The organism is Rhizobium sullae (genome assembly GCF_900169785.1).
Lineage (GTDB): Bacteria > Pseudomonadota > Alphaproteobacteria > Rhizobiales > Rhizobiaceae > Rhizobium > Rhizobium sullae.
Genome location: NZ_FWER01000036.1, coordinates 1 through 56,919, shown reverse-complemented (window position 1 = coordinate 56,919; position 56,919 = coordinate 1). Strand labels below are relative to the sequence as shown.

Sequence of the window (56,919 nt, the reverse complement as noted above, 5' to 3'; positions counted from 1 at the left end):
TCGACGGCCTGCTCGCCGCTTTCGGCGTCGATCACATCGTAGCCGAGATCCTGAAGTATCTCGGCCATGTCCATGCGAATGAATGCATCGTCCTCCACCAGCAACAACCTGGTTCTGTCGTGCGTGCCTTCGCGCGACGTCGTGCCTGGCGCAGGGCCCGGTCCGGTTGTTGCCTGGCGGCGCGAGGCGCTGCCGGCAAGCACATGGCGGATCTTCCGGGCAAGCGCGTCGCGCGTATAGGGCTTCGAGACAAGTTCGAGGCCGGGATCAAGGCGGCCGCCGTGGACGATCGAGTTCTCCGTATAGCCGGACGTATAGAGAACCGCGATGTTCGGCAGGCGTTCACGGGCCATGCGCGCGAGTTCGGGGCTCTTCAGCGGGCCGGGCATGACGACGTCGGTGAACAGCAAGTCGATATGCGCACCGCTTTCGAGGACGGTGAGCGCACTCTGCCCATCGCGGGCCTTCAGCACGTGATAGCCGAGGTCACTCAGCATCTCGACGACAGTGGCACGCACGCCCTCGTCGTCCTCTGCAACGAGGATGGTTTCCGTACCGCCGGCCGGTGGCGCCGCCTCGTTATTGGCGACGCGGTCCTCGGTCTGGAACGAACGGGGCAGATAAAGCTTGACCGTTGTACCTTCGCCGACCTCGCTGTAAATCTTCACATGCCCGCCCGATTGCTTGACAAAGCCGTAGACCATCGAAAGCCCAAGGCCGGTGCCCCGGCCCTCGGGTTTGGTGGAGAAGTAGGGTTCGAAGGCTTGCGCCATGACCTCCGGCGTCATTCCGGATCCGGTGTCGGTGACCGCGAGCACGACATACTGGCCCGCAGTCACCTCCGGATGGGTCCGGCTATAGGAATCGTCGAGAAACGCATTGCCGACTTCGACCGTCAGCTTACCGGACCCTTCTATTGCGTCCCGCGAATTGATGGCGAGATTGAGAAGAGCATTTTCGATCTGGATCGGATCGGCGAAGGTGTTCCAAAGGCCGCCGGAGACCATGGTCTCGACTTCGATCTCCTCGCCCAGCGCGCGGCGAAGCATGTCATCCATGCCCGCAACGAGGCGGCCTATGTTGACGACCTTCGGCTCCAGCGGCTGACGGCGGCCGAAGGCGAGCAAATGGCTTGCAAGCCGTGAGCCGCGTTCTACAGCGGCAAGCGCATTGGAAATCCGCTCCTTGGCGCGGCCGTCGTTCGAGATGTCCTTCCCGAGGAGCTGGAGATTGCCGGAGATCACCTGCAGCAGATTGTTGAAGTCATGGGCCACCCCGCCCGTGAGCTTGCCGATCGATTCCATCTTCTGTGACTGCTGAAGAGCAGCCTCCGTCTGCTGGCGCTCCGCGATCTCGCTTGCAACACGCATTTCCAGCGTTTCGTTGAGCTTGCGGAGCTTATCTTCGATGCTGCTGCGCCGGGCGATCTCCAATTCGCCTGCGCGCAGCAGCCGGGCGTTGTCGATCGCGACAGCCGCCTGGCCGGCGAGGCTGACAAGACTTGCCTGGGCCGCATCCGTAAAGCGGCCGGGCTGCGCATGGCCGAAGAAGAGGCCGCCGATCACTGCACCGCTTCGGGATTTCACCGGTACAGCGAGATAGCTTCGAACCGGAAGATGACCCATCGGCATGCCGGAATACGGAGCGTTCTGTCCGTAGCGTGGATCGAGCAGAATGTCGTCGGAACGCACGACACACTCGCCGCTAAAGGTCGGCGCGAAGACCTTGGTATTGCGCGGCATCGGGAATTTGTCGAAGTTCTTGCGGTCGACACCCGAAAGTGCATAGAGCATGTAGCTCCCGCCTTCGCCGTCATCGACATTGTAAAAGAACGCGCCGAATTCCGCGCCCGTCAGCGCGACGCCGGCATCGACAGCAATCTTTGTTAAACGGTCGACATTGAGTTCGGCCGTGATTGCAGCACCTGCTGCATTGACGATCGAAAGCGCCTCGGATTTCAACCGCAACTCCTCGAGCGCGTGACGCTCGCGGCGTTTGGCGATGACTTGCGCTGAAACTTCCATGGTTGCACAAAGCAGGCCTGCAATAGCTCCTGCTTCGTCGCGAAGCGGCGTGTAGGAGAAGGTGAACCACGTGTCCTCGATGCGACCGTCCCGGCGCATCGGAATCAGCAATTCCTCGAAGAGCTGGGATTCTCCCTGGAGTGCGGCGCGGACGATCGGCTCGAATTGCGGCCAGATATCGCTCCAGACTTCGGCGAAGGGTTTGCCAAGCGCGCCCGGATGACGTTCAGGGAAAATCGGCACATAGGCGTCATTGTAGATGAAGGCAAGCTCCGGCCCCCAGACGACAAAATTCGCCTGCCGCGAATTCAGAACGAGCTCGACGATATGCCTGAGAGAAGCGGGCCAGCTCTTGACCGGGCCCAGGCTGCAGCCGCTAAAGCCGGAATTCCGCAATACATCGCCGATGCTGCCGCCACCCCTCGGCCAAACGCCGTCTTCGAGCCGGGTCATTCCAACCGCTTTCATGATCAGACCGCAAACGATGTGAATCGCACGGGAATTCAGCCCACCTGCGAAAGGCAAAATAGAGGCTTGGGAGATTTCGGGAAGGGCAGGTCGGAAATAAGCTTAACGGCACCGGAGGCCGTCGTCACTTATCCAAACTTTCGCTTTTGCTATTTGCGATGGAGCCATTGAGAGCCGGTGAATGCCTTGCTGAAATTAAAGAAGCGGCTGGAACGGGAACGGGTTTCGGGGAATACAAAACCAACCATATTGTCGATCGCGACGACGAGGCCGAGGGCCAGAACCAGATAGAGAAAGGCGGCGAGGGATAAGATCAGCATCTCCGCTCTCACATCGGCGTCAAGAACATGTAGCAGCCTGCTACGACAAGGGAAACGAGAATGGCGTCGAAATAACCTCTGTTCATGACAAGCCTCCCACTTTCGCCGTTAACAGCCGAAGCGAAAATTGGTTCCGCCACTCGTGGCCATTTTGCCGCCTTTTTTCGAAGGTGCCCCGCTATGGTGGTCATTCGGCCCGATCTATTCCTCATGTCAGTGCCATCTGCACTTTATAAACACCATAAAGCGCAACTAATTCAAACATATGACAACACTTTCCGGAGGCGCTGCCCTTGCAGCGTCCACACGAGGTAGGAGTTTCGGTATGAATGCGCTCAGACTGACTTGCGGCTGACGGCGCGCTTGGGAGCCGGTTTCACGGTGCCGTTGCTTTTGGTCCCAGCGGCTGCCGTGCGTTTGGTCCTAGTCTTGACTTCATTGCCGTCCTTGGACGCAGCAGAGCGTTCGAGCTTTTCGCGCTCTTTTCTCGCCTGCTCCCAATGTATGGAATCGCGTCCGGTAGGATGCCCCTCTTCTTCCCAAAGGGCGTATGCACGTTTTTTAATCCACTCTTCCCGAGTTTCTGTCATCGCTGATCTCCAGTCACATCATCCCGCAGCCAAACGCTAGACTGGGGGGATGGTTCCAGAGGAACAGGCGATATTCAAGAAGAATTTTGACACAGTGCAAAATATTATTTGCGCCGCAGCATAAACGCCCCGTCAGTTGGTCTGAAATGCCGTGGCATTCGTCAAATCCTTGACGAAATTCGCGCGGTTTATGTTGGCGTCTTCCTTGTCGCGAATGCGCAGAAGGTACGACGGGTGGATGGTCACCAGAACGGGCGGATGGTTTGCCGGCTGAAGAACATGGCCGCGCTCGGCGGTGACCTTCACTTTGGGACCAAGCAGCGAATAAAGTGCCGTAGCGCCCAGCGCGACAACCAGTTTCGGCTGCAGGATCTCAAGCTCGGCGCCGAGCCACCATGCGCAACGCTGGATTTCTCCGGCATTCGGCTTGGAATGCATGCGCCGCTTGCCGCGCGGCTCGAATTTGAAGTGCTTGACGGCATTGGTGACGTAGCAGCGGGACCGGTCGACGCCCGCCTCTTCGAGACACTGATCAAGCAGACGTCCGGCGGGACCGACGAAAGGTTTGCCCGCCAGGTCTTCCCTGTCGCCCGGCTGTTCGCCGACCAGCACAATGTCGGCCGTACGCGGGCCTTCGCCGAAAACGAGCTGCGTGGCGTTCTTGTAGAGGTCGCAGCGCGTGCAGGTTTCGGCCTGAAGTTTCAGGTCATCGAGGCCTTTGGCGTCTGCCGTTTCCAGTTCGAAAGCCGGGCCAAATTTGGGCGCGATGTTCATAAGCGCTTCCTTCTCCAGTCTTCTGCCTCAACCGATCGGCAAGGCGTTTGTTCCGGCGCGGGGAACAAGCGCAGCATTCATGGATTTGAAGGAGTGTTCGAGACATCCAAGCCAGTCAGGGGATATGCATGAATCAGGTTTCGAAAGTCGACTCTATTGCAGGAATTCGAAAGAGCTGGGGTGCCGAGATTGGCGCGGATGGTGTCCGTTTTCGGATCTGGGCGCCGCGGCAAAAGGAGATGAGGCTTCGCTGCTCCGGCAAGGATCGGCCGATGAACCGCTCTGACGGCGGCTGGTTCGAGCTGACCGTTGCGGAAGCAAGGGGTGGCGACGCCTACGCCTTCGTCCTTTCGGATGGCAAGGCGGTGCCCGATCCTGCCTCTCGGGCGCAGGCCGGCGATGTGCACGGCCCGTCGCTGATCGTTGATCCTTCCTACCGCTGGATGAATACCGGCTGGAAGGGCAGGCCCTGGGAAGAGGCGGTGATCAGCGAAATCCATATCGGCACTTTCACCAGAGAGGGCACCTTCAAGGCGGCCGCCGAAAAGCTCGGTCACCTGGCTGGGATGGGTTTCACGGTAATCGAGGTGATGCCCGTCGCGCAATTTTCCGGAAAGCGCGGATGGGGTTATGACGGCGTGCTGCATTATGCGACGCATTCGGCTTACGGTACGCCGGCCGATTTCAAGGCATTCATCGACGCCGCGCATGGCCACGGTCTGGTGGTGCTGCTCGACGTCGTCTACAATCATTTCGGTCCGGATGGAAACTACCTGCACGGCTATGCGCCGGAATTTTTCCACGCCGGTCGCAATACGCCGTGGGGTGCCGCGATCGATTTCGGGCAGGAGCCGGTGCGGCGTTACTTCATCGAAAATGCGCTTTATTGGATCGGCGAGTTCCAGCTCGACGGCCTGCGGCTCGACGCCGTGGAGCAGATTTACGATACCTCGAAACGCCACATCCTCGCGCAGCTGTCGACGGAAGTACGCGACGCCTTTGTCGATCGCGAAGTGCATCTCGTCGTCGAGGATCAACGCAATCTCGTAAGCCTGCTGGAGCGCGACGACCGCGGGAGAGTGAAGACCTTTACCGCGGAGTGGAACGACGACTTCCACCATGTCGCTCATATCATCGCAACCGGCGAAACAGCCGGCCACTATAAGCCCTTCGCATCCGACCTCTGGGAAAAGACGAAGCTTTCGATGCAGCACGGCTTCGTCTATCCGGACCGCGGCGATCCGCCTGAGCTGCCGAAGGATGACCGCGTCTATTTGCCACCCGTGGCCTTTATCAATTTTCTCCAGAATCACGATCAGGTGGGTAATCGCGCTTTCGGCGAGCGCTTGATCAGCCTTGCGCATCCCGGCATGACAGAGATGCTGACGGCGGTTCTGCTTCTATCGCCGCAGATCCCCTTCCTCTTTATGGGCGAGGATTATGGCGAGACGCAGCCGTTCCACTTCTTCTGCGACTACACCGGCGAACTCGGCGAGATCGTCCGCAGAGGGCGGATGGCAGAGGCGGAAGGCTTTGGCGGTTTGAAGGACGGCAAGACAGCCGGCGATCTGCCGGATCCAAATGCGATCTCTACGTTCGAGCATTCGAAGCTTCGATGGGAGCGTTCCGACAGCGATGAAGGTAGACGACGGAAGGCCTATGTACGAGAGCTTATCGGTCTGCGGCACAAGTATGTCGTGCCATTGCTGAAGAGACCCGGCCGGATCACAAGCGCGGCGTTGGAAAGCGTCGATGGCGTGCTGGCTGTCAACTGGACCTTCGGCGGCAGCAAGCTGGAACTTCGAGCCAATCTGAGCGACCGTCGTCTTCCGCTACCCCCTTTCGAAGGTGCAGTCATCTTCGATCTGCTGCCTCGCGGCGAGCCGGGCGAAGGCAAACTCGCTGCCCATTCGGTGGTGGTTGCGCTCGATCCCAAGCTGGCAAAATAGGAGCACGAAAATTTCGCGCTTCAGGCGAGCGGCGGCGAATTGAACGCCGCCGTTTTGCAGCTATATCTTCTTCTAATGTTTTATCTCATATCGACCTACTGGGCGCATATCCTTTTCGTCATTTCGCTCGCGATGGGAGCCGCCGCGGCGATCCATGCCGCCATGACGAAGGAGGAGGTACGCGCTGCAATCGGCTGGGTCGGCGTCATCATCCTCTCGCCGATTGTCGGCGCGGTACTTTATGCGATCGCCGGCATCAATCGCATCCGCCGGAAATCCCTGAGTCTCCGTCGCGATGCCCTGCTGCCGGCAGCCGACCTTGACGAACTCGAGAGTTTCGATGCGGAGCCGGAGAGGATCATCAGCGCTTATGGACGGCGCTTTGCAGCATTGCAGACGCTTGGCGATCGCGTTGCCCGCTATCCGCTCACCACCGGCAATACGATCGACATGCTGGAAACGGGCGACGATGCCTATGCGGCGATGAAGGCTGCGATCGACGGGGCCGGGCGGAGTGTTCTGCTTGAAACCTATATTTTCGATCGCGACAAGATCGGCCTCCAGATTGCCGATGCGCTGATTGCGGCGGCAAAACGTGGCATCGAGGTCCGCGTGCTGATCGACGCTGTCGGCGCGCGCTATTCCGTGCCCAGCATTCTCGGCTATCTCGCTGATGGCGGGGTGACGGTTTCGGTCTTCAACGGCAATGTCATCATGGGCCTGCGGCTGCCTTATGCAAATCTCCGCACTCACCGAAAAATTCTGATTGCCGACGGGCGTCTCGCGCTGACGGGCGGTATGAATATCCGACAGGGCTTCAGCTACGCGATGACGGGCGATGATTTTGCACGCGATACGCATTTCTCCGTAACCGGCTCCGTGGTTGCCGATCTCTTCGATGTCGCGGCCGAGGATTGGCGCTTTACGACAGGTGAGATTCTAAGCGCGGACGCGTGGCGGGTCGATGCGCCCGAACGCCAACCGGGCGATCCGGTCTTCATGCGCGTCGTTGCCTCCGGACCGGACCGCAGCGTCGAGACGAACCATAAGATGCTGATAGGCGCCTTTTCTGTCGCGCGGAAATCAATCCGCATCATGTCACCTTATTTCCTGCCCGATCGTGAACTGATCAGCGCGCTGACAACTGCCGCTCGGCGCGGCGTCGAGGTCGATATCGTCGTGCCGGCCGTCAACAATCTCGTTCTCGTTGACCGGGCGATGACGGCGCAGTTCGACCAGATCCTCAAGAACTACTGCCGCATATGGCGCTCGACCGGCAGCTTCAGCCATTCCAAGCTGATGACGATTGACGGGGTCTGGGCCTATGTCGGTTCGTCCAATCTTGATCCGCGCTCGCTCAGGCTGAACTTCGAGGTGGATCTCGAAGTTCTGAACGAGGGGTTTGCGGCGGAGATCGACGAACATATCGACGGGATGCTGAAATCTGCAGCACCGGTGACCTTGGAGAGCCTCCAGGGGCGGCCCTTCCTGGTGCGGCTTGTCGAAAAATTTCTGTGGCTGGGTTCGCCCTATCTTTGATTTTCTCGGATCGGACATGGCAAGTTTTACCTGTGGGCCTATACTGCCAAATCAGAGCCGATTTCGACCAACGGAGCGCGCGTAAACTCCGATGCTTGCCAGGAAAGACAGCCTGCCCGCCAACATTCTCGCGTCGATCCGTAACCGCAAAAAGCGGTTGGATGCCGTGCTTGCGGCTGCAAAGCCCCGGGCGGAAGGTACACTGATCGCCTCCTACAATGTCCATAAATGCGTCGGTGCCGACAGGCGTTGCGATCCCGAGCGAACAAGCCGGGTGATCCACGAGATCGGCGCTGACGTGATTGCCTTGCAGGAGGCCGACACGCGCTTCGGGGAGCGGACCGGCATCCTCGATCTGGCGCGGCTGGAGCGCGAGACGGCACTTATTCCGGTTCCGGTCTCGGGCATGTCGAAGGCGCATGGCTGGCACGGCAATGTCGTGCTCTTCAAGAAAGGCCTGGTACGCGACGTGCACCAGATCAAACTGCCGGGCCTTGAACCGCGCGGCGCGCTGGTTGCGGAACTCGAACTGGAAAATGGCGGAGAGCTTCGGATCATTGCCGCCCATTTCGGGCTTCTGCGGCACTCACGTGCGCGGCAGGCGCAGATGCTGGTCGATCTGATGGCGGATCGGAGCGAGGTGACGACGGTCCTGCTCGGCGACCTCAACGAATGGCGGCTCGGCGATCGTTCGTCGCTTAACACGCTTCAATCCGCCTTCGAGGCGCAGCCTCTTGCGGTCGCAAGCTTCCCAGCTCGTCTGCCGATCTTGGCGCTCGACCGCATCATGTCGAACCGGAAAGGTGTGCTGACGAACGTCGAGGCGCATGATACGCCACTTGCGCGCGTCGCCTCCGATCACTTGCCGATCAAGGCGGTTCTCAACCTGAAGAGGGTGGAAGAGCTGACGGCGTCCGCCTGATCCCCCATCCACCTGCTCATTTTTGATATCAGCTCCGGGGTTTCAAATTTTCCGGATCGTAGAGCGGCCTGTAGCCGACAGCTGCGACGTCGACCGGATAAGTCTCACCGAAGTATTCGATGACGAGCTTGCGGCCTTCCTGGGCATGGGACCAGGGCAGGTAGGCGAGCGCGATGTTCTTGCCGATTGTCGGGCCATAGGCGATCGACGTCGTGTAGGAGCGGCGGCCGAGCTCGTCGACAAGGGTCTCGCCGGTTTCCGGATCCATGACCGGCAGCGTGCCGACCGGATAGCGCGCGACGCCTTTGCTGTCGATGTTATCGGTCATCACCAGCGTGCAGAGCATCGCCGGCTGGTGCTCGCGGGCCTTATATTCGAGATGCCTGGCCTTGCCGCGGAAATCGGCCTCCTTGACCTTCGGACGGGCGAGGCCGGCTTCGATGAGATTGTACTGCGTGATGAGGTCGGCATTCTGCAGGCGCAGGCTCTTTTCCATGCGACGGCTGTTGGCATAGGTCTCGACGCCGAAGGCCATGACGCCAGTCGCGCGCAACGCATCCCAGACGGCAAGGCCATCCTCGTACTTCATGTGCAGCTCCCAGCCCTGCTCGCCGACATAGGAAATGCGGAAGGCGGTGACGTGCCTGCCGGCGATCTCGATCGGCTTGATCGCGGCGAAGGCGAAGTTTTCCGGATCGAGGGCCGCCGGATCGGCGACGACCTTCTTCAGCGTGGCGCGGGCGTTCGGCCCCCAGATGCCGATGGTGACGTATTTTTCGGAGACGTCGGTGACGGTAACGTTGAAGCCCTTATCCTCGGCAATCCGCTTGAGGTAGTGGAAATCGCGCGGGCCTGCGTCCGCCCCGTCGATCACACGGCAGCGGTCGGCCATACGGATGACCGTCAGATCGGCGCGCACCATGCCCTCGTCGTCGAGGAAGTGCGTGTAGATGCCCTTGCCGATGTTGGCGTCGCCGCCGATCTTTGCGGCGCAGACCCACTCCATCAGCTCGACATGATCAGGCCCTTCGACGTCGAACATGTAGAAGTGGCTTAGGTTGACGATGCCGCAATCCTCGCTCATCGCCAGGTGCTCGGCATTGGAGACGCGCCAGAAGTGGCGGCCGTCCCATTCGTTTTCGCGCACCGGCACGCGATCGCCGTACTTCTCAAGCAGGTGCTCGTTGGCTCTGTAGCCATGGGCGCGCTCCCAGCCGCCAAGCTCCATGAAATAGCCGCCGAGCTCGACTTCGCGCTCGTAAAAGGGCGAGTGCTTGACGTCGCGGCTGGTGGCATAGGGCTCGCGCGTATGAACGGCCGGGAAATAGATCTTCTGGGCGGCCTCAAAACAACGGTCCTCGATGAACTGTTCCGTCAGCTGGTGCGCGTAGAAGCGTGAATAGTCGATGCTGGCGTGGTCGATCCCGGTGCGGCCGTCGGTCATCCAGTCGGCGATCAGCTTGCCATAGCCGGGACCATCCTTGACCCAGATGGCGACGCAGTACCAGAGGCCGCGCACCTTCTGGCTCTCGCCGCAGGACGGGCCGCCGGCGGCGGAAACCTGCAGCAGGCCGTTGAAGGAATGGCTTTCGTTATAGCCGAGTTCGCCGAGGATCGGGGTGAGCTCCATGGCGCGCTCGAGCGGCGCGATAATCTCATCCATTTCGAGGTCGCGCTGCGAGGGCGACAGGCGCGCCTCATGCTTTTCGAGCAGCTCGCGGGGATGGCACATGCGCGGACTGGTCTGCTCGTAGTAACCCCATTCGATTTGGCCGCCCTCGGTGGTCTTCGGGTCGCCGGTGTCGCGCATATAGGCGGAGTTGCCCTGGTCGCGCAAAAGCGGGAAGCCGATTTCTTTGCCTGTGCCTTCGAACGCGTTGTAGGGGCCGAAGAAGGTGAGCGGATGGTCGACCGGCATGACCGGCAGGTCCTCGCCGACCATCTCTGCGACCAGACGGCCCCACAGGCCGGCGCAGACGATGACGTGATCGGCCATGATCGTGCCGCGATGAGTGACGACGCCCTTGATGCGGCCGTTCTCGACGATCAGCGACTTGGCCGGCGTATTGGCGAAGGCCTTGAGCTTGCCGACCTTCTCGCCGGCATCGACCAGCTTGCCGGCAACCGTCTGCGAGCGCGGGATGACAAGGCCAGCATCGGGATCGAACAGGCCGCCCTGGACCATCTCTTCCTCGATCAGCGGGAACTTTTCCTTGATCTCGGCGGGGCTGACGTAATGGGCGCGTGTGCCGAAGGCCTTGGCCGAGCTCAGCTTGCGCTTGATCTCCTCCATCCAGGTGTCGTCGCCGGTGCGGGCGACTTCGAGGCCGCCGATGCGGGCGTAGTGTCCCATCTTCTCGTAGAAATCGATGGAGTACTGCGTCGTCCAGACCGACAGATAGTCGTGGCTGGTCGTATAACAGAAGTCGGAAGCATGTGCCGTCGAGCCGATATCGGTCGGGATGCCCGACTTGTCGATGCCGACAATATCGTCCCAGCCGCGCTCGATCAGGTGATGGGCAATCGACGCGCCGACAATGCCGCCCAACCCGATAATTACGACTTTCGCCTTGTCTGGAAATTCTGCCATCACATGCACCCTCGAATTTTGTTGCGCCGAATCTAGTACACGCGATCTTGCAGCTACAGTCGATCCACGACATTAAGATGTAGCGATCCGCCAAAAGCATCCTTCGTTCAGGTTCAGCGTCGCTGGCATCCCCCCGTTGAGGACCGATGTTATCTAGGCCTTCGCGATCGCCGCGTTAACTGTTTGTTAACCATGTCGGCGATAGACATGGTCAACGATTTCTTAACTCAGATGACCAAAGTGCTAACAGACGCTCGCTCGATCCGAATCAAGGGCCGCTCCTTCCTCGCGGTCATGCTTTCTCCGGACCTCCCTTTCGATGATTGGCTGGCGAGGCTGGATGATCTCGCAGCCCGTTCAGCCGGATTCTTTCTGGGGCGGCCCGTCGTTCTTGATGTCACGGACCTGCAGATCGACAGGTCGCAGCTGAAGGAACTTATCGCGGAACTGACGCGACGCAATGTGAGCATCATGGGTATCGAGGGCGGGCGCCCTTCAATCCTTGGGCCGGGCATGCCGCCTGCGCTTAAGGGCGGTCGTCCCGGTTCAGACTTCGAGCTGCCGAAAGCGGAACCAGTTATCGATCTGCAAAACAAGCCGGCGGCCGCCGAGATTCGTTCGGCACTACAATCCATCGTGATCCGGGAGCCTGTGCGTTCCGGTCAGTCGGTGATCTTCCCGGAAGGCGACGTCACAGTCATCGGATCGGTTGCCTCGGGTTCGGAGATCGTCGCTGGAGGGTCGGTCCATATCTATGGGGCGCTGCGGGGTCGAGTCATGGCAGGGTCGGTTGGAAATGCGTCCGCGCGTATCTTCTGCCGAAAGCTTGAGGCCGAGCTGATTGCGATCGATGGCATTTACAAGACCGCCGAAGACATGGCCTCGCACCTTCGTGGGCAAGCCGTCCAGCTCTGGCTCGAAGGCGATACGATCATGGCAGAGAAACTTATCTGAGCCGAAAGCCGGCTAGGACAAAGGAGAGCAAGATGGGGAAAGTCATCGTCGTCACTTCAGGCAAAGGCGGAGTTGGCAAGACAACCTCGACCGCCGCGCTGGGAGGGGCCTTGGCACAGAGAAACGAGAAAGTGGTCGTCGTCGATTTTGATGTCGGGCTGCGGAATCTCGACCTAGTGATGGGCGCGGAGCGAAGGGTTGTCTACGACCTGATCAACGTCATACAGGGTGACGCCAAGCTCTCGCAGGCGCTGATACGCGACAAGAGGCTCGACACGCTGTTTCTGCTGCCGGCGTCGCAAACGCGGGACAAGGACAACTTGACCCCGGAAGGTGTTGAACGGGTCATGGCTGATCTGAAGCGCCACTTCGACTGGATCATCTGCGATAGTCCGGCGGGCATTGAACGTGGCGCGACCCTTGCAATGCGCCACGCCGATGTCGCGGTCGTCGTCACCAACCCGGAAGTCTCGTCGGTACGCGATTCAGATCGCATCATCGGCCTGCTGGATGCAAAGACCGCCAAGGCCGAACGCGGCGAGCGGATGGAAAAGCACCTGCTCCTGACCCGATACGACGCCAACCGGGCGGAACGGGGCGATATGCTCAAGGTCGACGACGTCTTGGAGATCCTGTCCATCCCGCTCCTCGGCATTGTTCCCGAAAGCATGGATGTTCTGCGCGCCTCCAATATCGGCGCTCCTGTGACACTCGCCGATAGCCGCAGCGCACCTGCGATGGCTTATTTCGATGCCGCCCGCCGGCTTGCTGGTGAGGATGTGCCGATCACAATTCCGGGCGAAAAGCGAGGCATCTTCGGCAAGATCTTCGGACGGAGGGCCGCATGAACATCTTCAGTTTTTTCGGCAGAAAGCAAACCGCACCCGCGGCGCGTGAACGCCTGCAGGTGCTTCTGGCCCACGAACGCTCGTCGGTGGGTACAGACCTCGTGTCGCTGCTGCGCGAGGAGATTCTGGAAGTCATCGCCAAGCACGTGCAGCTCGACGCCGATAAGGTGCAGGTGAAGATGGATCGCAACGAGCACGTCTCGATCCTGGAAATCGACGTCGAAATCCCGCTGAAAGCAGCTGCAGAGGCGGCTTGAAGCAATCCGCTAAACCGTCTCACTGGCACTCGTAAAGACCTGAAGCCGCCCGGTGATATCAAGAGCCGGGCGGTTTTCGTAAGCGAGGATTGTGCCCCAAGGCAATCGTTTCCTACTCGAACATCCCTCTCGGCGTCTCGCCCTTCAAGAAAGGTTCGATGAAGGCATGCAGCAGGTCGGACTGGTTGATGACGGCGGTGTGTGACGTCGCCGGCATGACGGCAAGACGAGAGGCGGGAAGGGGCTTGCCCATATCGCCCATGACGCCGCCGCCGAGCAACCGGAACATGGCAACCGAATGTTCTAGGGTTGCAACATCGGCGTCGCCGGAGATGAGCAGCACCGGTATCTTCAGCGACTTCACGTCCTTCTCCCATGCCATCGGCTCGTGCTCGAGGGCGATCAGTTTCTTGACCAGGGCAGGGAAGCCGTCGGGATTGGCGGCAAGCTTGCGGTAGTCGTCGGCGAACGGCATGCCGACAAACATTTCCACCGTCATTTGCGGGATGAAGGCCCTGAACGCCGGCTGCCAGCCCTCGGCATCGTAGGCAACGGAGGCTGCTGCAAGTTTGTTCACTTTTTCCGGATGGCGGACGGCGACTTGCAGCGCAGCGGCCGCACCCATGGAATATCCGAACACATCCGCCTTCTTGAGGCGGACCGCGTCCATGAAGGCCGCGACGTCGTCTGCCAGGTTCTGATAGGTAATGGGGCGGTCGATGTCGGTGGTGCGGCCGTGGCCCTGGAATTCGAGCGCGTAGACCTTGTGGGTTTCGGCGAGCTTGGGGATGATCGCGCCCATGGACGGGATGTTCATATAAGCGCCGTGCAGCACGATCAGCGGGTCACCGTCTCCGGACACTTCATAATACATCTGCATGCCGTTGACCTCGACCCGGTCGCCTGTCGGCTTGGGTTCGGCCAAGGCTGATCCTGCGATAAACAAGCCGACTGCGGCGATGAGGGCGGTGCGGAACATGGGGTGTTTCTCCTTTCGTCTCATGCGTTTTCATCAACGCCGACAATAAGACGAAAGGCCGTTGCTCAATCCGACATGGCCGGCTCAAGATTCTTCGGCGCCTACGGTGGTGCGCTGCATGCCTGCCATGCGACCTGATCCGCGGATTTTGCAATTGCGAATAAGTCGCACTTGCAAAAATAAACTCCTTTCCTTAAGACTGTAATGCAAGTCATTCGCAGCAAGGAGCGTGAGGATGTTGAAACGGGCAGGGCGCCTATTGGCCGGATTGATAGCGGCAGCAATCGTGTCGGTCGCGGCGATGGGACCGGCAGCGGCTGAGGAGAAGTTCAAGGCGGTGACAACCTTTACCGTTATTGCAGACATGGCCAAGAACGTGGCGGGTGATGCGGCCATCGTGGAATCGATCACCAAGCCGGGTGCGGAGATTCACAATTACTCCCCGACACCCGGTGACATACAAAGGGCGCAGGGCGCTCGCCTCATCCTCTGGAACGGGCTTAACCTTGAGCGCTGGTTCGAAAAGTTTTTCGTCAATCTCTATGACGTTCCGGGCGTCGTCGTCTCCGAAGGCATCGAACCGATGAGCATTGCCGAAGGGCCTTATTCCGGCAAGCCCAACCCGCATGCCTGGATGTCGCCGAAGAATGCTCTGATCTATGTCGACAACATCCGCGATGCCTTCGTGAAGCACGATCCGGCGAATGCCGCTGCCTACGAGGCCAACGCTGCCGCTTATAAAAAGAAGATTGAGGCGACCATCACGCCGATCCGCGAAAAGCTTGAGCAGATTCCGGACGACAAGCGCTGGCTGGTGTCGAGCGAGGGCGCCTTTTCCTACCTCGCCCGTGACTTTGGCCTGAAGGAACTCTATCTCTGGCCTATCAATGCCGACCAGCAGGGAACACCACAACAGGTCCGCAAGGTGATCGATGCCGTTGAGGCCAACGAGATCGCTGCCGTCTTCAGCGAGAGCACGGTGTCCGACAAGCCGGCCAGGCAGGTCGCACGCGAAACCGGCGTACATTACGGTGGCGTGCTCTATGTCGATTCCCTTAGCGAGGAGGACGGGCCCGTGCCGACCTATATCGATCTGCTCCGCGTAACCTCCGACACGGTCGAAAAGGGCCTAGTCGAAGGCCTGTCGCAATGAATGAGCCGCTTAAAAAGCTTGCCCGTCCCGCGGATGCGGGATCGGGCATTGCGGTGAGCAGTGCGACCGTCACCTATCGCAACGGCCATACTGCCCTTCGCGATGCCAGCTTCCAGATCCCGACGGGCACGATTACGGCGTTGGTCGGGGTCAACGGCTCCGGCAAATCGACACTGTTCAAGGCGATCATGGGCTTCGTGCGCCTTGCCAGGGGCGACATAAGGATACTCGGCATGCCGGTCGGTGAGGCACTGCGCAAGAACCTCGTCGCCTATGTGCCGCAAAGCGAAGAGGTGGATTGGAACTTTCCAGTCCTCGTCGAGGACGTTGTCATGATGGGCCGCTACGGCCACATGGGCATGATGCGCATCCCGAAGGCGGCCGATCACGCTGCCGTGTCATCGGCACTCGCACGCGTCAACATGAGCGAATTGCGCACGCGCCAGATCGGCGAGTTGTCGGGCGGGCAGAAGAAGCGGGTCTTCCTGGCTCGCGCGCTGGCGCAGGACGGCCGCGTCATCCTGCTCGATGAGCCCTTCACCGGCGTCGACGTCAAGACCGAAGACCAGATTACCGTTCTGCTCCGCGAGTTGCGCGACGAAGGCCGGGTCATGCTGGTCTCCACCCACAATCTCGGCTCGGTACCGGAGTTCTGCGACCGCACCGTACTCATCAAAGGCACCGTCCTCGCCTACGGCACGACTGCCGAGACTTTCACTCCGGCAAACCTCGAGAAGACTTTTGGCGGCGTGCTGCGCCATTTCATGCTGACCGAGGCTGACGACCGCGGGTCACATCCGATTGATGTGATGACCGACGACGAACGCCCGCTTGTGATGCAAGATGGCCGGGCCGTCGGGCACGAGCCAAGGGGTAATGGGGGCCGGCGCTAATGGTCTTCCTTACCGAGCCGTTTACCTATGAATATATGCTCAATGCCATGTGGGTTTCGGCTCTGGTGGGCGGTGTCTGCGCGTTTTTATCCTGCTACCTGATGCTCAAGGGCTGGTCACTCATTGGCGACGCGCTTTCCCATTCCATCGTGCCTGGTGTTGCCGGCGCCTACATGCTGGGCTTGCCTTTCTCGATCGGCGCCTTCTTCTCCGGCGGCCTTGCCGCCGCCGCGATGCTCTTCCTCAACCAACGCACCAAGCTGAAGGAGGATGCCATTATCGGCCTGATCTTCTCCTCCTTTTTCGGGCTCGGCCTCTTCATGGTGTCCCTGTCGCCGACCTCGGTGAACATCCAGACCATCGTGCTCGGCAACATTCTCGCCATCACGCCGGAGGACACGCTCCAGCTCGCCGTTATCGGTTTCGTCTCGCTCGCTATCCTTCTCGTCAAATGGAAGGACCTGATGGTCACCTTCTTCGACGAGAGCCATGCACGTTCGATCGGCCTCAACCCCACTGCGCTCAAGATCATGTTCTTCATGCTGCTTTCGGCATCGACGGTCGCCGCCCTCCAGACGGTGGGTGCCTTTCTCGTCATCTGTATGGTGGTGACGCCGGGTGCCACTGCCTATCTCCTGACAGATCGCTTTCCCCGGCTGCTCGCAATCGCAGTGGTCATTGGCGCAGTGACCAGCTTCGTCGGTGCCTATGCGAGTTATTTCCTGGATGGCGCGACCGGCGGCATCATCGTCGTGTTGCAGACCCTCCTCTTCCTCGCCGCATTCCTCCTTGCGCCCAAACATGGAATGCTGGCGGCGCGTCGCAGGGCGGCCGAAGCACAGGAGGCCAGTCAATGAATATCCTCGAGACGCTGTTCATGCCTTTCCAGTTCAGCTTCATGATCAATGCGCTGGTCATCTCGATGCTTGTGGCGGTGCCGACGGCGCTTCTTTCCTGTTTTCTTGTGATCAAAGGCTGGTCGCTGCTTGGCGATGCCATCTCCCATGCGGTTTTTCCTGGCGTAGTCATCGCCTACATCGTTGGCTTCCCTTTTGCGCTCGGCGCCTTCATCGCCGGCATGTTTTGCGCCGTTGCTACTGGTTTTCTGAAAGACAACAGCCGCATCAAGCAGGACACGGTGATGGGTATCGTGTTTTCCGGCATGTTCGGCCTTGGCCTCGTGCTTTACGTGAAGATCCAGTCCGAGGTGCATCTCGATCACATATTGTTCGGGGACATGCTCGGCGTTGGCTGGCGGGACATCGGCGAAACGGCGATGATCGCGACTTTGACCGCCGGTATCATCTGCATCAAGTGGAAGGATTTCCTGTTGCATGCCTTCGATCCGGCGCAGGCAAAGGCGGTCGGCCTTCGCGTTAACCTGCTGCACTACGGATTGCTTTGCCTGATCTCGCTTACCGTTGTCGGCGCGCTAAAGGCGGTCGGAATCATCCTCGCCATCGCGATGCTCATTGCACCCGGCGCCATCGCCTTCCTGCTGACGCGCAGCTTCGGCATGATGCTGGTCCTGTCGGTGGTTATCGCCATGATCGCCTCGGCTGCCGGAATCTATCTGTCGTTCTTCATCGACAGCGCACCGGCGCCAACCATCGTGTTGTTGCTTTCCATCTTGTTTGCTGCTGCCTTTGCCGCCACCGTCCGAAGGGCGGAGCGATCCGAGACGGCACAGCAATAGATCCTCGCACATTGGAACCTGTGCCGACTGTCAGGGCCTCTTCCGGCACGTCGAAGACACGACGCTCGATGACGGATCGATGACAAAACTGAAAAACAGCTGAAAACCACCGCTGCCTGTTTGACATGGGAGCCTTCTACAGAGGTCGCGAAGAAGCGACGGTCGTTCTGAAGGGCGTTCGGCGCTCCGGCGACTTGGAGAAGCACCCCATGAAAATTATTCAGATCACCGATACCCATTTCAGCCCGAACAAGCCGCATTTCAACGGCAATTGGGCGCCGCTGCTGACATGGATCGAAGAAACGGCTGCCGATCTGATCATCCATACCGGGGACCTTACCGTCGACGGCGCGGACAAGGATGAGGACATCTCCTTTTCGATGGACCTCATGCGTCAGGTTTCCGTCCCGATGCTCATCGTTCCAGGCAATCATGATGTCGGCGATCTTCCAGGCTCGCGCCAGCCGGTGAATGCCGAACGGCTTCAGCGCTGGCGGCGGCTGGCCGGCGAGGACCGATGGCTTGAAGACGCGGGCTCCTGGCGCTTCGCCGGTCTCAATTCGCTGCTGCTCGGCCACGAGGATGACGAGGAGGAAGCGCAATTCGAATGGCTCCAGAAGGCGTTGGAAGACCGCGGTGGCCGCCGCGTCGCGCTTTTCGCGCACAAACCGCTTTTCGTCGATGAGCCGCATGAGGGCGATACCGGCTACTGGAGCGTCAAGCCGTCCCAGCGCCGCCGGCTTTATGACCTGATCGCGGCACATGACGTCGCGCTTTTTGCCAGCGGCCATCTGCATTGGGCCTGGCAGGGCCGCTACGAACAGACAGCGCTGACATGGGGGCCTTCGGCGGCGTTCATCATCGACAAGATGGAGCGCGAGATGCCAGGCGAGCGCCTGATCGGCGCTGTTATCCACGAACTCGGCGATGATGCCGCAAGCCGCATCGTCGCTATTCCCGGCATGACCGCGCATGTGCTCGACGAGGTGGTGCACGAGGTCTATCCGCATGCGGCAAAGACGCAGGAGCCGGTCGAATGAGCGCGCTTTCGCTTCGCGGCATCACGAAGTCCTTCGGCGGCAATCTTATCCTCAAGGGCGTGAGCCTCGATGCCGGACCTGGCGAGTTCATTGCGCTTGTCGGTCCCTCCGGCTGCGGCAAGAGCACGCTGCTGCGCATCCTTGCCGGCCTCGACCATGCCGATCAGGGCGAGATCTTGATCGGCGGGCGCGAGATGTCGGCGGTGGCGGCGGCCAACCGCAATATCGCGATGGTTTTTCAATCCTATGCGCTCTATCCGCATCTGACGGCATCGGAAAATATCGCCGTGCCGCTTGCGATGCGCAGGCTTTCGCGGGTGCAGCGTCTACCGTTCGTGGGATCGTTGATACCTGGCCAGCGCGCGATCCGCGCAGGCATTGCCCACGATGCCAAGGAAATGGCGAAATCGTTGAAGATCGACCATCTGCTTGATCGCAAGCCGGGTCAGATGTCCGGCGGCCAGCGTCAACGCGTGGCGCTCGCCCGCGCCATGGTACGCCACCCAAGCGTCTTCCTGATGGACGAGCCGCTTTCCAACCTCGACGCCAACCTGCGCGTCCATGCCCGCGGCGAGATCGTCGAGCTGCATCGCCGCGCCGGCGTGCCGACCGTCTACGTCACGCACGACCAAGCGGAAGCTCTTTCGATGGCGGACCGTGTCGCCGTGATGATCGGCGGCAATCTCCTGCAACTCGCGAGCCCGCAGGCAATCTACGACGATCCAGCCCATATCGAGGTTGCCCGCTTCATCGGACAGCCGCGTATCAATCTGCTGCCGGCGATCGCCGAAGCCGGCATCGTCACGTTTGGCGGCATTCGCGTGACGCTTAAAAACATGACCCAGCCGAAAGCTCGTGTCACCGTCGCCATCCGCCCGGAGTTTGTGCACCTTTCAAAGAGCCGGCATGACGGGCTTCCCGCACATATCGAGCGGATCGAATTCCTGGGATCGGAGGTCATCCTCTATTGCCGGCTCGACGCGATCGGCGAGACGGTGATCGTCAAGCTTTCGCCTGCGGAGGCCGCCGGTCTTGCAACTGGCGCCCCCGTCGGACTTCAGCTCTTGCCCGAACGAGCCATGGTTTTTGCCGAAGACGGCTCCCGCCTTGGCAGTGTCGTTGCTGCCGCAGATGCCAAGCGGGAGAAGACGCATGGCTAGCGTCGCCTCCATTGCCATGCCACGCGATCCGGCTGTGGCGCATCGGCGCAGCGAAGCCCGCATCGCCTGGATGCTGGCGCTGCCGGCGATCATGCTGCTTTTCTTCTTCGTGCTGCTGCCGGTCGTTGCCGTGATCATACTCGGCTTCACCGACTTCGAGCTCGGCTATGGACAGTTCCGTTTCGTCGGCTTCGAAAATTACGCGCACCTGATCACCGATCGCACCTTTCGCAAGTCGCTTTGGAACACCTCGATTTACGCGGCGATCGTCGCGCCGGTCTCGATCTTTCTCGGGCTCGCCATTGCCATGCTGATCGAAAGCGAGACGACGGCGCGCAGCTTTTTCCGTACTGCCTATTTCCTGCCGGTCGCCTCGCTGATCGTCGCGATGGCGACCGTCTGGCAATATATGTTCCATCCAACGATCGGGCCGCTCAACGCGCTGCTTTCACTTGCCGGGCTTCCCGGTCCGAACTGGCTCGGCAGTTCCGGCACGGTGCTTTACAGCCTGTCGATCATCGGCGTCTGGCAATCGGCGGGCTTCAATATGGTGCTTTTCCTGGCTGGGCTGACCGCGATCCCGCGTGAACTTTATGCCGCAGCCGAGGTGGACGGTGCCAGATCTGCAGTCGACCGTTTCTTCCTGGTCACTTGGCCGATGCTCGGCCCGACGACGCTCTTTGTTGTCACGATTAGCATCACCAATGCAGTGAAGGTCTTCGAGACGGTCAAGACACTGACCGAGGGCGGTCCGAACAAGGCCTCGGAGGTGCTGCTCTTCACCATCTACCAGGAAGGCTTCGTCTATTTGCGCGTCGGCTATGCCTCGGCGATGACGGTCGTTTTTCTCCTGATCCTCGTCGTGCTGATGTTCCTGCAGTATCGCCTTCTTGATCGCCGGGTGCATTACACATGACAACGAGTGCTCTTTCCCGCGGCAGAATTATCCGGCTGACGCTGCTTTCGCTTGGCGCCATTGTCTTCCTGGCGCCCTACCTCTTCATGATCTCGACCGCCGGCAAGGCGCAGAGCGATATTTTCACCTCATCTCTGTCGCTGATCCCCGAGCACTTCAACTATGTCCAGAATTTCACCCAGGCGCTGAGCCGTGTGCCGATGGGAATGCTGCTCTGGAACGGGGTCGTCGTCTGCGGGTTGATCTTCTTCTTCCAAGTGCTCGTCGCGATCCCTTGCGCCTATGCCATGGCGAAACTCCGCTTCCGCGCCGCACGGATGATGATGGTGCTCGTCATGCTCGGCCTTCTGGTGCCGATCCATGCGACCGCGTTGCCGATCTATGTCGCCTTCGACCGGGTCTCGCTGCTCAACAGCTATGCCGCGCTTGTTGCGCCCTTTACGATTTCGGTTTTCGCGATCTTCATGTTTCTGCAGTTCTTCCGCGCCATGCCGGATGATCTCATCCATGCTGCCCGGCTCGACGGCATGTCGGAACTCGGCATCGTCGCGCGCGTCATCGTCCCGAACGCCTGGCCGGCGGTGACGGCTTTCGCGATCTTCTCGGTCGTCGCACATTGGAACGATCTCTTTTGGCCACTGGTCGTCATCAGCAAGCAGGACTACGCGACGCCGCCGCTTGGCCTCATGTATTTCCGCGCGGCCGAGGCAGGCGACGATTACGGCGCGCTGATGGCGGCGACGCTCACCATTACCCTTCCCCTCGTTGCCGTCTTCTTGCTTGCGCAGAAGCGTTTCGTCGAGGGCATCACCATGACCGGTCTCAAAGGCTGACCGGTTGCAACCCAGGAGAACGAGCGATGAAACCTATCACCCAGCTTCTCGCCGCAGCGGCTATATCCATGGCAATCTCGTTTCCGGCCAATGCCGAAACGACGCTGACGGTTCACTACCCGATGCCCGGCTTCTTCAAGGACGTGATGGACACGATCTCGAAGAAGTTCATGGAAGAAAATCCGGGTATCAAGATCCAGTTCGCAAGCCCGTCTGCAACCTATGAAGAAGGCATCCAGACGATCCTACGCCAGGCCGGCACCAGCGAAATGCCTGATGTCACATTCGTCGGCCTCAATCGCCTGCGCATGCTGAATGAGCGCAAGGTCGGCGTCGATCTGAGCCAGCTCGTCCAGAAGGATGGGAACATGACTGAGCAGGGTTTCTCCGACACGATCCTGAAGCTCGCGCAAGTCAACGGCAAGCAAGTCGGTCTCGCTTTCGCGACCTCCAACCCGATCATGTACTACAACGCCGATCTCGTGAAGGCAGCCGGCGGCGATCCTGATAATCCGCCGAAGACCTGGGACGAAGTCATTGCGCTCGGTGGCAAGATCAAGGCGCTTGGCAACGGCGTTGACGGCATCGATTTCCGCTGGCAGGGCGACGACTGGATGTTCTCGGCTCTGCTTTTCGGCGCCGGCGGCAAGATGCTGAACGAAGACGAGAGCAAGGTGGCCTTCAACGGTCCAGAAGGCCAGAGAGCCGTCGAGACGCTGCATCGTATGGTCACGGAAGGCGGCATGCCGGTCTTCACCAAGGCTGCCGGCGAACAGGCCTTTGCCGCCGGCAAGGTCGGTTTTGAATTCCAGACGACCGGCGCGTTGCGCAACACGATCAAGAATGTCGGCAGCAAGTTCGATCTGCGCACGGCCAAGATCCCGCTGATCGATCCGGTCAACGGGCGCCTACCGACGGGCGGCAACGCCGTCGTTATCCTCACGCAGGATGAAGCAAAGCAGGACGCCGCCTGGACGTTCGCCAAGTTCGCCGCCGGCCCCTATGGGGCTTCCGTCGTCGTTCCTGGCACGGGTTATGTTCCCAACAACGAACTTGCGGCCAAGTCGGCCGAATATCTCGGCGACTTCTACAAGCAGAACCCGCTCTTCCGGGCGGGCTTGAGCCAGATGCCGGTGATGGTGCCCTGGTATGCCTTCCCGGGCACCAACGGCGTGAAGGTCACACAGACGATCGTAGACAACCTTTCGCGCATCGTCGACGGCTCTGCCGAGCCGAAGGACGCGCTCGACGACGCAGCCGACGAGGTTCATGGCATGCTGCCGCGCAGCTAAGCCGCCGCCTTCAACGCTTCGAAGCCGCCGCATCGCGAAATGCGGCGGCTTTTTCTATGACGGATCTTTTGTTAGATCGCGCACGGTTCCGCCCTTACGCAACGTGTAGGCAACATCGAGATGGCGGGCAGGGGCGGCGTTCTCGGCCATGTCGAGGAGCAGCGAGGCGGCCGTCGCCCCCATGCTTGCATCCGGCATTTCGATCGTCGTCAGCGGCGGGTCCATTAGCCGGCCGATGGCGATGCCGTCGAAACCGGCGACGGAAATGTCGTGGGGTACCGAGAAGCCCTCGCGCCGAAGCGCGCTGATGACGCCGAAGGCGAGAAGATCATTGGAGGCGATGATCGCTGTCGGCGAAAACGTGGCCATCGCCTGGCTGAGGTCAAGCTGCTCATAGCCGCTGACGAACGGAATCTGCACTGCATGTAGCGGCGCCAGCCCGCTTTCGTTCATGGCGTCAACGTGACCGTCATAGCGAGATCTTGCCCTGTCGGAAGCGGTGAAATCTCCGGAAACAAAGAGAATGCGCCGGTGCCCCATGGCGATTAGGAAGGCGGTGAGCTCACAGCCGGCGCTGCGGTTGTCGGCCGTGACGGCGGCGGGAAATCGTTGCGTCGGCATGTTATTGAGGAGAACCGTCGGCGGCAGGGACGGCAGAAGTGCTGCACTCGTCAATGGATCGCAGACGGTGAGGATCAGGCCAGTTGGACGGTCATTCAGAAGAGATGCAACGGCATCGGCCTCGCGCGCTGGATCATAATTCGATTGGGCAATCAGAACACCGTGTCCGGCGACCAACATGCGATTTTGAATGCCGGAAAGCGATGATGCAAAAACCGGGTTGGTAATGCTCGGTATAAGTACGCCGACAACCGGTCGGCGCCCGAGCTTCCCCGCGGCAAGTCCCGCCGGCCGATAGCCGAGCTCTGCTGCTGCGCGGCGCACCTTGCGCACCATTCCATCGCTGACCGGCCCGTTGCGGTTCAGGACCCGGCTGGCAGTTGCAAGCGAACACCCTGCCCGGAAAGCAACCTGTTGCAGCGTGGCCATAACCTACCTCATCAAAATGATTTCATCGGAAATTCCATAGGCAAGTTTAATGACACTGATCTGAAAGCGCGCCGAAGAGGAGCTTGAGCTTCATCGAGACAGACGACGGTGTGCCGTACCTGCGCCGTCTCGGTCAGTCGTCCGTCAGATCGCTATCAGCTAGTAAAAGGTCGACCGGAAGGGCGCAATCGCGGCTCCCATCGCTGATGCGTCGCTGCTGATCTTGGAGATGATGAGTTTCGGACGTGGACGATCCACACCATAGCGCGGGCGGCCAAACATCTCGGTCCGATCGATCATCATCTGGGCCAGGCCGGAGGGGACTTGTCCGCCAAAGACGATCGCCTGTGGGTCGAAGATCGCCCATATTGCGTTGACAAGACGGTTGTAGGCTGGAGTAATCTCATCCACCCATTCGACGACGCCCGGCCATCGCGGGTTGAAATTCTTGCGCATGTAAGTGATGGAAGGAACATCGATGCCGTTGCGGTTGAGTCTCTCGATCAGCAACTGCAGAGCCGGCCGGCGCTGGCTTTCTTCGGTATCGTATATACCAGAAAACTCCCCGGCGTTGCCGTTTCCACCCAACAGCAGTTCTCCGTCGCTGATCAATCCGCCTCCGAAGCCGTAGTTGAAGCTCAGATAGGCGAAGTGCTTGATGTAGCGACCGACACCGAACATGGATTCGGCGACGGCACCGGTATTGGCGCCATTGTGTACCCAAACCGGCTTACCGAAGAATTCGGCAAGCAACGGCCCGAGTTCGATCAGCGACCATTCGTGCAGCGGCAGGGGGGCATTGTAGCGGGTTCCGCCTACGTCGTAGCCGGCAATGGCAAAACCGATGCCGAAGAAACCATCCGGCAACAGCTCCTTGAGTTTCTGCTGCTCGGCAAGCCGCTCACGGACCAGGTCGAGCGACTGCGCCATCGTGTGTTCGCGCAACGTCACGCTGCTCTCGGCCAGGATGTTGCCTGCCAAATCCATCAGGCAAAGGCCGATGACGTCGGTATTGACGGATATCCCGCATGAATAGGCATAGCGGCCTTCGAGCCTCAGCGTGGGGCTCGGCTGACCACGGCCGACTCCCGGTTTCGGAGATCCGAAGCCGACGATGCCGCGTTCCGCCAACTGGTCGATGATGCGGTATACCGATTGCTGGGTGAGGTCGGTATGAGCAGTTACTTCCGAGCGCGACAGCCCGGGATGGCGCCAGATAAGCCGCAAAAGATTGCGCTCGTTGGGTGAGACGACACCTTCCGTCGTAGCCCTTAGAAATTTGGGGGCAATCAGCGCTTCGGGGGAATAGGGCATCTCATACACCGGTTCGGTAATTACTGTGGAAGTGTAATAATTATCCTCACTTGCAACGTTGCATTGAGCTTTCCGTCCTGAATACCGGGAAATTTTGGCGACGGCAAGCTGCCCAGGCCGTCATTCAATTGTTACACTTTAAGTGTAGAAATAGGCGTGTTCACGGTTCCAGGTCGAATTCGGCCGAATTTTCCAAGGCAGGTGAGGGCGACTATGAAGATTTCCACTCTGGCGGCTGCGACCGCCTTGATGGCGGTTCCGCATGCAGTGCAGGCGGCCGACATAGAATTCTGGTACGGTAACACGGGCAATGTCGAAACTGCCATCAAGGCCGAGTGCGACGCGTTCAATGCCGCTCAAAGCAAGCATCATGTCATCTGTGTCGGCCAGGGTAGCTACGAAGTCTCGATGCAGAAAGCGATCGCCGCCTACCGGTCCCATAACCATCCGGTGCTGATCCAGTTCTTCGATGCCGGAACGCTCGACCTGATGCTGTCGGATGCCGTCGTTCCGGTCCAGGACATTCTTCCGGACGTCAAGTGGGACAGCTATATCGCTGGCGCCCGCGCCTATTACGAAACCTCCGGAGGCAAGCTCTTCTCGCAGCCCTACAATGCCTCGACGCTACTCTTCTACACCAACAAGACGGAGCTCGAGAAAGCCGGCATCGCCAAGATCCCGACCACCTGGGAAGAGGTCATCGACGCCGCGCGCAAGCTGAAGGCCGCAGGACATGCCTGCCCTTTCGTCACCGACGGCGACACCTGGCGCGTACTGGAGCAGTTCTCCGCACGCCATGGTCTGCCGATCGCTTCGAAGCATAACGGCTACGATGGCCTCGACGCAGAATATGTCCTCAACACAACCTTTGCCGCCAAGCACCTCACCAATCTGGTTGAATGGCGCAAGGAAGGCCTGGTCAAGCTCAACGCTGATACCAAGGCCGGTAACTATACGGCAGCCTTCAACGCCGGCGAGTGCGCCATGATGGAAGGCTCCTCCGGCTCCTATGCCGCCTCCGCCAAGGCCTTCGAAGGCAAATACGAAATCACTGTCGGCATGGCGCCGATGTATCAGGGCTACGAGCGCCACAACACGCTGGTCGGCGGCGCTTCGATCTATGTCATGAAGGGTCGTGACCAATCGGAGGTCGATGGCGCCAAGGCCTTCCTCGACTTCCTTCGCCAGCCCGAACAGCAGATGGCCCTCACCGCGGCAACCGGATATGTGCCTGTCACCAACGACGTGCTTGATGCCATCGCCAAGAGCGGCGAGGGCAACTCCCCCAAATATGCGACCGCCGCGATCGGCATTAAATCGATGAACCAACCGCGCACTGAGGACAGTCGCGGCATCCGCCTTGGCTTTTATGTGCAGTTCCGCGAGGTCTTCATGGAAGAAACACAAAAGGCCTTTGCCGGCGAGCAGACCATGCAGGCCGCACTTGATCGTGCCAAGGCTCGCGGCGATGAACTGCTGCGCCGCTTTGAGAAGACTTACAAGGGCGTAAAACTGCCCTGATCCGGCCATCGCAGGCACGGCAGTCGGCCGTGCCTGTCCTCATCATTGCAGGCTTTCCCCATGTCTTCGGATTCCAATCTTTTCAGCAATCGCTGGCTGCCAGCGCTCCTGGTGGCGCCTTTCATGCTCCTGGTCGCCGTATTCTTCTACGCGCCGGTCTTCCAGGCCTTCTACTGGTCCTTCTTCCTGGAACAGCCCTTCGGCGGCGGCTCGATATTTGTTGGCTGGGAGAATTTTGCCCGGGTGCTTTCCGATTCGGAATTCTGGGAGGCAGCTTGGCGCACCATCATTTTCATGGTGACCGCCTCGTCATTGGCCGTGCTGGTTCCATTGATCCTGGCGGTTGCCGCCGACCGGAAAATCCACATGTCACTTCCGGCCCGCAACGTGCTGGTTTGGCCGAAGGGCGTTGCCGGAGCTTCGATCGGCGTGGTTTTCGCCTTCATATTCAATCCGTTCGTCGGCGTGCTCGCGCCGCTCAACAATGCCTTTCCCGGCATCTGGGCGCCGGGCATCGATGGTGCGGATGCCTTCATTACGCTTGTCGCCGCGCATGTCTGGGGCGGCATCCCGTTCAATTTCGTCATCATCCTGGCGGGATTGCAATCGATCCCGCGCACTATGCACCAGGCCGCAGCGATGGACGGGGCAGGGCCCTGGCGGCGCATCTTCGATGTCCAACTGCCTCTCATCATGCCGCAGCTTTTCCTGACGCTGGTTCTGGAATTCACCGAAAGCGTGACTTCGGCCTTCGCACTCATCGATACAATCACCGATGGCGGTCCGGGCGGAGCGACGACTCTGCTCGTCTACAAGATCTATGTCGACGGCTTCAGCGGATACGATCTTTCCGGCGCCTCGACACAGACTGCGATCCTGATGGTCTTCGTCATTATCCTCACTGCCGCCCAGTTCCTATTCCTCGGCCGGCGCATCAACTATGAGCGGTGAACCATGGTCGAAAACGCGCGTTCCCTTAATTTCGCTACGGGCCTTATCCTGTTGATCGGCATGGCCTATATCTTGGGGCCGCTCTATCTGACGCTTGCCACAGCCTCGCATTCCTACGAATTCATGCTGCGTAACGGACTTGCCTGGTATCCGGGCGATCAGCTTGTGGCCAATATGGCGCGCGTCTTCACTGAGACCCGAATCCCTGTCCAGATGCTCAACAGCTTTCTGGTGGCGCTCGGCAATGCTGCGGCGACCTGCATCCTGTCGGTTCTCTCTGCCTACGCGATCGTTTATTTCCGCGTCCGATGGGCGGGTGTTGCCTTCGCGCTGATCCTTGCCACGATCATGCTGCCGCTGGAGATCCGTGTCATTACCACATATCAGGTGGCATCGAACGTCTTTTCTCCGCTCAACGCACTGCTTGATGTCACCGGTCTCAACGATCTGATCGCACAAATCGCCGGAGCTCCCCTTCATCTCGAAGGGAGCGTGCTCAACACACATTTTGGTTTGATTGCGCCACTCGTTGCGCATGGCACAGGAACCTTCCTCTTCCGGCAGTTCTTCCGCACGCTGCCTGCGGATCTGTTCAAGGCTGCACGCATGGACGGTGCAGGCCCGATCCGTTTTCTTTTCGATATTATCCTGCCTCTCTCACGCACCAGCTTTGCCGCACTTTTCGTGCTGACCTTCCTCAGCGGCTGGACGCAATATCTGTGGCCGCTCGTCGGTGCGTCGACACCTGATATGCAGACCGCAGTGGTGGGGCTCGCCCGGCTGGTCCCGGACGCCGAAGGCACTGTGCCCGACATTCCGATGGTCATGGCCGGTGCCGTGATCGTTTCCATTATTCCCCTGGTGATGATCGCGCTGTTGCAACGCTATCTCGTTCAGGGCCTCGTCCTTTCGGAGAAATAGCGATGAACGCCATCGATACGGCCATCCGCGCCGCAGCTGCCGATATCAAGCTCGCAGGCGTCAACAAAGCTTATGACGCGCAGACCATCGTTATTCCGCCGATGGATGTGGAACTCAAGGCAGGTGAATTCACCGTCGTGCTCGGCCCTTCCGGCTGCGGCAAATCCACGCTTCTGCAGATGATCGCCGGGCTTGAACGGGTCAGCGGCGGGAAGATCGTCATCGGCGGCCGGGAAGTGCAGGACCTCGAGCCGAAGCAGCGCGGCTGCGCCATGGTTTTTCAGAACTACGCGCTCTATCCGCATATGACGGTGTTCGAGAACATGGCCTATAGCCTGAAAGTCGCAGGCCTGGCGAAGGTGGAGCGTGCCGAGCGGGTGGCGGGGGTCGCGAAGATGCTCGGCCTTTCCGACTGTCTCAGTCGGAAGCCGGGGCAACTATCCGGTGGCCAGCGCCAGCGCGTCGCAATCGGCCGTGCCATCGTACGCGAGCCCGGCGTACTGCTCTTCGATGAACCGCTTTCAAACCTCGATGCGCAACTCAGACACGATATGCGCGTCGAACTTGCCGAGCTGCATCGGCGTATTGGGGCTACCACCGTTTTCGTCACGCACGACCAGATGGAAGCGATGACGCTCGCCGACCGCATCCTGATCCTCAACAGGGGCCGCATCGAACAATTCGATACGCCGAAGGCTATCTACCATCATCCGGCCTCGGTCTTTGTCGCGAGATTCATCGGCGCTCCGCCAATGAACATCCTGCCGGTCACCGCCGACGGTTCCGCATTGTGCCTAGCCGACGGGCAAGTCGTGGCCGAAACCCCTTTGACCGGCAGTTTTCAGCTTGGCATTCGTCCTGAAGACATCGTCACCAACGGCAACGGCGCCGGACGGATACTCAAGGCAATGCTGCGTTTTCGCGAAGACCTCGGCTCCCATTCTGTACTGGCGGCCGATCTGGCCGGATCGATGATCCGCGTTGCGACGCCCTTCGGCGTCGACACTGCCGATCAGCCTGAGCTCTCCCTGAATTTCCCTCCTTCCCGGCTGCATCTCTTTGATGCGGAGACAGGCCGGGTCATGGCCGATGCCCTCGGCGCTTAATGAAAGAATACCGCATGACTTACAAAGATTTTATCGCCGATCCAGCGCGTTCCTGCGCCGTCGTTGCCCATCGCGGTGCCTGGCATGGTGCGCCGGAAAACAGCCTGGCCGCCATTGAAAAGGCCATCGCGCTAGGCTGCGACATAGTGGAACTCGATGTCCGCAAAAGCGCCGACGGGGAGCTTTTCCTGATGCATGACGATACCCTCCAGCGAATGGCCGGCATCGACCGGGTGGCCGAGAGTCTCACGATGGCTGAACTTCAGTCGATTGCTTTGCGTGATGGAGACGGCGGCGAAACCCGTGCGCCCACCGATCAGCGCATTCCCACGCTGAGGCAGGCTCTGGAGGTCATCCGCGGCCGCATCTTCGCCGACCTCGACCTCAAGGATAGGGGCCTCTTCGCTGAGGTTGCGGCCTGCGCGCGCACAGTGGCCGCCAGTAACGATATCGATCTGAAGACCAAGGTCCATACCAGCGCCGATGTCGCATGGGTGCGTGCCCAGAATATTGACGGTGTGCCGTTCATGGGCATGGCGCAGTTTACCGCGGAAGGAACGAAAGATACACTTGCTGTGCTTGCCGAACTTTCGCCCTTCATGTGCGAGATCCGCTTCGACAGTCTGGAGACGATCGCACGCAATCGCGAAGCCTTTGCCAAAGCAGGCATGGCGCTTTGGGTCAACACGCTCGACCAGCCAGGCAGCGGCGAGTGGACCGATCGCGCTGCGCTTGCCGATCCGGATTCTATCTGGGGCCGGTTGATCGATGCCGGCATCAGCGTTATCCAGACCGACCAGCCCGCCGCCCTGAAATCTTACCTGAAAGTTCGCAGCGCATGACCATGATCTCCGATGCTCTGATCTGCGTCCTGATGGAGGATATGCGCCGGGCAGGCGAGGCGGAGATCCTGCCCCGGTTTCTCGGCGTGACTGCAGATGGCATCCGCGCGAAAACTACGCCGGACGATCTGGTAACCGATGCCGATATCGGTGCGGAACGCCGATTGTCCGAGGCGTTTTCGGCGCACTTTCCGGATGCACTGCTGGTCGGCGAAGAGGCGGTTTCGGCCAATCCGGCGTTGCTTGCGCGCCTGGCGGATACCGATCTCGCCGTGATCATCGACCCTGTCGACGGGACCTGGAATTTCGCCCATGGCGTCCCGCTATTCGGCATGATTGTCGCCATCGTATCCGGCGGTGAAACGGTGGCCGGGCTGATCCACTACCCGCTGACCGGCGATTTTCTTGTCGCCCGGCCTGGAAAGGGGGCTTGGCATATCGCTCGCGACGGCGCGCCGACCCGTCTGGCTGTCGCCGCATCAGGACCTATCAGCGAGATGCATGGGTTCGTGCCGCTGCACATGTTTATGCCTGAGGAGCAGGCGGCTTTCGCTTCGCGCCAGCTGCGCTTTTGCCGCACGACCACATGGCGCTGCTCGGCTTATGAATACCGGATGATCTCCACCGGCGCGATGAGCTTTTCCTTGAATGCGGACCTGAAGCCCTGGGACCATGCGGCCGGCGTGCTGATCCACCGCGAAGCGGGCGGTTATGCAGCTTTGCTAGGCAGTGCCCCTTATCGGCCGGCAATGACGCAGGGGAGGCTGTTGCTGGCGCCGGACCTGCGTAGCTGGGAGGCAATTCGAGAGGCGCTGACGAAGGAATGAACCTTCCGCCATGGCGAGGAGGAGGTATCCTCGGCTCCTGCATGAAAATGGCAAGGTGGTGCTCTAGCGAGGAACGGCGCCCACGACGTCGGCGATGCTGAACGCGTCGCGGCAAGCCTTTTATAAACGCAAAGCAATTGATTTTATTGCCTTCGCGCCGGCGCCTCCAAAGCTGATCCGGCTTGCACGCACGCTTCAACGGAAGAAGAGGTATTTGACGAGCACCGCGATCACGAGCGCGACCACAACGAGCCCGAGTATGCCCGCGAGCCCCATGCCCCACATCATTCCGCTGTCCATCATGTGGTTCATCATGGTCGCCACCTCCATTCATTCTGCAGCCTCGAGGCTACACCCACCTCGGTGGGGATCAGACCAAGGTCCGACGTCAAGTTGCGAAAGACCTGCTACGGTGCGGACTGGAAGTAAGGTCGGCTGCGGCCAAGCGCAGATGGGGAGGGCTCATGTCCCACGGTGTCATCACCGAAATTCGCGAGGCGCGGAAAGTACTATTGACCCTTTCAATCAAGGATCGCGAGCTTCTTGTTCGCCGGATTGTGGACGAAATCCACGCGGTTCGAAATAACGACCTTTCCAACGGCCTGTTTGCCAATAGCGCTGGTTTCGACCACCTTATTGCGCACACTTACGACACGATCCCCAGTATCGCGCGGATGGACGACGAGAACTTCGGAATCGTCCTCGACCAGTTCGCTGAGCTACTCAACACGGTTGCGAGCATCCTTCGCGGGCAGCCGACTGTGCTGCATTAAGGTGAAGTGAAGTATCAGCGCTGACCCCGGTACTTAAACCGTCACTTCGGGCATCATTCTAAGATGGGAGTACGCCTTGCGAACGGCAGGCAAATGATCGCGCAGCCCGTGAGGGCAGCGACAGTCATCCATGCCTCGTTGATTGCCTGGACGGCCGCGGCCATTTGGACCAGCGGGTCGAGCATCATCATCGTGGCCGCATCGGCGCTGCCGGTGTCACCGGTGACGGCCGCCAACGGCACGCCGACAAAGGATGCCGCATCGGCATCGCCCGCCTGCAACCGATCCCAAAGCTTCTGTCCGAGCGGTCCGGAGCGCATATAGATGATCGTATCGATCAGCGCGATGCCGATTGCCCCGCCAAGGTTGCGCATTAGGTTAAAGAGGCCACTTGCGTCGGGAATGCGCTCTGGCGCCAGACTGCCGAGGGCCAGCCGCGTGGGCGGCAGCAGGCAAAACATGATGGCAACGCCCCGGATGACTTGGGGCCAGAACATGGCATCGTAGTCGGAGCGCGGGTCCTGGAACGCGCTCATTGCAAGCCCGACCGCGAAGACTGCAAATCCGAGCGCCGAAAGGAGACGGGGGTCGGTCCGCTTTTCCAGCGCAACGGCGATTGGTGCGGTGATGAGCTGGGCGATCCCTGTCACCAACATGGTGGTACCAATCTCCAGCGCGTCATGTCCGCGGATGAAGGCAAGGAACACCGGCATCAGATAGACCGACCCGAACAGGCCCATGCCAAGAACGAAGCTGAGCAACGATCCCGTTAGAAAGTTTCGATCACCGAAATTGCGAAGATCGACGACCGGCCCATTCCGATGCAGCGACCGCCATATGAACACGCTTGCCGATCCCAGGCACAAAGCAAGCAGGAGCAAAACATAGGGCGATGTCCAACCGCCAGTCGGTGCTTCCTTCAAGCTCAGTTCCAGGCCGATGAGGGCAGTGGCCATCATCAGTAGCGAAAGCGCGTCAAGTCGCCTAAGTTCGGACACGTCGCCCGCTTCCTTCTGCAAGGATCGCCATGCGAGGAGTGCAGAAACAATGCCGGGAATGATGTTGATCAGAAACAACCAGTGCCAAGAATATGTCGCCGTCAGAAAACCTCCGACAATTGGTCCGACTGTAGGTGCAAAGACGGCAAGTGCGCCGGCGATCGTCGTCGCAAGGGCTTGCCGTTCAATCGCAAACAGCAAGAAGACGGCCGAAAACACCGACGGAATCAGCGTTCCACCGGAAAAGCCCTGAATGATCCGCCAGGTAACCAGCTCTCCAAAGCTGCCGCTGATGGCGCAGCCTGCAGACGCAATGACGAACAGACCGATGGAAGCGACAAATAACCATCGCATCGTCAAAAGTCGCGTCAGGAAGCCGGTCAATGGAATGGCCACAACCTCGGCAATGAGGTATGCGGTCTGTATCCAGCTCATCTGATCCGGATCGATACCAAGCGCGGCCTGAATGGTCGGAAGCGACGTGGCGACGACCTGGACGTCGAGGATCGCCATAAACATTCCGATGCACATGGCCATAAAGCCCAGCCAGACCACCGCCGGGTGCGCTTGGGGATGAGAAGGCTCTAACCGTTGCGGCATAGGGCAATTCTTTCAGGAAAGCATCTGCTTTGATGCGCACAGTCAAGAGGCGCGCATGGGCAATCGCGACGATCGATGCGTAGACCGGCATTCGGGATAAGATAGCGGAAGGACTGTGATCTCACCAATCAAAAGAGCGCAGTTCTGGTAGCGCGGGGATGCCGATCGAGGGCGTAGCAAAGACACCCAGCAACAAGCTTGCCCACTATTATGGCGTCGAGCATCCTCCATTGCAGGGGCATGACGCCCTCGACGATGGCCTCTCCGTTGCGTACGCCCTGCAGTATCATCTCTTGAAGACTGGGACGTTGCAGTCAGAGGCTTTCGACCGTACTTACCGCAAAGAGAAAACTGCCCGAGCTGGTTGCTGGTGCTAACTATTTCTACAGCAGCGATTGCGCGTGGGCCGAGACGGAGCAGGACCAATTGATGGCCGAAGACGACCCCGAATTGACTGCCCTTTTCAAGGCGGTGGCCGAAAGCCCGAAGCGAGACAACAGCACCTATCATAAGGCACTTGCCGAGGCTCGCCAGGCTTTCGAAGCCGCCGAGCGGGCATTAGGTGGGGCGTTTCGGGTGCAGACGAAGACCAAAATGAAGCGCAACGGCGATTACGTCGTAAAATGGACTTTCAAGCGGAATGCCGGCGAAAAGGCTAAATCGCGATGATCCCGCTCTAGGGTGATGGAAATGGTCTTCCGCGATTCCTCCGACGCTCGCTGGGTTAGCTCAAGGATCGGCAGGTTTGATGCAGCATCCGGCTTCGATGTTGCGGCGGTTGCGCGCGTGGCGGTCGGAATGGCTGCCATGGATACCAAATTGACGAAGGCAACGTTCTTCGGCGTCGCCTCTTTCGAACAACTGAACTGGCGGCTCCGCTCATTTCGTAACCGCGTATTTACCAGCTTCCTATCTGAGCGCGGCGTCATCTTGGAAGCGTCGGTTGTTTTGCGTATAACGATTTTGCTAACAGGGGTTGTGTTCGTGCTCTACATCGCGGTTGGACTTCTTATTGCTCATGTTGTTCTGATCGCCATCGGGTTTGGTCTTCGCAATAGCGAGGAACAATGGGTGCTCAGCCTGATGTTCGGCGCGTATTGCTTCGCCATGCTTGGCTCCGTCGCCGCGATATGGGTTCACTGTAAAAAATCCACCCGGCGCGTGGAGCCGTCTCGCTAGATGCAGAGCTATCCAGCTTCTGAGCCAAGCGGCGTCGTGCTCTTCGAGACGGAACATCTCAAAGCCAATATTCGCGCTGCGCTGGCGGAAGCGACGCTCAGTCCGTGGCAGCGGAGCTTTCTCTCGGATGTGCTTCACAGGCTGGAGAGATACGGTGGTAGGACGCGCCTGAGCGACAAACAACTGCTGAAACTCAATCAAATTCTCGGGCGCGACGGAACGCAGCACCGAGAAGCGATAGCGACATTCCGTTCGGACCCATACCCGCGTCGCTCGCGACACCGCAAATCTTCCTTCCTGCCGCGACAGGTCAGGTGGTGGGGTAGAAGGTTTGCCCGAGATGCAGTGATTGTGGCACTCATCGCGATGGTCGGCGTTCTTTACTCACTGTTCGAAACTGGACCGAAGCATTTCTTTCTTGGCACGGCTGGCAAGTCCGCGCAGGTGGCGGAGCAGGTATGGTCATCGTTTACGGCCACCGACGGCGATACCGTCCACGTCGCGGGCGAGCGGACAGGGACACGCCTCGTTGGCTTCAACACGCCCGAGACCTTCAGTCCTCAATGCACACATGAACGGCAACTCGGCAATCGCGCAAAAGCGCGCCTGAAGGAGCTGGTCAGTTCGCAGGACGTTCAGCTCACGAAGGTGGCATGTGCTTGTCCAACCGGCACCGAGGGAACAGACGCATGCAATTACGGACGCAGTTGCGGTGTCTTGAAGGTCGACGGGCGAGACGTGGGTCAAATCCTGATTGCCGAAGGCCTCGCCGTTCCGTTCATTTGTCGAGGAGACCGCTGTCCAAGAACCCCACGGCCGTGGTGCGGGCAGCAATCATGATCGATTTCCTGATGCGGCCGCTGAGCGGTCTTCGCCCTCTCTTTCACGCATCCTCGAAACGCAGCAATCTCCGTGGACATCAATGATGGCAATCTTAATTCGGCCGTTAAGGGTCGCGTTCGTCACTATCCTATGCATCGTTATTTTCGCGGCCTTATTCGAATTCCTGAACGCCATCCCAACATACCTTTTTCTCCCTGACCACCTCGAGGGCGGTGTCGCGTACCGTGGCGGAATGATGTTACTTGGTGCGCTCTGGTGGGGAGTGGTATTCCGTGCGCCGGGCTATCTTTTCTATGGTACAGTTCCGTTGCTGATCGTTCTGGCGGTGACAGAATGGAGATCGATGAAGGGTTGGCGATGGTATCTTGCCATCTGGTTCGTCGCAGGGCTGGCAACGACTGGCTTGTCTCTTTTGAACCCTCTAAGGGTCGCGGCTGTGCTGCTCGCAGCCGCTGCAGCTAGCTATCTCTACTGGCTTCTTGCCGGAAAATCCGCAGGCGATCGGCTACAAGGCTGGCGGAGGCGGGAGCGCAACGGCGGCTTCAAATTTGTAAACTATGCCGCCTACGCCGTCCTGGCGTATCTCGCCTTTCAACTGGCGGGATACGCCGATCATGGCGGCAAGCTGCTCTGGGTTACCTTTGTTTCCCAACCTGGACCGGGAACCCCTCCCTTTCAGGTGCGGTTCAAACGACCACTGACTGCTTCACAGAAGGTCGCCATGATGGATTTTCCTGATCCAGCTTCCTGTCTGAAGACGTCGGAAACGGATGGTCTGCCACTTGATCGCCTCAAGGAAATGGATTGGGATCGGATAGACAATACGGACGAAGCGGACGTCTGTATGTTCAGACTGCTGGGTTCCTATCCGAATTTGTCCTACGCAACCGATTGGTTCGAAGCGCAGGGGTTCAGGGTCCCGGACAAGTTCAGCAGCGCTCGGCCCAACCTGGAGCAGGACGGTACGCAGCGCGTTTCCGCCTCTTACTCGATCCGAAAGAATGGCCCGAAATTCCCAACAACAGGCATCGTTCGGCGGGCGTTTGGATCAATTCCATACGGTATGTCTGTGGATGCTACATGGTCGAAGGACGGTAAGCAGCTGCTATGGGTGGGGACGGGGTTCAGCACTTTGTAGTCAGTGGCCGGCTGGATGCAGCGAAATGGCCATTGAGCTTCCACGTTCAGGATTGGTCGCCGATTGCCGCTTTGGAGGATTTCCTCTTTCGGGCGAAGAAGGTCGGTTTTCCTGACCACCGGTGATCTTAGTGAGTTACTCCATCAAGCTGCGGCGGTGGAACGTCCTTTAGACGCTCACCCATCCACTCCTCAGGAAGCTCATAGACCAAGAGGCTGGTCGCTTCGTATGCGGTTTCCTGGGTACCGCTGGCCACAATACAGGCTTGATCTTCCTTGCTTGGACGTCCGCGTCGAAAAAAGTCGTAAATGAGGACCCAGCTGTTGTCGCGATAGAGCAAGAAGTGACGGATCGTTTCGCCTTGCCTGCCCCGATTGCTGTGGTTCACGATAGCGTTTTTTCACCCATTATGCTTACGATGTAGTTCCAAACGACATCTGATCGACCGCATAACATTCTCAGCTTAACGGTTAGCACAGAAGAGCTAGGCCGCGATTCTGCGTTGACAGAAAAACTAGCAGCTAGAACTGCGATCAATATACAAAGTGCAGCGCGTTTACCTGAAGCCAAAGGCATGGCTCCAGGCATTTGTTGACGAATTAACATGGCTCCCTCAGACGCCCATGACGGGCTAGTTTCGAAGGCCACTTTAATCGATTTGATCATATATTCCATTTGCCTAATATAGGTAGAAACCACATCGTCCTGCTTCATCTCGGCCGCGTAGCCACCTTTGGCGCCGTAATATTCGTTGCACCCGTTAGGCGGCGCAACAGCTCCGCATTCTCAAACGTCAACTGTCGAACGTCGCGGAAAGGTGGGTGCAGACGTGGCCCGTGGCGCTTGCTATAGCTGTCCTATGCGCACCCAAGATTCATCCAATGTCTCGTCTCCAGGTCTCCTCCACGCGAAAGCATGGGCCGAGGCGTATGAGCTAATTGATCTTCAGCTATCGCCCTTGGGATTAAAGGCCGTCGAGGCCCTGGCTTTGGAGTTGGAAGACGTTGTTCTCGATGTAGGTTGCGGAACTGGGCAGACGCTTCTCCAACTCGCCGAGCGGGTCGGAGCTGAAGGGCAGGTGATCGGGGTGGATGTGGCCCCGTTGCTCGTTGAAATAGCCAAGCAGAGGACCGGGCTGCTCAGCCAGGTGAGGTTGATCCGGGCAGATGCTCAGTTTCTGGATTTGCCGTCTGAGAGTGTGGATGCGGTGTTTTCGCGCTTTGGTGTGATGTCCTTCAGCGATCCGGTCGCGGCCTTCGCCAATTTCCGTCGAATTCTGAAGCCGTCAGGTGCGCTGGCCTTCAGTTGCTGGCGCTCCCTTGAAGATAACGAGTTGGATCACCTTCCGCTCTCCGCAGCGGGAATTCAGGTCACCGTCGACGAAAGTCCCTTCAGTTTTGCTGACCCTGAGTACATACACGGCACGCTTGAGGCGGCTGGGTTTCGCGAGATCGTTATCCAATCGCACGATGAAAGGGTATCTAGCGGCGATCTCGACGCGATGACTTGGGTACTTCTGAAAGTCGGACCGCTCGGAAAGCTCATTCGCGAGAACCCCGTCCTGCGGGCGACAGCCGAGCCTCGGCTGCGTAAGGCGCTGGCTGCTTTGGGCGACCCCTCCAGGGTGCAGCTCTCTGCTTCCATCTGGATCGTAACCGCGCGCGCTCTGGAGCAGCGACCCGATAACACACACGCAGGTGTATCCGATTAACTCACATGGCTGAGGCGGTCGAAGCGCTTCTTGCGGAAGGGTTTGTTGAGTTCGGAGCTTCGGGGAGGGTAAGCCGCCGCCAAAGCCGACGAACCTATCGCTTAAATTCGACGGCCGAAGGCTATATCATATCGCCGTGCGGAGATCATCGATCTTCTCGTGCAGGAAAACGACGGTGAAGACGCTGGCGAATTGCTGACCTTACGATTATGCACTCAGCTCCATTTCTTCCGATGCAGTGTTGCTGACCTATCGCGCCCGACGCACGAGGGGCGATGGGTCTGAGCGACATGTTTTGCGCAGCTCAATCTGGAAGCTTTCTGATCTGGGGTGGAAAATGCTGTTTCACCAGGGAACTGTGACAGAATCGTCAATCTGAAACGGCACCCGTCATTCGGTTCGTTCCGCCCGGATCATAAGCACGAACGCTGCCAGGTCACGCCATCTCGCGAAACGAGGAGCGACTGCGCACGCCTGGGGCGTTGGTTGCGGCTCACGGACGTCAACAATCCGAAATCCTGCCTGGGCGACACCGTTGAGATATTCACTGAGCGTGCGGGGAAAACGAGGCACGTCAAACAGCACCACGTCCTCATTGCTCGGCCGGTCACCAAAGCGCCAACTCTCAACAAAGTTGGTTTGCTCGAAATATCGAGCAACGACCAAGCCTGTCGGCGTACCTTCGACATCCTTCTGCCACTGCAATCCCGGGGTAATGAAACAAGGGTGGAGAACGCTGAACGCAATGAATCCACCAGGCCGCAACAGTCTGAAAGCCTCTCGCATCGCCGCTGGAAAATCCGGGCCGTCCATCAGGGCCATGGTCGAGACGACGGCATCGAAGGAGGCATCCTCGAAACCGGTGTCCCGGGTGTAGGATGCGACCTCATACCGGATACCGAGTGGAAGGTGGTGTTCAGCCTCCCGTGCATGGCCAATCATTTTCTCGGAAAGATCGATGCCGGTCATTCGCGCACCCATCTCTGCGAACTGCCTGGTGTTGGAACCCTCGCCACAGCCGAAATCGATGACGTCCAATCCCGCGATGCTTGGCAGAAAGGCTTGGAACGCCGGGAGGGTGAAAAGCTCTCGGTAAGTGTCGAAGCCGTTCCGTACATCATGTGCCCATTGATCGGCGTTATCGTCCCAACGGGCCGCGACTTCGGTTTCAGATACTTGGGTCACTTTGTGCTCCTTTTGGAAGTCGGTCGTGTCAATGAACTTGTTTCGGGTGAACCGTCCAGCGGTGTCGCGGACGCAGCGGGCTCTTCATCTGATGCTGCGAGCCATGGCGACGGCATCGTTTACAAAATCGGCTTTCGCCCGTGTGTAGCCATCACCGTCATAGGCATATTCTCGTGCGAGTTTTTGTTTGAGCGCGGAATATTCCGCTGCGATCTGCGGATGCGCAATCAGGTAGTCTCGAAAAATTATGCGTTTCTGATGCGTTTCATTTCCCTGCGGCAGTAGATAGACCCGCCGTTTGGGATTCGTCGATGTCATCATGAATGCGTAAACGTCCTGCTCGTAGCGGTTCCCACGGTTTTCATAACCTGCGCCCTCCATCGTGTTGATGGCTGCCAACACATGTTCAGGACTTGGCAATGTGACGTCAATGTCGATCAGAGGCTTTGCCGGAAGGCCGGGAACCGCAGTGCTGCCTATATGATCGATGGCAATAACCTCAGGTCCGATCAAGGCCCGGAGGCTTGCCGCGATATCGCGAAAATGACCGGGCCACTGTTTGTCATATGTAACGATTTCCAGACGCTCTGCCATGAAGCCCCCCCTTTGTTGCGGATGTTCGAATATTTCCGGTCGTTCCATCTCGTCGGAAGCCAATCGAGCAATATCGACCGTCGTTCGTATCGGCTCGTTCGGAAACTGGACCCGGCAGCAGCGTAGAAATTTGGATCACCGAGAGATGGCGGTCAGCCTCGCTCGTGTTCATTCTTTCAGTTGGGTGCTTGTTGCATAGACCGATCGCTTGTCATTCCTGAGCGAGAAGAATGGCCGCATCAGCATAGGACGGCCGAATCCAGGCCCAGCTCTAACCTAGATGTGGGATACGTGCGCCCGCAAAAACAGCCGCACAACTTAGGGAAACTCGTGACATTCAGGCCGCTTTCTGGCTGACAAATAGGCCGGTTTCCTTCTCGGTTTCAAGCACGCCGCTGCCTACTCGAAATGCCTCGGTGATGGCATCCCGAAACGCGTCAAGCTGCGCCTCGTCGGCCTCGTCACCGGGCGGATAGGACGTGAGTGCCAAAAACACGTCTTCCGGCTCAGTTACCCGTAGGCGGGCAGGATGCTGCGTCATGGCGACATTTCCGAAATGGGCTTGCATGAGCCGTTCAGCGGTATCGTAGCCGAAAGCGGCCCCGCCCGGATCATAGGGAGGACTGCCGAACACGGTTGTCAGCTCATACATCTCGCGCATGTTACCAGCTCCGTTGGTGGTCACTGCAAGGAAACCGCCCGGTTTCAACACACGATGCATTGCCGCGATGGCCTTCGACTGGTCTGGCACATGGTAGAGCATGTGCATTGCTATGACTGCATCAAAAGCGCCATCCTCGAAGGGCAAAGCAGTCGCGTCGGCTTGTTCGCCTGTGACGCTACCGAATGCCAATGGCTGGCAGCGCTCAACCGCCTCTTGCACCATGCCGGGGGAGAGATCAGAAAGAGTGAGGTCCAGACTTTCCGGTAGCTTGTCCACCGCCGCCGCCCAAAACCAGCCAGGACCGCAACCGACATCAAGAATGCGATCTCCGGCTTTGAGGGGTAGCTGTCCTGCCACCCACGGAAACCAGCCGATTTCGGCAATCGTATATTCCCGGTTGAGGCGGGCCCGCGCGGCGAGCTTTCGGCTGTCGCTATACTGTTTATCGTTGCCCGTGGTTATAGATGACATGTGGTGCCCTTGAACTCGAATTCGCCAAAGTCCGACAGCTTTGCGACGTGACAAAATAGGTTTTTGCAACACCTGCGTGTACAAAGTGCACGACGGGGAAATTTTTAGCAAGAAGAACTGCCGGGAAAAACCGATGGGTCGAGCGGAGCTAGGTTATCGTCGAAGACTCGGGCCTGAGGGCGTATGGGTTGATCCGGACCATCATCGACCTAGCATAGGTTCGACAGTGGAAGTTATGCGAGAACGGAAGCGTTGAGTACACGACCGAATGCGCGGGCCATCCGAGCCTATGAGAAGTGCGGGTTTATCGTCGAAGGTTGCGAACGTGAGGCCGCATTTGTTAACGGGCATTGGCACGATGACATAATGATGGGTTTGCTTAGCCGAGAATTCATTTCGCCGCATGCGCCGCGAGTGGGACGTAGAAATGTTGACGAGGGTGAGTGAACAGGAAATCGGATACAAAGCGACATTGGGCCTTTGCGCTTTGTCATCGAAAGCTTCGTCGAATTGGGGCGGAAGGCACCCGAGATCGACTTTTATTTCGCAATCGAGCTGTCATGCCAGCTTCAGTTTCCTATCCGACAGTCTGCCTGAAAGTGGGATGCTGGTGGTTCAGGGGCTTGGGGGAGGGTCATGAGAAATTTACCTGACCTGCTGAATGAAATCCGGTCTCTCGAAGAAGCCTTGCACCGTCCCGAAATACGCCGTTCAAGAACGGCGGTCGAAGCGCTTCTCGCGGAAGGGTTTGTTGAGTTCGGAGCTTCGGGGAGGGCATATCGCCGTGCGGAGATCATCGATCTTCTCGTGCAGGAAAACGACGGTGAAGACGCTGGCGAATTGCTGACCTACGATTATGCACTCAGCTCCATTTCTTCCGATGCGGTGTTGCTGACCTATCGCACCCGGCGCACGAGGGGCGATGGGTCTGAGCGACATGTTTTGCGCAGCTCAATCTGGAAGCTTTCTGATCTGGGCTGGAAAATGCTGTTTCACCAGGGAACTGTGATGACAGACCCGTCAATTTGAAACGGGCACCTGTCATTCGGTTCGGTCCGCCCGGATCATAAGCACGAACGCCGCCAGGTCACGCCATCTTGCGAAACGAGGTGCGACCGCGCACGCCCCGGGCGTTGGTTGCAGAATTGGATTTGCGTCCAATCTATCGCCGCAATCACCGGGCAAGAGCGCGGCCTCTTGCAGGCGCGGCCTGTAAGAGAATGCAGAGCTGGTTGTGAGAGCGTTCCGTTTACGAGGGACGAACCCCCTCTCAGGCGCCGGTCCTGCTGAATCGCTACACCTCGGCTGAGGTTCGATCGGCAGCCTAATTCTGGCCTCCTGCGAACGCGATCAGATTTCCGTCGACGTCGCGCACGATGAAGGTGCGAGCGCCCCACGGCTCAGTCCTCAACGCTTGGTGAAAAGTGACGCCCGCGCTTTGATACTCCAAGAATAGCGGTTTCGGATCATCGACGATGATTGTTGCCGAAAGCGCGTCACGTTCCCTTGCTCGAAAATCGCTGTCGAACACCGGGCCGCCGACCTTTCGTAAGTTCAAGCGGCCGCCGTCGCGAAACACCTGAGCGTAGAACGGTGGTTCGCCGTAAGAAAACACGATCTTGAAGCCGAGCTTCTCGAGGTAAAACCGGCACGCCACCTCGATATCGGAAACGAAGAGCTGCGGCTCCGCTGTGATGATAACGGGTTTATTGCTGGTCGCGGCTGTTGATGCTGTCATGGTTTCGATTCCTTTGACTAGTGCTGGCCAACTCTCGAAACCGTGCTTTCTGGCGACAAGCTCCTGTGCGTCGCTGAGCTTGAAGTCTGTCTCCAGAACTTCGCTGTCAGGCAGTCCCCCGAACCGACCTAAAATCGACCTGATCTGCGCCGCGACAGGATAATACCGTTCACGGTGCCATCGCAGATATTGCTTGGCTTGCTTTCTGAGGTTTTCGATATTTGGCATGGGCGCGTACTGTGGTTGACTTTGGTGTAGGCGGGCAATGCCCCTCCGGCTTGCAAGCCGACGCGCCCTACAGCAGCACGGTTGACGCTAGCGCAGATGAGATATTCACGTCAAGATGAGAGAGACCTTGCTGAAATCATTGGCAGAGACGGTTCACATGATCGATCCAAGGCTTGATCTATCCCTTTCGCCCATCCCGATTCGGGCCCGCTTTCACGGCGTCATCTACAACGCCGAGCGCTTTCCCGGCGGCCTGCAGACAAGCGGCTTAGAGGGCGGGGCGAATTGCCAGCAGTACGCCTACGAGCTGCGTCGCCACTTTGGCTTCGTTGAGCTGTGGGAGGATCGAAATCACACACCAGGTGTCCGATCCGATGCAGTGTCTTGATCTCGTTCTGCTAAACAGCAGTCCCTCGGCCTGAGGTGCTCACGTTGGATTTTGCGTCGGCGGCACTCTCATCCTGCATCTTTCGAAACAGGTCGGCTTGCCCGCAATCGAACCGCTGGCGGAGATGATGCAGCGGCATGAGTACAGCCATCTCATTGGAGCGAAGACCGTTCTCGCAAAGGAGCCCGGGGCTGCCGACGGATCGCCCTCGACTTCCGTTCCGATGGCCTCGGTTCCTTTTTGAGCAGTCTTCTGCGCCCTGTAATCGTGCCGAAAACAAGACTGCAATTTTCTTCAGTATTCTGATAGGGGGACCATGCACGCTGAAGGGAGAGTTACTGCGATGACGCATCTCAATGTGATCCGTGAAGTACGACGAAACCTGGCCATTAATGGCCCCTCACGCGCCCGCACTGTCGACGATTTCGCAAAGGTAACGCTGCCCGAACGCGACTGCAACGCAATTCGCGATGTAACGGCTGCGGAAAATCCCGACACGGCTATAGAGATTGGCCTTGCTTATGGCAGCTCGGCCCTGGCGATCGGTGAGGCTCTGATTTCGGTCGGCGGCAAACGGCATTTAATTCTCGATCCGTTCCAGGAAAGCGAGTTTCGCGATGCTGGCTGGGAAGCGATCCGCGCAGCCCAGTTGGACGGTATCGCTACGTTGTTGAGGGAAAAATCCCAAATCGCACTACCCCGGCTTGCCACAGAGGGGTTGTTGGCCGACGCTGCGTTCGTCGATGGCAGCCACGTGTTTCACAATGTATTCATCGACCTTTATTACCTGCAGATGGTGGTAAGGCCCGGCGGACTCGTTGTTCTCGATGATTACTGGTGGCCGGGGGTAGCGACGGCGTCACACTATTTCGAGACCAATTTGGGTTGGCAGTCGCAAGAAGTTGCGAACGGCACGCCGGGACGACTGCGTGCATTGCGGCTGCCGGAATCGCCAGTGAAGTCGGATTTCAGGAAATTGACGCCGTTTTGGCTCTGAGCATAATAGTGAATTGAAGAACGTCTGGTAGATCATCGGCGGCTGCATTCAAGGCGATAACGCAGGCATCCTCAACGAAGACGAAAGCTCCTATGTCATTCCGCATAAGGCGTCTGAGTCTGGAAGAGATGGACCGCGCCGCCATCATCCTTCGGACCTCATTTGACGAGCGGCTTCCGTGGTTGGCGGGGCGCCATACGCCTGCCGAAGATCGCGCTTACTTTCGAGAGCACGTATTCAGCGAATGCGAGGTATGGGGTGCTGTGGGCGATGAAGTCGTCGGCTTTATTGCATTCCGAGCCGATTGGATTGACCTGCTGTATGTGTTGCCGGATTTGCAGGGTATGGGAGCTGGTGATGTGCTTCTCCAAGTGGCCAAAGGAGCAGCGTCAAGTCTCCAACTATGGACATTCCAGAAAAATACGCTCGCTCGACGTTTCTATGAGAAACGCGGCTTCGTCTTGGTCAATGAGACGGACGGCAGCGACAACGAAGAGCGCGAACCCGACGCCCTCTATCGTTGGAGCAGGGGATGAGACGCGTCAGGGAAGCAGAACGAAGAACACCATTTCTGGATCGTTTTCGTCCAAGTTTTCGATGAAACCACTGCGGCGGAATCCGGCCGTCAGAAGGAGTGCTTGCATTGCCTGATTGGACTGGTTCGTCGTGGTGAAGAGCTTAGGTGATGTGCACGTTGCCTTGAAGTGTTGAACGAGTGCTCTGCCGATACCATGGCGGCGAAAGCGCTCACCCACCGTCAGCATTTCGATGAAGCCGTTGCCAAAGAAATGATAGGTCAGCACGCCGTACGCGGCTGGCGAACGGTCGATTTCGGCGACGTGACAAGTCCCTGCTTCGATCCACGCTTTTAGCTGGTTTCGTCGCGCAACGTCGCTTGCGGCAACCGTATCGAGCGCGACGAGCCTGTCATAATCAGCAATGGTCGCTTTTCTGATTTCCATCTTTCAGTATGCGCGAATCCGGACGTGATCCATGCAAGATTGCCGAAGTCGTAAAATCGGGCAAGACAGTTGCAGGCCCTATTGGCGCAGGCAGGCAGAGATATCCACTATGGAACGGTTGCTGCGTTGCCTTCTCTGCGGACACTATCGGAACGAAAAAGGCTACGACGATGTCCGGTAACGGCGCTGTAACAATCAGAACTAAGCGTTTAACACTCCGCTTGCCCGTCGTCGATGATTTCGAGGTCTCTGTGCAGCTTATGGCTTCACCGCGATCTGCCAGAATGGGAGGCCCATTTGATACGCGGTCGGCGTGGGGCTTTCTTGTCACGATCTGGCCCTATTCGTATCTGCAACGTGGCCACCACATGTCTCCTAGGGAAACGAAGAAGGACATCCACCGCAGTCATCGCGGGAACTCTGAGATGTCGTGGGCGACATACGTTCTCATTTCGTTCGCGGCGTCAAGGACCCTCTTTTAAGATCTTGTAGACGCCCGAATGGTATGCGGTCGCTCCCAAAGGAGCACCTGATGATAATCGTATTTTTCGAATATGAGGCGAAACCCTTCTTCTTCGGCGTAACGGCGGGAAAGCAGACGACGCGGTGCTCCCTTTCGCGTGATGACGTCGCCAACGAGCTTGCCGCGCTTCAGAAAGACGAGGGGGGTCGATCGGATAGAGGACCAGCCGGCGCATATTCAAGGCGTCGTGCTGCGCAGCGTGGAATTCGTCGAGGGACGCTGGGTGGTGGTTGACGTGGAAGACGGCGTTATGACGGTGGTCGCCGAAGCGCATGACGATGAACTTTGTTTCTTCATCTCCGCCTCCGAACCGAACGAAGTCTATGTTACAGACGATCCGGAGGCCACAAGCGACCTCGTTGACCAGCTCGGTTCAGGCTACGGTCCGGGCGGCGGCTGACTGATGCTTCCTAGCCGTCTCCAAGACGGCGTCGGGATAGCGCCCACGGCTTATTCCGATCATGACGAAAAAATGGTTCAGATCGAGCAAGGCGCCTTCGCCGAGAGTTCTTTCTTTCTCGTAGTCCGCGGCAACTAGGGCGGCTACGCGAGTGATTTCGCCGATAAGATGTTCGGCCTGTGGTTTCGCATTCAATTCAGCGAGCGCAGCGCGGGCGGTCGCGATGTCGCCAAGCTTCTGAGATGCTCGTGCGATACCGAGCAGTTTCTCTGGAGGGGTTCGTTTCAGAGTCTTCATAAGGTCAGCTTGCCGTTGAAAATCACCGGCATCAACTGCGAGATCGAAGGCATCCCTGCGCGACATCATCCCTCCGAAGGAGTGGCACGGCGATGGAGAAGAACCCGCGGAACCAGGCAGCTCCTGAACAAGGCATCGCCGCCCATCGCCGGCTAGGCATTCAACAGGGTAAGTTCGACGACGCCCAGTATCTTCTCACCGGGTTTCCCGGCCTCCGTGATGATTGCGTATCTGCCGTCGGAGGCGGCTGTCGCGGCTAGAAGCTCGCTCAGAGTGGCACGCCGCGCGACCAACGGAGTAGGGTCATGATGTCCTCCTCGATTGGGTTAACCCGGAGACTACATGTTTACGCCATTCGAGGCTCGTCGCTTCTGGTATGTTCTTTCCAGTTAGGACCTGCACTTCTGCGAAACTGCTGATCGCGGAAGGGATCGTCCAAAGCCAATCCGGAGAAGCACTCGGATTGATATGCGGAAATCCGCTCTTGAGGGACGTGACTACCGCATCGGGCCCGTTCGATTACTTCGCAGATCGAGGGAAGGAGACTTCAGGCGAGTGAACCGCAGAAGCGGACATCGCGCTTCACCGCCTCGTAGCAGCGACCCAAAGCGATCAAAGCCGCAAATGACCACCCAAGGAGTCACGACGACCCGGCCTAACGCGCCCTCCTGATAGCGAGCAGGCACCACAGAGAAGTCGCCGCGTGATAGAGGATCGCGGGCCACAACAGGATGCCGATCATCTCCAGAACGAGGGCGGAATAGGTCAAGACGGCCGTGGTCAGGAAATTGTAGAGCGTCACTCCGACGAGGAGCCCTATGGTGCCTTGCCTGTCTTCGGCGTCACGCGCACCCCAGCTCGCTGCGGCAAGAGCAAGGAGCGCGGCACCGCAGATCCGCCCGATCACGGCTGCCTCCGGAGTTACATGCCTTGTTCCAAACAGCAGAGCGAACAGGATCGACGGCAACATGAGTAGCCCCAGTCCTGTCGCACCTTCGGTAATCGCGAATAGGGTCAGAAGTGCCCGTCGATACGCTGTATTCATGGCGAAGGCTTCCTGGACCCAGGCCTGCGTTGCTTACGGCTGTTTCTGGACGGCCGCCTGCCAACGGGCCGGCGGCCTATGCCGGCGCTTTTGCATCAGGTCTACGGCTCAAGCTCTATCTTCAAGCTGTTCAGCTTGCCGTCGAAGGCGAACGGCGCCTGATAGTCGTTATCATCGACACCGGTTCCCGTGTCGGAGCCGACGTCAAAGGTTTCACTCGCTTCGAGAGCAAAGGGAATGGTGTGAGGGAAGGTCCCGCTTGCCGCCTCGGCGCCGTCGATGGTGATTGTGCCTTTCCCACCTTTGCCGAGGCCGGGGCCGTCAGACTTGAAGGCAAAGACGATCTTGTGCCTTCCGGGTGTCATTGCGGCCGAAGACTCGACTTTTGGCCGGGCGAGGTCCAATAGGTTATAGGAAAAGACTGGCTTCCCCTTGAGCAGGTAGAAGCCCCATCCTCCGAAGCGCCCGCCCGCAGTCACAAGCATGCCGTCGCCGCCGCCAGCGGGCACATCGACATCGGCCGTGATCATGAAGGACTTGTTGAGGATGCTCGGTGCCGTCCCAAGGGGGACGCCGACGATGGGTCTCGTATAGACGAACTCATTGCGTCCGGCGACGATGCTCGGCCGGGGGAGAATGAAGCGAGTCAAGGCCGAGGCGTCCAACGGCAGAACCTGATACTTCGCGGCCTCGACCCAGAACAAATCCTGCAACTCCTTCAGCTTGCCGGGATTGGCGGCCGCCACATCATTGTTCTGCGTCCAGTCCTTGGACAGGTCGAACAGCTCCCAGGTCACGCCGTTGACGATGTCTTTCGGGGTCGGAGCCGTGCCGTTCCAAGGCTCCCGATAGGGCAATGTGGCGGCCATCCACCCATCGTGATAGATCGCGCGATTGCCGAACATCTCGAAATACTGGGTCGAGCGCGTCGATGGCGCATCGGCGTTTGCCTTGTCGAATGTGTAGGCCAGGCTTGTGCCTTCAATCGGTGTCTGGGTGATCCCGTTGACCGTCTCGGGGGCACGAATGCCCGTCACCTCCAGGATGGTGGGGACGATGTCGATGACATGGTGGAACTGGTTGCGCACACTTCCCGGATCTTTGATATGGCCCGGCCATGCAATGGCCATCCCGTTGCGAATGCCGCCAAAATAGGAGGCGACCTGTTTGGTCCACTTGAACGGCGTATCGAAGGCCCAGGCCCAGCCGACCGCATAATGCGGATAGGTCAGCGCCGACCCCCAGGCGTCGTAGAATTTGAGCTGGTCCTGGACGGGCACTTCGACGCCGTTGAAGAACGTCATCTCGTTTGGCGTTCCTGCCGGGGAGCCTTCCGCGCTCGCGCCGTTGTCGCCACTGATAAAAATAATCAGCGTGTCATCGAGCTTGCCCATGTCCTCGACCGCTTTGACGATCCGGCCGATTTCATTGTCGGTATAGGCGAGGTAGGCTCCGTAGACGTCGGCCTGGCGGATGAAGAGCTTCTTCTCATCAGCCGAAAGTACGTCCCACGGCTTGAGAATCTTGTCGGGCCAGGGTGTGAGCTGCGCATCCTGAGGGACAACTCCAAGCCTCTTCTGGTTGGCGAAAATTTGGTCACGCAGCGCATTCCATCCCTTGTCGAACAGATGCATGTCGCTGATCTTTTTGATCCATTCGGGGGTCGGGTGATGAGGCGCATGAGTGCCGCCCGGTGCATAGTAGAGGAAGAACGGCTTCTTGGGATCGAGCTGATTGAGCTGGTTGAGATAGTTGATGGCGTCGTCCGCCATGTCCGTTGTCAGATTGTAAGTGGGGTTGTTCAGATAGGGATAGACACGCGTGGTATTGCGGTAGAGGTCCGGTTGCCACTGATTGGTCTCGCCGCTGACAAAGCCGTAGAAATACTCAAATCCCATTCCGATGGGCCATTGATCGAAGGGACCCGCCTGACTGGTCTGAAAGGACGGAGTGTTGTGATTCTTGCCGAACCACGACGTTGCAAAACCATTTGCCTTGAGGATCGTGCCGATCGTGTCCTTGTCCGTCGTAATGACACTGTCGTAGCCCGGATAGCCGGTCGACGCCTCGCTGATCACACCGAAGCCGACCGAGTGATGATTGCGGCCGGTGATGAGAGCAGCGCGCGTGGGTGAACACAGCGACGTCGTATGAAAGTTCGTGAAGCGCAGTCCGGCGTTGGCAATCCGGTCGAGCGTTGGCGTCGGAATGACGCCGCCGAAGGTGCTCGGGGCCGCAAATCCGACGTCATCGGTCAAGATCAGCAAGACGTTGGGCGCCCCCTTGGGCGGCACAATTTGCGGCTGCCAATATGGCGTCGAACGAAGCGCGTCGAGATTTGTCGTGCCCCCAAACTGCCCTGGCGGCGGCGGAATCTGTCGGCCGTCGATTGTGGTCGTCGCACTGGGCGTGCCGGGTGTTCCATTGATGACTTGACCTGNCGGAATCTGTCGGCCGTCGATTGTGGTCGTCGCACTGGGCGTGCCGGGTGTTCCATTGATGACTTGACCTGATGCACCCGTCCCGCCAATGGAAAAAAGTGTAAGCGCAGTGCCGCCTAATAGTGCAGCCAAAGTCAGGATGCTGCTTTTCATCTCGGTTCCCCCCGGCAATCGATCCCGCGCGACGTGGACCGTTTTATTCGGCGAGGGTATGGCGAGTACCGCGAGCGCGCCAGTAACATACAGTATGCACTGTTACTGTCGCTGCGTCGGACTGACAGATACTACGGTAAGATACGCGCAAACCTCACTTCGAGCGAATCTTGTTGCGAACGGGCGCTATTCGGGAAAGATAACCGATCCCGATGCCAAGAGGACCTATGACGGGGTTACGAGCGTCTCCGGCAACACTGTCGCTGCGGACTCGTCACGGAAGCGGTCAGCAGAAACACCGGACCGATCGGCTATTTCGAGACCTCGCTCGCACCGTGTTCCTACATGCAGGAGGATTATGGCGCCGCCGAGCAATGGGTCAAGGCGGCCGATGTGCAGGCCAATCCGCTCTATCATTTCGTCGTTGCGGCCATTCTCGGGCAACGTGAAAAGACCGAGGAGGCGGCAAAGGAGCGCCAATGGATCGAGAGGAACGCACCCGGTCTTCTAAAAAATATCCGCCGCGAGGTGGCGATGCGTATCCATCGGCCCGAGGACCAGGCTCACTTCCTGAACGGGCTGACAAGGGCGGGCCTGGCCGTTCCGTAAGTCCGTAGCGGGCATTGGACCTTCCGTGGACCACTCGCTCAGCGCTGCGCGATCTCTCGCGCCTTCGGGTGAGCAATTCGATAGACATTACGGCATGCTACATGCGTTCAGCACGTGGCACTCAGTAGAGGTCGCGGAGATGGAAAGCGTGCGAGGCGCGCTCCACGCGAGGCGGAGGGGAGGCACGCATAAACAGTTCACCGTCGCAGCGTACCATGCAACGCCCGACGTAAGAAGGCCCAGGTTCGCCGACACGGGGTTCATTGCCTGGACGCCAAGTGCGGGAAAGACGAAGCGACGTGGTACGCCGTCGGAGCATTCACCGGCCATTGCAGCGATCCGCGGCGCCCTGTCGCGAAGCCGGCTTTGCGGGGGAGCGATTTCTTCTACAGAATCTACACGACGTTACAGGCCGACTGATGCGAATGCCGCTAGCGTGCTTGAGCTTACCGAGCACGCCTCCGCGGGATGAGACCCGCGATGATCATTGGCGAGGGAACCCGTCGGCAACGATGAGGCGCATTATGTGTCGGCGCGCATACCTGCGGGCATGAGTACCAGAACTCCCTCGCTGATCGGTTCGCATTGATTGCGGACGAGGGCGACCTCTCGAAAGCACTGACGGACGCTCAATCGAAGCTGGAGAGGGTGGGCGAGAAGGAACGGGCCGAACGTGGCAAGCTCCACGAAGTCGATGAAAGCCTCCAGCGAATCCACAAGATACTCGACGTTCAAAGGCAGTCGCTTTCCTTCAACGACGTCCTCCTCGCAGCCGGCAAGACCGAAGCGGCCAGGATTCTTCGCGTGTCTTTGAATGAGAAGATCGTCGCAGCCGACGGGTCGAGAAACAAGGTCGAATCCTTCAAGTCTTCGATGAACGAGTACACCGACGCTAAGCGGACCGCCGAAATTCGGAAATTCTATCGCTCGCGGCTCACCGCATATTCGCAGCAACTGGACGTGCAACTGGACGATCCTGACAAGCAGTCGATCGCACCGGTGAAGGCGGCACGTGGCAGCGAGGGTCCGCTGGCCTTGCTCGCCTACTACTACGCGTTTCTGCACACCAAGGTCGAGTTCACCACGAACGTCAGGTTTCCCGTCGTGATCGACTCGCCGAACCAGCAGGGTCAGGACAAGGTTCATCTACCTCAGATGATGAGGTTCATTTTCGATCATGTCCCGAACGATGCCCAGACGATCGTCGCGACCGAAGATGCGACGGGTCTGGATCTGGACGGCGTCACGATCGCAACATACGGTGAAGCGAAGCGTCAGGTCCTGCGAGAGAAGGAATTCGAAGCCCCGTGAAGGCAGTCTTCGAACCATACTTCCAGAAGATACTCGCGATGGAGTGATCCATTCAAATCGGAGGTGCGGCGCGGCTTTCTTCTGACCTTCCGCATTAGCGCCTTTCGCTCCTGATCTGGAAGGTGCTCCTCAAACTTGTGAAGGCGTTCAGCGCCCGCGCAGCGACAAGATATCTCTCGTTTCACGCGCGACAGACGTTCAGCCTGATTCCGGCGGCCGGCGGGCCGGGCGCTTGCGTTGTTGAGGCGCACCGCGCCCGTCCGCCAAAATGCCAGCGGCGATGATCCCAATTTGCAGAATACTATGGACACAACTTTAGCCGGCGACGTAGCCAGGGGTGAACTTGTGGGGCGGATTGAGATTCTGACGGGCGTCGAGCCTCGCCGCGGTCAGTTACGAACGCAAATCCGGCCTGCTAGCTTCGATTAGCTGAAGTTCAGCAGACATCATCATCACCGTTCCGTCTGGCACGCAAACTTGTCCTCTAACGGCCCACCTAACCTTTCGACCCCTCATTCGGTTCGTGCACGGCATTCGATCTTCCGCTCGCCGTTCCGACCTCATAAGCAGATATTTGGTCGTCGAAACCTTTGAGCTGCCGCGTACCGAGAGCGACTATTGAAATTTTGCCACGCACTGATTGCGCCACGGCGTCGTCGACGACGATTTGCCGATCATCGGCGGACGAACACAATCGCGACGCCAGGTTCACGACATTCCCGATCGCAGTGTAGTCTACACGGGCTTCATAACCAATTCGGCCGACCGTCGCCCATCCCATCGCCAGTCCTATGCCGAAGCCGATCGCATGGCCGCGCAGTCGCCACTCAGCAATCAGGCGCTGAACGTCATCCTGCATGTCGATCGCCATCTCAACAGCACGAAGCGCCGGGTCTGCGCGCACTACCGGGGCGTTGACGAGCACCATCAAACCATCTGCCGCGAAGTTGGTCAGCGTGGCCTCGTAGCGTGTGATGATCGCTCCGAGTGCCTCATAGTACTCGCGCAAGACCTGCATGATCTCCTCAGGCTCGGCGTGCGCCGAAAACGCGGTAAAACCACGTAAATCGCAGAATACAGCGACGACTTCCGCGCGCTGCCCGGAGAGCACGCTCTCGTCGCCGGATTTTTCCACGAGTTCCGCGACCTGAGGTGCGAGAAAGCGCTTCAGCCGAGCGATTCGCTCTGAACGATCCCGAGATATGGCGAGTTCATGCGCCATCTCATTGAACCGGTCCGCCAACCGTTCAAGTTCGTCTCCGGTGCCGATTTCGATCCGGTGCTCGAACTGTCCGGCTCCGATTTTTTCGGTGCTCTCCTCCAGCAGGCGGATAGGCCCGGTCATCCGCCCGGCAAGCCAGTAGGCGAGCGCCGATGCGAAGGTGGTGGCGGCGAGCAGCAGGCCACCCGTCCGCCACAGCGAGGCATACAGTGGTGCAAAAGCCTCTGCCTGTGCTTGTTCGGCGAACACCGTCCAGCCGACGTCTGGGATTGGTGCCATGGCGGTCACGATTGGTTCATTCTCGGCGTTACGGGCCGTGGCCGCCTGTCCGCCTGTGGCGGCGATCTCGTTCCGCAATCTGCCGAGGGCCGCCGCTGTGTTCTCGTCAGTACCCTGCAAGACCTTGCTGATGTCGGGGTGGGCGATGAGCCGGTCGGTCTGATCGAGAACAAACGCCCGGCCACTACTACCGACGCGAATTTCCGAAACGACTGTCCAGACAAGCTTCAGGTTGATCTCCGCGACGACGATGCCACCTGCCTTACGATTTCCGGCCATGGCCATGGTCATGAACGGTTCGGAGCCATCGCGAAAAGTGACTGGCCCATACCATGTGCCATTCGACCGAACTCCCACGACAGCAGGATCGCTAGAGCGATCCGATCCGCCTTCCATCCTGTTCAAGTCGATACGGGAGACATGCAGCCGTTCGACGCCGAAATCGTCAATAAGGGTGATGCTGACGATTGCTGGGACTTGTCGCATCACTCGCAGTGCATCGAGCCGATGCTGTCCCTGATCCTGGGTCCAGGATTGCTGGACCGTCCAAGCCAGTTGATTTTTGATTCCGTCGAGAAAGCTCTGGATTTTGCCGGCCGCAGATGTGGCTTCCACCCGCAGTAGAGCGCTGAGCATGGCACGCTGGTCGCGATAGCCGAACCAGGCGTCGCCGATGCCGCTAACAGCCACCGGAACAATGACCGCAGCGAAGAAGGCGAGGAAGTACTTCCGGAACAGCGATCGGCGCATCGGGGCGGCTTGGAGCTGGACCGAACGCCGCACACCATCCTCACTCGATGACTTCATCAGCCATCAGCAAAACGGTCTGCGGCAGCTCGATCCCGAGGGCATTGGCTGTTTTCAGATTGACCGACAAGTCGAACTTCGTCGGCTGCTCGATCGGCAACTCCCCTGGCTTGGTGCCTTTCAAAATGCGATCGACATAAAAGGCGAGGCGATGGTGCATCTCGCCATAGTCCGCCGAATAGGCCATCAGGCAGCCGTCTGCGACGTACCACGAGCCCCAAGCCATGGTCGGCAGGCGATGCGCGATCGCCAAGGCGGCAATTCGCGAAGACTGGTCGGCCAGCATCATGTCGGGCAGCACGAAAAGAGCCTGCGCGCCCGCGGCGTCCATGCGGTCGACTGCAGCATCGAGTTCGTCCGGCTCGCCGACGTGCTGGATGCTCACCGCAATGCCGAGCCGATGGGCCGCATCCTTGGTGTCCCGTTCGAAATTGAGATGGGTGACCGCCGGGTTCGCCAGCACGCCGACTGTGGCAAGCTTCGGTACGGCTTCCATCAAAAGCTCCAGGCGTTTGGCGGCGAGTTCGGTAGCGTAGTAGCTGATGCCGGTGAAATTGCCGCCCGGTTTTGCAAGGCTACGAGCGAACCCCGTCGCCACCGGATCACCGCTTACGATCGACACGATGGGAATCGTAGTGGTCGCCTCATGGGCAGCCTGTCCCGCTGGATGCGACATCGTGACGATCATGTCGACAGGGAGCCGCGCCAGTTCTATCGCCGCCGCCGCCAAGCCATTGTTGTGCTTGCCTGCGCTTCGGCACTCGAAGCTGACGGTTTCGTTCAGCTTGTACCCGAATTCGCCAAGCCCGCTAATGAATGATCCAAACTCACCGGATCCTGCCAGATAGCCCGGCATGTTGCAGGGCCACCAGGCGAGAAGGCCGATTCGTGGCGTATTGGCCGACGTCTGCTGCGCGGCGGCGATGGCAGGAAAGCTCATCGCAAGAGCAACCGCTTGATAAAGGTAGTGTCGTTTCGGTTTCATCCGAGCACCCCTCGCCGACCATGGCACATGGCGGATGGATGGTGAGATCAGGCTAATTGCTGCAAACTCACATTCGACGCGCCCCTTCTCCTGAAGGAGCGACCGACGAGCAAGCCAAAATATTCAGGGGACGGAAGTATAGTCGATGTTGGCGCGGATTGGTAGCGCAAGCGGCACGTGGAGCCGGGTCCAACCAAGGTCTTGGGCCGCGAATACCATTTGCGACGGCCTCAAACGTCCCGAACCGGCGCCCATTGCAGCCGTACCACGTGCCAGCCGTGGGTGACTGCTCAGGGCGACAGGTGTAAGCTGTATATCCTCGACTCGTGGGAAAGCGCCTCAGAGCAATCCGAATTCGACCATGTCAGAGGATGCTAGGTCATGCCCGACATCGGAGACTGGCTCGCCAGCATCAGGCTTGAGCGGTATCGCCAAACCTTCTTGAAGAACGGCATCGATCTCGATGTCGTCGACGATCTCACCGATGCCGACCTCAAGGAGCTCGGACTGTCCCTTGGTGACCGCAAGCGTTTTCTCAGGGCGGCCGCGACTCTGGCTCAGCAGTCGCCGCCGGCCACGGCGGCACTACGTCCCTCCGTGTCACCGATCCACAGCGAGGCGGAACGGCGACAGCTTACGGTGATGTTCT

53 protein-coding genes and 2 pseudogenes (1 of these 55 only partly in view) are annotated in these 56,919 nt (G+C 59.0%); 37 read left to right on the top strand and 18 right to left on the bottom strand.

Annotated features, from left to right (window positions below; all coding sequences use genetic code 11):
- The 4 genes from BN1800_RS26235 to BN1800_RS26220 all read right to left on the bottom strand — a co-directional run.
- A protein-coding gene (locus BN1800_RS26235; protein ID WP_087001788.1) for a hybrid sensor histidine kinase/response regulator crosses the window boundary here: on the bottom strand, positions 1-2,477 show its 5' portion. 247 nt of this gene lie to the left of the window's left edge; only the first 2,477 of its 2,724 coding nucleotides appear in the window; the start codon lies at positions 2,475-2,477; its stop codon lies beyond the left edge, outside the window.
- A 164-nt stretch (positions 2,478-2,641) separates the two neighbouring features.
- On the bottom strand, positions 2,642-2,812 hold the full coding sequence (locus BN1800_RS41575) for a hypothetical protein (RefSeq protein WP_165928306.1): 171 nt from the start codon (positions 2,810-2,812) through the stop codon (positions 2,642-2,644).
- Positions 2,813-3,147: 335 nt separating this feature from the next.
- Positions 3,148-3,402: a DUF2934 domain-containing protein gene (locus BN1800_RS26225; protein WP_087001787.1), complete on the bottom strand. Its 255-nt coding sequence runs from the start codon at positions 3,400-3,402 to the stop codon at positions 3,148-3,150.
- A 132-nt stretch (positions 3,403-3,534) separates the two neighbouring features.
- Positions 3,535-4,176 (bottom strand): UdgX family uracil-DNA binding protein, encoded by a 642-nt coding sequence (locus tag BN1800_RS26220; RefSeq protein ID WP_087001786.1) that lies wholly within the window; start codon positions 4,174-4,176, stop codon positions 3,535-3,537.
- A gap of 128 nt (positions 4,177-4,304) precedes the next feature.
- Between BN1800_RS26220 and treZ the strand changes: the two genes are divergently transcribed.
- From treZ to BN1800_RS26205, 3 genes are all read left to right on the top strand, one after another.
- Positions 4,305-6,125, top strand: coding sequence for a malto-oligosyltrehalose trehalohydrolase (gene treZ / locus BN1800_RS26215; protein ID WP_087001785.1), 1,821 nt, complete (start codon positions 4,305-4,307; stop codon positions 6,123-6,125).
- A gap of 75 nt (positions 6,126-6,200) precedes the next feature.
- Positions 6,201-7,664, top strand: coding sequence for a phospholipase D-like domain-containing protein (locus BN1800_RS26210; RefSeq protein WP_087001811.1), 1,464 nt, complete (start codon positions 6,201-6,203; stop codon positions 7,662-7,664).
- Between the two features lie 91 nt (positions 7,665-7,755).
- The gene (locus tag BN1800_RS26205) at positions 7,756-8,586 is read left to right on the top strand and encodes an endonuclease/exonuclease/phosphatase family protein (protein ID WP_027512531.1); all 831 of its coding nucleotides are present in this window, start codon (positions 7,756-7,758) and stop codon (positions 8,584-8,586) included.
- Positions 8,587-8,614: 28 nt separating this feature from the next.
- Here BN1800_RS26205 and BN1800_RS26200 read toward each other — a convergent pair whose 3' ends face one another.
- Positions 8,615-11,176, bottom strand: coding sequence for an FAD-dependent oxidoreductase (locus tag BN1800_RS26200; protein ID WP_087001784.1), 2,562 nt, complete (start codon positions 11,174-11,176; stop codon positions 8,615-8,617).
- A gap of 231 nt (positions 11,177-11,407) precedes the next feature.
- Here BN1800_RS26200 and minC point away from each other — a divergent pair, with 231 nt between their 5' ends.
- From minC to minE, 3 genes are read left to right on the top strand one after another with little or no spacing between them, the layout of a single operon-like run.
- Positions 11,408-12,130 carry a septum site-determining protein MinC gene (minC, locus tag BN1800_RS26195; RefSeq protein WP_027512533.1) on the top strand — a complete coding sequence of 241 codons (723 nt, stop codon included), beginning with the start codon at positions 11,408-11,410 and terminating at the stop codon, positions 12,128-12,130.
- A gap of 32 nt (positions 12,131-12,162) precedes the next feature.
- Positions 12,163-12,978 (top strand): septum site-determining protein MinD, encoded by an 816-nt coding sequence (minD, locus tag BN1800_RS26190; RefSeq protein WP_027512534.1) that lies wholly within the window; start codon positions 12,163-12,165, stop codon positions 12,976-12,978.
- Positions 12,975-13,235, top strand: coding sequence for a cell division topological specificity factor MinE (gene minE / locus BN1800_RS26185; RefSeq protein WP_027512535.1), 261 nt, complete (start codon positions 12,975-12,977; stop codon positions 13,233-13,235). The genes minD and minE overlap by 4 nt, the downstream gene beginning before the upstream one ends.
- 112 nt (positions 13,236-13,347) lie before the next feature.
- On the opposite strand, the gene BN1800_RS26180 is transcribed toward minE, so the two are convergent.
- A complete protein-coding gene (locus tag BN1800_RS26180) occupies positions 13,348-14,214 on the bottom strand; it encodes an alpha/beta fold hydrolase (RefSeq protein ID WP_087001783.1) in 867 nt (288 codons plus the stop codon).
- Positions 14,215-14,449: 235 nt separating this feature from the next.
- On the opposite strand from BN1800_RS26180, the gene BN1800_RS26175 reads away from it, so the two are divergent.
- The 9 genes from BN1800_RS26175 (at position 14,450) to BN1800_RS26135 (ending at position 23,197) form a co-directional block, all read left to right on the top strand.
- A complete protein-coding gene (locus tag BN1800_RS26175; RefSeq protein ID WP_087001782.1) occupies positions 14,450-15,367 on the top strand; it encodes a metal ABC transporter substrate-binding protein in 918 nt (305 codons plus the stop codon).
- The gene (locus BN1800_RS26170) at positions 15,364-16,260 is read left to right on the top strand and encodes a manganese/iron ABC transporter ATP-binding protein (protein ID WP_027512538.1); all 897 of its coding nucleotides are present in this window, start codon (positions 15,364-15,366) and stop codon (positions 16,258-16,260) included. Before BN1800_RS26175 ends, BN1800_RS26170 begins: the two co-directional genes overlap by 4 nt.
- Positions 16,260-17,117, top strand: a complete 858-nt coding sequence (gene sitC / locus BN1800_RS26165; RefSeq protein ID WP_027512539.1) for an iron/manganese ABC transporter permease subunit SitC — start codon at positions 16,260-16,262, stop codon at positions 17,115-17,117. Before BN1800_RS26170 ends, sitC begins: the two co-directional genes overlap by 1 nt.
- Entirely contained in the window at positions 17,114-17,956 is an 843-nt protein-coding gene (locus tag BN1800_RS26160; protein ID WP_027512540.1) for a metal ABC transporter permease, read from the top strand. Before sitC ends, BN1800_RS26160 begins: the two co-directional genes overlap by 4 nt.
- A 209-nt stretch (positions 17,957-18,165) precedes the next feature.
- Positions 18,166-18,996: a metallophosphoesterase family protein gene (locus BN1800_RS26155; protein WP_027512541.1), complete on the top strand. Its 831-nt coding sequence runs from the start codon at positions 18,166-18,168 to the stop codon at positions 18,994-18,996.
- Positions 18,993-20,156: an ABC transporter ATP-binding protein gene (locus BN1800_RS26150; protein WP_087001781.1), complete on the top strand. Its 1,164-nt coding sequence runs from the start codon at positions 18,993-18,995 to the stop codon at positions 20,154-20,156. The genes BN1800_RS26155 and BN1800_RS26150 overlap by 4 nt, the downstream gene beginning before the upstream one ends.
- Positions 20,149-21,072 carry a carbohydrate ABC transporter permease gene (locus tag BN1800_RS26145; RefSeq protein WP_087001780.1) on the top strand — a complete coding sequence of 308 codons (924 nt, stop codon included), beginning with the start codon at positions 20,149-20,151 and terminating at the stop codon, positions 21,070-21,072. Before BN1800_RS26150 ends, BN1800_RS26145 begins: the two co-directional genes overlap by 8 nt.
- Positions 21,069-21,905: a carbohydrate ABC transporter permease gene (locus BN1800_RS26140; RefSeq protein WP_087001779.1), complete on the top strand. Its 837-nt coding sequence runs from the start codon at positions 21,069-21,071 to the stop codon at positions 21,903-21,905. The genes BN1800_RS26145 and BN1800_RS26140 overlap by 4 nt, the downstream gene beginning before the upstream one ends.
- Positions 21,906-21,931: 26 nt before the next feature.
- Positions 21,932-23,197 (top strand): ABC transporter substrate-binding protein, encoded by a 1,266-nt coding sequence (locus BN1800_RS26135; protein ID WP_087001778.1) that lies wholly within the window; start codon positions 21,932-21,934, stop codon positions 23,195-23,197.
- Positions 23,198-23,251: 54 nt separating this feature from the next.
- On the opposite strand, the gene BN1800_RS26130 is transcribed toward BN1800_RS26135, so the two are convergent.
- Together BN1800_RS26130 and BN1800_RS26125 are read right to left on the bottom strand one after the other, a co-directional pair.
- Positions 23,252-24,247 (bottom strand): substrate-binding domain-containing protein, encoded by a 996-nt coding sequence (locus tag BN1800_RS26130; protein WP_087001777.1) that lies wholly within the window; start codon positions 24,245-24,247, stop codon positions 23,252-23,254.
- A gap of 159 nt (positions 24,248-24,406) precedes the next feature.
- Positions 24,407-25,561: an ROK family transcriptional regulator gene (locus BN1800_RS26125; RefSeq protein ID WP_087001810.1), complete on the bottom strand. Its 1,155-nt coding sequence runs from the start codon at positions 25,559-25,561 to the stop codon at positions 24,407-24,409.
- A 213-nt stretch (positions 25,562-25,774) separates the two neighbouring features.
- On the opposite strand from BN1800_RS26125, the gene BN1800_RS26120 reads away from it, so the two are divergent.
- From BN1800_RS26120 to BN1800_RS26085, 7 genes are all read left to right on the top strand, one after another.
- On the top strand, positions 25,775-27,082 hold the full coding sequence (locus BN1800_RS26120; protein WP_087001776.1) for an extracellular solute-binding protein: 1,308 nt from the start codon (positions 25,775-25,777) through the stop codon (positions 27,080-27,082).
- Between the two features lie 60 nt (positions 27,083-27,142).
- Positions 27,143-28,033: a carbohydrate ABC transporter permease gene (locus tag BN1800_RS26115; protein ID WP_087001775.1), complete on the top strand. Its 891-nt coding sequence runs from the start codon at positions 27,143-27,145 to the stop codon at positions 28,031-28,033.
- A gap of 3 nt (positions 28,034-28,036) precedes the next feature.
- Positions 28,037-28,954, top strand: coding sequence for an ABC transporter permease subunit (locus BN1800_RS26110; RefSeq protein WP_087001774.1), 918 nt, complete (start codon positions 28,037-28,039; stop codon positions 28,952-28,954).
- A 2-nt stretch (positions 28,955-28,956) separates the two neighbouring features.
- On the top strand, positions 28,957-30,060 hold the full coding sequence (locus tag BN1800_RS26105; RefSeq protein WP_087001773.1) for an ABC transporter ATP-binding protein: 1,104 nt from the start codon (positions 28,957-28,959) through the stop codon (positions 30,058-30,060).
- 14 nt (positions 30,061-30,074) lie between these two features.
- Positions 30,075-30,902, top strand: coding sequence for a glycerophosphodiester phosphodiesterase family protein (locus tag BN1800_RS26100; protein ID WP_087001809.1), 828 nt, complete (start codon positions 30,075-30,077; stop codon positions 30,900-30,902).
- On the top strand, positions 30,899-31,729 hold the full coding sequence (locus BN1800_RS26095; RefSeq protein WP_087001772.1) for an inositol monophosphatase family protein: 831 nt from the start codon (positions 30,899-30,901) through the stop codon (positions 31,727-31,729). The genes BN1800_RS26100 and BN1800_RS26095 overlap by 4 nt, the downstream gene beginning before the upstream one ends.
- Positions 31,730-32,193: 464 nt before the next feature.
- Complete coding sequence (locus tag BN1800_RS26085; protein ID WP_087001771.1) at positions 32,194-32,502, top strand: hypothetical protein; 309 nt, start codon at positions 32,194-32,196, stop codon at positions 32,500-32,502.
- A 53-nt stretch (positions 32,503-32,555) separates the two neighbouring features.
- On the opposite strand, the gene BN1800_RS26080 is transcribed toward BN1800_RS26085, so the two are convergent.
- Positions 32,556-34,100 carry a DHA2 family efflux MFS transporter permease subunit gene (locus BN1800_RS26080; protein WP_087001770.1) on the bottom strand — a complete coding sequence of 515 codons (1,545 nt, stop codon included), beginning with the start codon at positions 34,098-34,100 and terminating at the stop codon, positions 32,556-32,558.
- 149 nt (positions 34,101-34,249) lie between these two features.
- On the opposite strand from BN1800_RS26080, the pseudogene BN1800_RS42800 reads away from it, so the two are divergent.
- From BN1800_RS42800 to BN1800_RS26045, 6 genes and pseudogenes are all read left to right on the top strand, one after another.
- Positions 34,250-34,477, top strand: a pseudogene (locus BN1800_RS42800) (hypothetical protein); the annotation flags it as partial.
- 52 nt (positions 34,478-34,529) lie between these two features.
- A complete protein-coding gene (locus BN1800_RS26070; RefSeq protein WP_087001769.1) occupies positions 34,530-34,769 on the top strand; it encodes a hypothetical protein in 240 nt (79 codons plus the stop codon).
- Between the two features lie 21 nt (positions 34,770-34,790).
- Positions 34,791-35,279 carry a hypothetical protein gene (locus BN1800_RS42795; protein ID WP_244564648.1) on the top strand — a complete coding sequence of 163 codons (489 nt, stop codon included), beginning with the start codon at positions 34,791-34,793 and terminating at the stop codon, positions 35,277-35,279.
- Positions 35,280-36,119, top strand: coding sequence for a thermonuclease family protein (locus BN1800_RS43655; RefSeq protein WP_087001768.1), 840 nt, complete (start codon positions 35,280-35,282; stop codon positions 36,117-36,119). It begins immediately after the preceding gene.
- The gene (locus BN1800_RS26055; protein ID WP_244564647.1) at positions 36,034-37,260 is read left to right on the top strand and encodes a hypothetical protein; all 1,227 of its coding nucleotides are present in this window, start codon (positions 36,034-36,036) and stop codon (positions 37,258-37,260) included. Before BN1800_RS43655 ends, BN1800_RS26055 begins: the two co-directional genes overlap by 86 nt.
- Before the next feature lie 859 nt (positions 37,261-38,119).
- Positions 38,120-38,971, top strand: a complete 852-nt coding sequence (locus BN1800_RS26045) for a class I SAM-dependent methyltransferase (protein WP_179213895.1) — start codon at positions 38,120-38,122, stop codon at positions 38,969-38,971.
- A gap of 390 nt (positions 38,972-39,361) precedes the next feature.
- Here the strand turns inward: BN1800_RS26045 and BN1800_RS26035 are convergent, their stop codons facing one another.
- The 3 genes from BN1800_RS26035 to BN1800_RS26025 all read right to left on the bottom strand — a co-directional run bounded on the left by BN1800_RS26035 (position 39,362) and on the right by BN1800_RS26025 (position 41,885).
- A complete protein-coding gene (locus tag BN1800_RS26035; protein WP_087001766.1) occupies positions 39,362-40,156 on the bottom strand; it encodes a class I SAM-dependent methyltransferase in 795 nt (264 codons plus the stop codon).
- An 84-nt stretch (positions 40,157-40,240) separates the two neighbouring features.
- Complete coding sequence (locus tag BN1800_RS26030) at positions 40,241-40,750, bottom strand: GrpB family protein (RefSeq protein ID WP_087001765.1); 510 nt, start codon at positions 40,748-40,750, stop codon at positions 40,241-40,243.
- A gap of 337 nt (positions 40,751-41,087) precedes the next feature.
- On the bottom strand, positions 41,088-41,885 hold the full coding sequence (locus BN1800_RS26025) for a class I SAM-dependent methyltransferase (protein ID WP_087001764.1): 798 nt from the start codon (positions 41,883-41,885) through the stop codon (positions 41,088-41,090).
- 267 nt (positions 41,886-42,152) lie between these two features.
- Here BN1800_RS26025 and BN1800_RS42785 point away from each other — a divergent pair.
- Positions 42,153-42,332, top strand: a pseudogene (locus BN1800_RS42785) (GNAT family N-acetyltransferase); the annotation flags it as partial.
- A gap of 189 nt (positions 42,333-42,521) precedes the next feature.
- Positions 42,522-42,914, top strand: a complete 393-nt coding sequence (locus BN1800_RS26015) for a nuclear transport factor 2 family protein (RefSeq protein ID WP_087001763.1) — start codon at positions 42,522-42,524, stop codon at positions 42,912-42,914.
- Between the two features lie 295 nt (positions 42,915-43,209).
- Here the strand turns inward: BN1800_RS26015 and BN1800_RS26010 are convergent, their stop codons facing one another.
- Positions 43,210-43,851 carry a bleomycin resistance protein gene (locus BN1800_RS26010; RefSeq protein WP_087001762.1) on the bottom strand — a complete coding sequence of 214 codons (642 nt, stop codon included), beginning with the start codon at positions 43,849-43,851 and terminating at the stop codon, positions 43,210-43,212.
- A 127-nt stretch (positions 43,852-43,978) separates the two neighbouring features.
- On the opposite strand from BN1800_RS26010, the gene BN1800_RS26005 reads away from it, so the two are divergent.
- The 3 genes from BN1800_RS26005 to BN1800_RS25995 all read left to right on the top strand — a co-directional run bounded on the left by BN1800_RS26005 (position 43,979) and on the right by BN1800_RS25995 (position 45,772).
- Positions 43,979-44,239, top strand: a complete 261-nt coding sequence (locus BN1800_RS26005) for a hypothetical protein (protein ID WP_143534094.1) — start codon at positions 43,979-43,981, stop codon at positions 44,237-44,239.
- A 343-nt stretch (positions 44,240-44,582) separates the two neighbouring features.
- Positions 44,583-45,236: a class I SAM-dependent methyltransferase gene (locus BN1800_RS26000; protein ID WP_087001760.1), complete on the top strand. Its 654-nt coding sequence runs from the start codon at positions 44,583-44,585 to the stop codon at positions 45,234-45,236.
- Positions 45,237-45,364: 128 nt separating this feature from the next.
- Entirely contained in the window at positions 45,365-45,772 is a 408-nt protein-coding gene (locus BN1800_RS25995; RefSeq protein WP_244564646.1) for a GNAT family N-acetyltransferase, read from the top strand.
- A 6-nt stretch (positions 45,773-45,778) separates the two neighbouring features.
- On the opposite strand, the gene BN1800_RS25990 is transcribed toward BN1800_RS25995, so the two are convergent.
- Positions 45,779-46,198, bottom strand: coding sequence for a GNAT family N-acetyltransferase (locus BN1800_RS25990; RefSeq protein WP_087001758.1), 420 nt, complete (start codon positions 46,196-46,198; stop codon positions 45,779-45,781).
- A 620-nt stretch (positions 46,199-46,818) separates the two neighbouring features.
- On the opposite strand from BN1800_RS25990, the gene BN1800_RS25985 reads away from it, so the two are divergent.
- Positions 46,819-47,121: a hypothetical protein gene (locus BN1800_RS25985; protein ID WP_143534092.1), complete on the top strand. Its 303-nt coding sequence runs from the start codon at positions 46,819-46,821 to the stop codon at positions 47,119-47,121.
- Positions 47,122-48,073: 952 nt separating this feature from the next.
- On the opposite strand, the gene BN1800_RS25975 is transcribed toward BN1800_RS25985, so the two are convergent.
- Together BN1800_RS25975 and BN1800_RS25970 are read right to left on the bottom strand one after the other, a co-directional pair.
- Entirely contained in the window at positions 48,074-48,463 is a 390-nt protein-coding gene (locus BN1800_RS25975) for a hypothetical protein (RefSeq protein ID WP_087001755.1), read from the bottom strand.
- 101 nt (positions 48,464-48,564) lie between these two features.
- Positions 48,565-51,057 (bottom strand): arylsulfatase, encoded by a 2,493-nt coding sequence (locus BN1800_RS25970; RefSeq protein ID WP_087001754.1) that lies wholly within the window; start codon positions 51,055-51,057, stop codon positions 48,565-48,567.
- A gap of 345 nt (positions 51,058-51,402) precedes the next feature.
- Here BN1800_RS25970 and BN1800_RS25965 point away from each other — a divergent pair, with 345 nt between their 5' ends.
- Both BN1800_RS25965 and BN1800_RS25960 read left to right on the top strand, forming a co-directional pair.
- Entirely contained in the window at positions 51,403-51,666 is a 264-nt protein-coding gene (locus tag BN1800_RS25965; RefSeq protein ID WP_244564645.1) for a hypothetical protein, read from the top strand.
- A gap of 585 nt (positions 51,667-52,251) precedes the next feature.
- A complete protein-coding gene (locus tag BN1800_RS25960) occupies positions 52,252-52,977 on the top strand; it encodes a hypothetical protein (RefSeq protein WP_087001753.1) in 726 nt (241 codons plus the stop codon).
- A gap of 496 nt (positions 52,978-53,473) precedes the next feature.
- Here the strand turns inward: BN1800_RS25960 and BN1800_RS25955 are convergent, their stop codons facing one another.
- Together BN1800_RS25955 and BN1800_RS25950 are read right to left on the bottom strand one after the other, a co-directional pair.
- Positions 53,474-55,285, bottom strand: coding sequence for an adenylate/guanylate cyclase domain-containing protein (locus BN1800_RS25955; RefSeq protein ID WP_244564644.1), 1,812 nt, complete (start codon positions 55,283-55,285; stop codon positions 53,474-53,476).
- Entirely contained in the window at positions 55,269-56,270 is a 1,002-nt protein-coding gene (locus tag BN1800_RS25950) for an ABC transporter substrate-binding protein (RefSeq protein ID WP_087001751.1), read from the bottom strand. The genes BN1800_RS25955 and BN1800_RS25950 overlap by 17 nt, the downstream gene beginning before the upstream one ends.
- Positions 56,271-56,651: 381 nt before the next feature.
- On the opposite strand from BN1800_RS25950, the gene BN1800_RS25945 reads away from it, so the two are divergent.
- The coding region (locus BN1800_RS25945) for an SAM domain-containing protein (protein ID WP_143534090.1) at positions 56,652-56,919 on the top strand (268 nt) is incomplete at its 3' end.

Coding starts and splice junctions, on each gene's coding strand:
- BN1800_RS26140 (WP_087001779.1), top strand. CDS start 21,069: ATGACAACGAGTGCTCTTTCCCGCGGCAGAATTATCCGGCTGACGCTG.
- BN1800_RS26085 (WP_087001771.1), top strand. CDS start 32,194: ATGTCCCACGGTGTCATCACCGAAATTCGCGAGGCGCGGAAAGTACTA.
- BN1800_RS26160 (WP_027512540.1), top strand. CDS start 17,114: ATGAATATCCTCGAGACGCTGTTCATGCCTTTCCAGTTCAGCTTCATG.
- minC (WP_027512533.1), top strand. CDS start 11,408: ATGACCAAAGTGCTAACAGACGCTCGCTCGATCCGAATCAAGGGCCGC.
- BN1800_RS26115 (WP_087001775.1), top strand. CDS start 27,143: ATGTCTTCGGATTCCAATCTTTTCAGCAATCGCTGGCTGCCAGCGCTC.
- BN1800_RS26150 (WP_087001781.1), top strand. CDS start 18,993: ATGAGCGCGCTTTCGCTTCGCGGCATCACGAAGTCCTTCGGCGGCAAT.
- minD (WP_027512534.1), top strand. CDS start 12,163: ATGGGGAAAGTCATCGTCGTCACTTCAGGCAAAGGCGGAGTTGGCAAG.
- BN1800_RS42795 (WP_244564648.1), top strand. CDS start 34,791: ATGGTCTTCCGCGATTCCTCCGACGCTCGCTGGGTTAGCTCAAGGATC.
- BN1800_RS26100 (WP_087001809.1), top strand. CDS start 30,075: ATGACTTACAAAGATTTTATCGCCGATCCAGCGCGTTCCTGCGCCGTC.
- BN1800_RS26180 (WP_087001783.1), bottom strand. CDS start 14,214: ATGTTCCGCACCGCCCTCATCGCCGCAGTCGGCTTGTTTATCGCAGGA.
- BN1800_RS26170 (WP_027512538.1), top strand. CDS start 15,364: ATGAATGAGCCGCTTAAAAAGCTTGCCCGTCCCGCGGATGCGGGATCG.
- BN1800_RS26220 (WP_087001786.1), bottom strand. CDS start 4,176: ATGAACATCGCGCCCAAATTTGGCCCGGCTTTCGAACTGGAAACGGCA.
- BN1800_RS25950 (WP_087001751.1), bottom strand. CDS start 56,270: ATGAAACCGAAACGACACTACCTTTATCAAGCGGTTGCTCTTGCGATG.
- BN1800_RS26025 (WP_087001764.1), bottom strand. CDS start 41,885: ATGTCATCTATAACCACGGGCAACGATAAACAGTATAGCGACAGCCGA.
- BN1800_RS26110 (WP_087001774.1), top strand. CDS start 28,037: ATGGTCGAAAACGCGCGTTCCCTTAATTTCGCTACGGGCCTTATCCTG.
- BN1800_RS26200 (WP_087001784.1), bottom strand. CDS start 11,176: ATGGCAGAATTTCCAGACAAGGCGAAAGTCGTAATTATCGGGTTGGGC.
- BN1800_RS26155 (WP_027512541.1), top strand. CDS start 18,166: ATGAAAATTATTCAGATCACCGATACCCATTTCAGCCCGAACAAGCCG.
- treZ (WP_087001785.1), top strand. CDS start 4,305: ATGAATCAGGTTTCGAAAGTCGACTCTATTGCAGGAATTCGAAAGAGC.
- BN1800_RS26175 (WP_087001782.1), top strand. CDS start 14,450: ATGTTGAAACGGGCAGGGCGCCTATTGGCCGGATTGATAGCGGCAGCA.
- BN1800_RS26210 (WP_087001811.1), top strand. CDS start 6,201: ATGTTTTATCTCATATCGACCTACTGGGCGCATATCCTTTTCGTCATT.
- BN1800_RS26105 (WP_087001773.1), top strand. CDS start 28,957: ATGAACGCCATCGATACGGCCATCCGCGCCGCAGCTGCCGATATCAAG.
- BN1800_RS26030 (WP_087001765.1), bottom strand. CDS start 40,750: ATGGCAGAGCGTCTGGAAATCGTTACATATGACAAACAGTGGCCCGGT.
- BN1800_RS26205 (WP_027512531.1), top strand. CDS start 7,756: ATGCTTGCCAGGAAAGACAGCCTGCCCGCCAACATTCTCGCGTCGATC.
- BN1800_RS41575 (WP_165928306.1), bottom strand. CDS start 2,812: ATGCTGATCTTATCCCTCGCCGCCTTTCTCTATCTGGTTCTGGCCCTC.
- BN1800_RS26015 (WP_087001763.1), top strand. CDS start 42,522: ATGAGAAATTTACCTGACCTGCTGAATGAAATCCGGTCTCTCGAAGAA.
- BN1800_RS25965 (WP_244564645.1), top strand. CDS start 51,403: ATGCAGGAGGATTATGGCGCCGCCGAGCAATGGGTCAAGGCGGCCGAT.
- BN1800_RS26135 (WP_087001778.1), top strand. CDS start 21,932: ATGAAACCTATCACCCAGCTTCTCGCCGCAGCGGCTATATCCATGGCA.
- BN1800_RS25990 (WP_087001758.1), bottom strand. CDS start 46,198: ATGGAAATCAGAAAAGCGACCATTGCTGATTATGACAGGCTCGTCGCG.
- BN1800_RS26080 (WP_087001770.1), bottom strand. CDS start 34,100: ATGCCGCAACGGTTAGAGCCTTCTCATCCCCAAGCGCACCCGGCGGTG.
- BN1800_RS25975 (WP_087001755.1), bottom strand. CDS start 48,463: ATGAATACAGCGTATCGACGGGCACTTCTGACCCTATTCGCGATTACC.
- BN1800_RS26095 (WP_087001772.1), top strand. CDS start 30,899: ATGACCATGATCTCCGATGCTCTGATCTGCGTCCTGATGGAGGATATG.
- sitC (WP_027512539.1), top strand. CDS start 16,260: ATGGTCTTCCTTACCGAGCCGTTTACCTATGAATATATGCTCAATGCC.
- BN1800_RS26010 (WP_087001762.1), bottom strand. CDS start 43,851: ATGCCAAATATCGAAAACCTCAGAAAGCAAGCCAAGCAATATCTGCGA.
- BN1800_RS26130 (WP_087001777.1), bottom strand. CDS start 24,247: ATGGCCACGCTGCAACAGGTTGCTTTCCGGGCAGGGTGTTCGCTTGCA.
- BN1800_RS26125 (WP_087001810.1), bottom strand. CDS start 25,561: ATGCCCTATTCCCCCGAAGCGCTGATTGCCCCCAAATTTCTAAGGGCT.
- minE (WP_027512535.1), top strand. CDS start 12,975: ATGAACATCTTCAGTTTTTTCGGCAGAAAGCAAACCGCACCCGCGGCG.
- BN1800_RS43655 (WP_087001768.1), top strand. CDS start 35,280: ATGCAGAGCTATCCAGCTTCTGAGCCAAGCGGCGTCGTGCTCTTCGAG.
- BN1800_RS25995 (WP_244564646.1), top strand. CDS start 45,365: ATGGACCGCGCCGCCATCATCCTTCGGACCTCATTTGACGAGCGGCTT.
- BN1800_RS25955 (WP_244564644.1), bottom strand. CDS start 55,285: ATGAAGTCATCGAGTGAGGATGGTGTGCGGCGTTCGGTCCAGCTCCAA.
- BN1800_RS26070 (WP_087001769.1), top strand. CDS start 34,530: ATGGCCGAAGACGACCCCGAATTGACTGCCCTTTTCAAGGCGGTGGCC.
- BN1800_RS26225 (WP_087001787.1), bottom strand. CDS start 3,402: ATGACAGAAACTCGGGAAGAGTGGATTAAAAAACGTGCATACGCCCTT.
- BN1800_RS26000 (WP_087001760.1), top strand. CDS start 44,583: ATGACGCATCTCAATGTGATCCGTGAAGTACGACGAAACCTGGCCATT.
- BN1800_RS26145 (WP_087001780.1), top strand. CDS start 20,149: ATGGCTAGCGTCGCCTCCATTGCCATGCCACGCGATCCGGCTGTGGCG.
- BN1800_RS26120 (WP_087001776.1), top strand. CDS start 25,775: ATGAAGATTTCCACTCTGGCGGCTGCGACCGCCTTGATGGCGGTTCCG.
- BN1800_RS26045 (WP_179213895.1), top strand. CDS start 38,120: ATGCGCACCCAAGATTCATCCAATGTCTCGTCTCCAGGTCTCCTCCAC.